The following is a 57,671-nucleotide window of genomic DNA, read 5'->3' as shown; positions in this document are numbered from 1 at the left end:
TGCTTTAATTAAAAACGCCGCAAGCGGACTGTCTCCACCCCAACCGGACGGGTCAATCCAATAACCAATCCCCATCAAAATCGCGGCTGCCGGCAATACTGCAACAGGCAGCATCAACGAACGGCCAATTCTTTGAAGATATTTCATCATTTCTTATTACCCCCTAAAATTAAATTAATAGTGCTGTAAAAACCTAATGATGAAAAAAAGATAATACCTGTAATATGGGAATTTCAGCTCACTGTTTGAAAAAAATCACCTCCTTAAAGATTGCTCAGCCCAGCCGTTTAATGCCGGGCTGTTATTTCTTTACGTCTTACTTAATAGTGAGAATCACCGTTTTGCCGGCAACTCCTTCTGTTTCTCCAGTGACCTCATATTGCTTTTTGCTGTCATGGCTGTTGGTGATGACGATTGGCGTGACGGTACTTGAAGCATGCTGACCAATATAGTCCCAATCAACCTCCATTAGTGGCTGGCCGGCAGTGACTTTATCTCCTTCACCTACAAGCGGGTTAAAGCCTTCGCCTTTTAACCCCACCGTTTCCAGCCCAACATGAATGAGGATCTCCGAACCGTCCTCAGCCAAAATTCCAATCGCATGCTTCGTTGGTGCAACCTGAATAATTTTGCCGTCAACCGGCGAATGAATGTCACCGCCGGAAGGCATGACAGCTGCCCCTTCACCTAGCATTTTTTGATTGAATACTGGATCAGGAACTTCTGAAAGCGGAATGATTTTGCCGTTAACCGGTGTATAAAGTTCCAATTCTTTTGCCTTTTTAAAAAAGTTAAACATGCTGATTACTCCCTTACTATGTAATGAAAGGCTATAATATTACTATTTGCCTAATGATTGGATTTTAAAAATCCGATTTTTACAATCAAAAAAGGCATGGAGGTATCATAAAAGGATATAGTAATCCTCCTACTTTACCACCATGCCTGATCGTATCAGTAACATGTGATCGATATGAAATTAATCTAATCGTACCATATGCAAATTGTTTTGTAAACGGTAGCATTTGTAAAACCCTAACTGTTTCCAGCCCATCTTAAGCCCTTAGGGTAATGGTTTTTCAACAATCCGTCCGCCTTCAAACAGTTTGTCGTTCAATTAATTGAACATCGATTTCCTGATGGGTGATTTCTTTTTCGTTAATGGCTTGTAGGAACAGTTTTCTACCTACATCAATAAGGGGTACTTCCATTGTGGTGATATTCATCATTTTGGCAATCGGCTGATTGTCGAAGCCTATTAGAGCCAATTGATCTGGTATAAAAATATTTTCCTGCCGAGCCCGGGTGACAATTCCCGCCGCCACCTGGTCACTGGTTACAAGCAGCGCACTTGGCGGGTCTGCCATTTGGCTGATGCTCCTGATCACACGGTCGCCATCCTCTAAATACAGGCAGCGCTCGAAGACATAATCTGGGTTAAATGGCAGGTTGCATTTTTTCAAAAAATCTCGATACGCCTGCTCACGAAATTTGCTATTCGTTCCGGTTCGGCGGCCGATGCAATACCCGATTTTCCGGTGGCCTTTCCCATATAAATAATCTAACGCCTTCATGAAGCTTTTATAATGGTCGATAAACGTGGCGGAAACGTTCTTTCCGTTTGGGTCCTCACATAAAACAATCGGTCCATAGGGGATATACGCTTCAATGGTGGCCCAATCACAAGCGCGCGAACAGATGATGAGGCCATCAATTTGTTTTTGTTTGAGCATTTGCAGCGCTGCCAGTTCCCTGTTCCGTTCATAGTTCGTCTGGATTAAGACAAGATTGTATTGATTTTTAAACGCCTCACTGGCAATTCCGGTGACAAGTGCCGCAAAATACGGAGAGTCCGAAACAGGCAATACCACCCCAACAAGGAAGGTTTTTCCCTTACTAAGATGAACCGCATTAATATTTGGTTGGTAATTGCTATCCTCAATGGCCTTTAAGACCGATTGCCTTTTTTCTTCTTTCACATATGGGTGATTATTTAAGACCCGTGAAACAGTGGTTACCGACACCCCGGCCATTTTGGCAAGGTCCTTAATGTTTGTCATACGAACACCTTTTCAACCTATTATTAAAGAAATACTAAACCATTTTTTAAAAATTTGCCAGAAAAGGGCTATGAAGCATGGAACACCATCTTGTTTATTTCCTCCATGATCAGCTTTTCTTCACAGTTGGAACCGTCTGCCCAAGTCCATTTTCCATAAAGAATCCATGGCTTCCCCTTTCCCGTCTCCAGTGTAAAAGTGCCAACCCCGCCGACGAATTGGGAATCATAATTGGAATGATTAAATGACACGTGAAGGATTCCTTGATTATTAACAAGACCGATTAACTCCCCATACGTTACCTTGCCGCCGTAATACTTGGCTTGAACAATCGAACCATTCTGTTTGAAAAAAAACATCGTTTCGTTCGTAACATCCCGATGAATGCCAATACTCTTGCATCGAAACACCTTATTATGAAAGTTCACCATCCTCGTCCTCCCCCACTTTGATTTACATAAAGTGTAAATGATGAAATGCGTTTCATATCAAGAAGAAAAAAAAAGACAGCACCTTATGCAGGTCCGCCTTAAGAATATCCTCGACATCATCGAGACTTGACGTATATTTAAAGTGATTTTTTAGGAAACGACACTTGCTTCCGTTTTTAATGCTTTCCCTTCCGCCAGTTCAGGGTGTGCATTCTTGATTACAGATGGTCTTACCATAATTAACACTACTCCAACCAAAAGAGCGGCAGATGAAATTAAAATCCATTGAGCAGGGAATACATCATACAAGAAACCATAGAGAACCATTCCTAGTGGCATTAAGGCCATCGCCATCGTTTCCACAATCGAAAACACCCGGCCTTTATAATCATCAGCAATTTGCTTTTGCATCATGACTTGAATCGGTGTATTTACAATAATCACTAAGGCCCCAAATACAAACATCGCCAGCGTATAGTAGCCAAAGGCACCGTTATATGACAGTTTTATCAGCAGCGGCAAGGCCATCATCCCCATGATTACCCCCATACCGATGATTCCACGCTTGGAAACGACCAGCGGAAACTGCACTTCCTTTCTTATCGAAAAATAGATTGAAAACAGCAGCATCCCAACAGCAAACGCCCCTTGAGTAAACCCGAAATGCTGCGAGGCCATTTTTAATTTTTCAATCAGGACGAAGGAATAGCCGACTTCGAATGCCCCGAACAGGAAATTGATCAGCAGTGAAACCCAAATAATCACCATCAACAGCGGCTGCAGTTTCAAATAACTGACCCCTGCCTTCATGCTTTGCCACATCGATTCTTTTGACTCCCCTTCAGCCGTTTCCTTTCGATTGGCATAAAGATTAAAATTCATCGTCGATTCGAGCAAAACCGCAATAACGGAAGCAATCATATACGTCATCAAGAAGATTGGCATCGAAACGGCGCCATATAACAGGCCGCCAACTGCCGGGCTGGCAATCGATGCAAAGGAAATCGACATTTGATTTAAAGACATTGCCCGCTGCACTCTCGCTTCATCAACGAGCCCTGTTACTGACGAAGTAAAGGTAACGCCTGAAAACATTGAGGTTAACGACAATATGCAGGATGTGGCATAAATCGCGGTCAACGACAAACCGGAGGTTAAACTGACGGCCAATAATCCTCCTATTGCCAAGGTTGTCGCAATCTGAGCAACGATAATAATCCGTTTTCTCGAATATCTATCCACCAAATATCCCGCGAACGGAGCCGCCAGTGTCCGTGGCAGGAGGTTACATATAAGGTTTGTCGCAAAGCTTGTTGCGGACCCCGTTGCCTGTAAAATATAAAAACTAATCGCAAACGCATAAACCTGCGCACCAAATGATGATATTAGCTTACTGATAGTAAACGTCCATAAATGATACGTCGCTTTTTTCAACTTCAAGCCGGCATCCATGAAAATCCCCGCCTTTTTCACAAAAGTTTAATTTAATTAAACAAATCATAACATGAAACATCTTCCGTTTCAAGCAAAAGTTTAATATAATTAAACATATAGCGAGATAATGTTTGTTTTTACGCGGGGTTTTTAGTACCCCTGCCCTTCGAGGAGTGACAAAATCAATGTTAGGTGAACGAATACGAAAAATAAGGAAACAGAAGAAATTGACGCTTGAGGCGCTGGCAGGTGACGAGCTGACAAAAGGAATGCTCAGCCTGATTGAAAACAATAAGGCGAAGCCATCCATGGAGAGCCTCGCTTATATCGCCAAACGGCTGCAGGTCGAAATTTCCGACCTGCTCGACGAAGTAAGTACCATCGAATTAAGAGTAATACTAGAACAAGCTGAAAAGCTATTTAACTCTGAGGATGTAAATGGGAGCGAAAAGCATCAACCGCTGATCGCCCTGATTGAGCCCTATATTGAAAAGCTTACACAAGGGTATGAAGCGGCCAGGTTATTGGACATTTACGCCCGCTGCCTTTACCGTGAAAAAATAACCGGGTGGGATCATTATTTTGACCGTGCCGCCAAAATGTACGATGAGATGAACTTGACAGCAAAACGGGCAAGTGTCGGTATCTTCCGTGCTTTGGTGAAATTTATCGAACATGATTATCAAGCCTCGTTAACCATTCTTCTTCACGAGAGGACTGAACTGGAAAAGAACCATGCTTACATCGACCCGATCACCCGGCTCGATTTGGATTATCATGAGGCAGTGTTGCATTTTGCCGTTGGTGATTCCGAATCAGCCACACGAGTTATGGAAGGTGCGATTCATTTTTCCAAGGAACATCGAATTTTCTACCGGATCGATGATCTATACCGGCTGGCGGCTGCTCAGGCAGAAATGGTACCCGATGACACAAAAAAAGAGCATTATATTATGAAATTAAAGCAATACGGGGAATTTGCCGATGATTTGCAAACAAAGCTTTTTTATCAACTGTTTCAGGTCATGGCACTCATCGGGGACAAGCACGATTATTATAAAGCTCTGGAAATCATTGACCAATTTTTTGAAAATCCAAAAATGGAGGAGCTTTTCGAAGACTGGTTTTTGATTGAAAAAGGGAAGGCCCTATATGGCCTCGGGCAGTATGCCGATGCCCTTGCTTGTTTTGAAAAAGTAGAAATACCGGAGTATGCGCACCACCCATTTGATCTTTCCCTATTTTATGTCTTGGATTCGTACAAGGCCAGGTGCCATTTTGAGTTAGGAAACAGGGAAGAGTCTGAAAAATGGGCTAAAACGGCCGTGGAAAATTTTGAATCGTTGCTTCCGACCCCGCATAAAGATTTCGCTATGGATACCTATAAAAAAATAACAGAAAGTTAGCCGCCTTGGTCCTATCCATGGCGGCTTTTCAACACTACAATCAATCCCTTGTTTTTGATTTAAGTTCCTCAAACCATTCCGTTGTCCGTTCCGGCGTTTTTGCATTGATAAAGATTTTTTTCTTGCCCATTTCTATATAGAGGATCGGAGAAGTCTCTTTTCTGATAAATAACAAACTGCTGCCGTAGTCTTTTACCTTGAAGCGTCCCTTGGCAATCGTGGACATGCCAAATCCGTCCTGTTTGAAGGTGACCTCCGGCATTTCATCAAGCAGCTCCACCTTTGTCACCTCTTGGTACGGCCATTCATCGCCATAAACACCGGTGATTTCAAAGGATTGCCCACGTGCGATTAGTTCATAGTCCTGATAGGCGATATATTCAAGAACACCAAGCGCACCAATGACAACTACAAACAGTGAAGTCGAAATGATATAGCTCCGCTTTCGTTTTTTAGGCACCTCATACTTTGATAGATAAATAAGCCCGCCCATTAGGAACACCAACATAAACCCAAATTGAACCTCAAACGTGTATGCAAATGATGTCCAGTACAAAGGCATTAATAGCACCATGCCAACTGCCGTGGCAATCATCAATTTCCCCGTCCGTTGCGGGAACCCGTTAGCAATCAGCTCCTCCTGTTCTTCCTTAGGCCGGGTCGAAAACCCGGATATCAGCCAATATGCTTCTCTTTGCAACATTGCCCAACCCAGGAGCAAAAACATCAGAATCATGCCCAGCTGGACTAATAAAAGTGTCATCAAACAACGCCCCCTTTACCTTAAAGCCCTTTTACAATCGATGATACAACATGGAGCGAGTCCCATTCTCCTCCCGAGACAGTAATAATTGGATACTTTTTCGGAAACAGCTTTTGGTTAATTTCAAAGATTGATAACCCTTCACGATATAAATGTGCCACTTCCTTGCAGAGGTTCTCGAGATTTTTCAGCTTTTGTATCAGCATCCCTTTCCCATCCTCTATATAGCCAGCATGGCAGCAATACATCGGCCCGAAATCATAAGTGAGCAAAGTTCGGATCGAATCCATAATCACGGGGATTGATTCGCTGTCCATAATCACCTTTGTTTTCGGTGCGACAAATAAATCACCAGAAAACAGGATGCCTGTTTCCTCATTGAGAAAAGAAACATGATCAACGGCATGTCCAGGGGTATAAAGGACCTTCCATTCATAATGACGAGATTGAATTGTCTCTCCTAACTGCTGGGCGGTAAATTTCCTCCGTTTGCCCCAGGTCACCTGCCGATACTTCGGATACGGCCAGTCCTGCTCACAAATATGGATTCCTTTCGGATGGACATAGATTGGTATATCAAGATTTTCCTGAATCCACGGAGCAGTCCCGGAATGGTCCTCGTGACTGTGCGTTAAAGTGACTAAGTCAAAAGATTGTTCTTGATAAAAAGGAATAAGGCTTTCCGCTAAACATTGGGGGCCTGTATCGACCAGCATGCCATCTACCAAAAACGCAAAAACCCTGCCTACTGCCCCTTGGGTTTTCCCCTCGATACACGTAACTTTCCCCTTTGAATACACATCAATCATTGCTCCCCTCCCCCCTCACCTATATTTTACCACCTGAACCATTTTATTGCTTACCCAGCCTTTTAAGCCTTCCGCTCTATCTCCAACAGCTTGGATTTCATCTCTAACCCGCCCCGGAAGCCGGTCAGGGCCCCATTTTTCCCTAACACCCGGTGGCATGGGACGGTAATCATCACCGGATTGGCACCGATGGCTGCACCGACTGCACGTACCGCTGCAGGCCGATTAATTTTGGCAGCAATATCGGAATAAGTCCTCGTCTCTCCAAACGGGATTTCACAAAGCGCCTCCCAAACGGAACGCTGAAATTCTGTTCCACGGTAATCGGACGGAATCGTAAAGCTTGTCCGCTCCCCTTCAAGATACTGTATTAATTCTTCAGCATATGGTCTTAGTTTTTCAGCGTCCTCAATTAGCGGACTTTTAGGCATCCGCTTTTCCACCCAGGCAGCCACCTCTTCAAACGCCTGCCCTTGCGACCCAACGAAACAAAGGCCTTTCTCTGTTGCAGCGAGATATAACTGCCAATCTTTATGCTTCAACAATGACCAATAAACCGGCTGTGCATTCATACTCTTTTCCTCCAATAAAAAACCGTGTTTTCTTTCATTATACAAAAATAGCCGCCCGGCGTCAGGAGCCGGTGCGGCACTTCTTCAAATGTAATCCGAGGGGTCGACAAAATAATTGTAAACCATGTAGATTACGATACAAATGGCTGTTGTCACAAACCCCCAGCCCAGGGTTAATTGGTCGATAATCAAGTAATTGTTGCATAATTGTTCTGGCGAAATAATATAAAGCAGGCCCATTCCAAAATACATAACGATAAACCCAATAAAGATTGAATTTTTCCCAATAGGCTTTAACTTTTCCCAGCTGTCCCTAAGGGCAATTCCAGCCAAAAATGGTAGGCTGATAAATTTAAAGATTTCGACTGCCGGTACCTCCAGCGCTTCATCCATTGTGCGCGGCAATGTCCAGTAAACGACAATAAGGAAAAATAACAAGGCTCCGGGCACGCCGTCCCCATTCCATTTTTCAAAAAAGTTCGGGAATCGGTCTTGAACAAACTTGGCCATCAGCATCCCGGCAATCACCAGTATCGGCATTTGCATATGCATGTGAACAACCATAAACGATTCCATAAAATGAGCAACAGGAGGAACGGCCAGGAAAATAAACAGCAGCAAACCATAAAAGGATTGGTTTAACATTATTCTCCCGCCTCCTGTTTCAAGATCTTGTTGAGCTTGGCTGACGCTTCATCGACTTTTTTGTAATCCATGACCTCGACCAGTTTGCCTTTCGGGTCGACCAAATAAAACGCCGAGTTATGTGCGAAGGTGCCATTATCGTCAGGGATGACAATCACCCCGAACTCCTTCAACAAGGAGTCCAATTCCTTTTGTTTGGGGATTCGCGCCATCCGCCAAGTTTCTCCATCGCTTTTAAAATAATCTTTATATTTATTGAGGGTTTCTGGTGTATCTCTTGCAGGGTCAAAGCTGATACTTAAAAACACGATCTCCTTGCCCAAATACTTAGTTGGCAGCTTTTGATAAACCTGCGACATGTTCCACTCCAATTGCGGGCAAACCGTTGTACACGCTGTATATAAAAATGTAATGAATACATATTTGTTTTCAAATTCAGAAATAGAATATTTTCGACCTATACTATCCTCGAGGGTAACGTCGGGGAACTGCGGTTTCTCATTCATCAATTTATTGACTCTTGCTGTTTCTGCCGTATAGGCGGTGAATCCATCTGTGCCGATAAAAAATAATACAAAACCAAATGCGATAACGAGTATATGTGATATTTTAGTGTGCTTATTGTTGATCATATCGATCACTTCCAACTCTATTTTTTAATAGAAAGAGATAGCCCAACCTATGCGAGCTATCTCTTTTTTCAAAAAAACAATTTTCTTCTTACCAAGTTTTGAAAGGCGGTGAACCTGGAGGTGCATTGACAATCATTTCAGTTAATGGAATAACGTAGGCCATTGATACGATGATCAGCATTACGACAATCCATAATCCCCAGCGCTCAGTCCAGTAAGGCGTTTTCGATGCATTTTCTTCTTCTTCCGCAATTGGGAATTCTGTTTCCCCTTTTGGTGCAAAGAACATCATGTTGAAAACCGCGTACACTTGGAGAATAACCCCTATGATTAACAAGGTTCCGCCAACTGCCAGGGCTATTAAATATGGGTCCCAGCCTAATGCTGTTGCGTGATCCCCATAAGTTGTATAAGAAGTTCTTCGCGGTGAACCAAGTAAACCTACATAGTGCATAGATCCGGCCATAAAGATCATGCCGATTGTCCATACCCATGTTTGGATCACACCTAATTTATTGAGTTTTGGCGTTAATACACGTTTTGAAATATAAGGAACTAACCAATAACTGATTCCGAAGAACGTCAATACTACTGTCATACCCAATGTTAAGTGGAAGTGACCAACGATCCACATTGTGTTGTGAACTACTTGGTCCAATTGGTTTGTGCTTTGAACGATACCGCCTGCACCAGCAGGGATAAACGCAACCATCGCAATGAATGGAGCAAGGAAGCGAACATCTCCCCACGGCATTTTCTTCCACCAACCAACAAGGCCTTTGCCGCCTTGCTTTCTAGAGGTACGCTCGAATACTGCAAACATTGCATAAGCAGTCATCAATGATGGGAAACCGATAGCCAAGCTCATGAATACGTGCATAAATTTGATGCCTTCATCGATACCTGGGTCGATGATTTGATGGTGGAATCCACCGGTAATGTTCATAACAACTAAAGCAATGATGACTACGCGTGTTAACGTATCGCTCCAGCGTTTACCGCCGATTAGTTTTGGAATAACTACATACCAAGCAGAAGTTGCCGATAGGTACCAAATATTAACTAAAGTATGGCCGAAAGCCCAGAATAGTGTACGAGACACCATAACGTTGATTGTATCAACCCAGCGGAATGCCCAAGGAATAATGATCAATACTTCCACAGCTACAGGGATTAAAGCGAAGAATAATAGAACAAATACACCAGTTGCAAAGTAAGAGAAAATCGGAACATGCTGTCCTTTATGATTCTTTCTCCAGTTAGCCACTTGCACAAAGCAGCCTATACAGGCTAACCAGGTACCCAGCGCAACAAACACCAATCCAATATAAAACATCGGGTGTGCTGCCATTGGCGGATAGAAGGTGTACATAACAGATGCTTCATTCAACAGGATTGGAATAACAACCAGTACGGCCCCAATTATTTTTGAAGCAAAACCAGTCCAGACAATCTTTCTTACCTTAGGAAGTAGGCCGCCTAGAGTATGTGACATGCCTGCGTAGAAGTAACCGATAATAAAGAATGCTGTTAACACGAGGATTAAGAGCACGCCGTGTGCAGTTAATACTTGGTAATAGTTAAACCATGATGGCAGTTCGAACAATCCAGCGCGGTTCAGCCCTTGTGCTAATCCTAAAAATCCACCGATGAATAATGCAATAAATGCTACTGATAAATATGCTTTTGAGATTCTAGCATCTTCTTGGCTTATACCAGCAAGCTTATTTACTTTATCTTTAAACATTTGTACTGTTGCTGTTTGCATTCTTTGTCCCCCCTTTATTTAACCGTTATTGTTGTAGACATTAACTGGTGGCCAGCGCCACAATACTCATTACATATAACTAAATATTGGTCGGTTTTATCGAACTTTTGGGTGATTTTTTGAATATGCCCTGGCATAACCATCGCATTGACGTTTGTACCAGCAATTTCAAACCCGTGAACAACGTCCTTAGATGTAAGTGTAAAATGCACTGTTGAACCGGCCGGAACTTCAATATTCGGCGGGTTAAAACTGAATGCTGCTAACGTCATAACTACTTCATACTCATTCTCGCCGATTTTTGTAATGCCCGGCTTATCGAATGGAGCTGTTTGATCTACTTTCTGCGGGTCGATTGTTTCCATGTTGCTTGGCGGTCCCATTTCTAATGCAAATGCCTGATAACCAGTGATAAGCATGAAGATCATAATCATCCCGAAGCTTAACGTAAGCCAAATTTTTTCGTCTTTATGCATTTTTTATCCCCCCTATACTCTCGCCATATATAAACCATAAAGTACAAAATAAGTGAACAGAATGACACCAAACAAAACCCCCAAAGATATCCATGTTCCTTTTAATGGTGCTTCGTGTTTTTCAACCTTTTTTCCCTTAACAGAGCTCATCTCAAAATCCCCCTTTTTCGTTAAGTTCTTTTGTCATTTTTATGATAAATGGGAATCGTTTTCAACGAAGTGAACTGCATCACGCAGGCAGTGTGAGGTAAAACAGCATTACTTTTCTAGGTGAGGTATTTTTGAAATGGATAAAATCAAATTTATCTATAATCGCTATTTTAACGGTGATATTACCTTTTTCACGTTGTTAATCATTATTTTGAAATAAGGAATTTTTTCGTATAGCAAAAATGACAAATCTGTGAACAAAAAAAGACTATCCCTTTTCTGGTAAGGGACAGTCTTGAATTTTATTCGTATTTAATTAAATACAGGCAAGGTTACCAAAATCATTAATACAAATAGAATCGAAACATAATTGACTGAGTAAAGGAAATTGATTTGTGCCCATTTGAGGTCGTTTTTCATAAAAAATCCACTGATCCCTATTATTAACCATCCTAAGTTCATTAGGGTTGCAATGACAACAAAAGCAGTACCGAGTGATCCCAAATAAAATGGCAGCGGCAACAGGCAGGCAATATAAACGACCATTTGCCTTTTTGTCATTTCAAATCCATGCACTACCGGGAGCATTGCCACTTTGGCAGCGCGGTATTCTTCGCACTTTTTCATCGCTATCGCAAATGTATGCGGCATTTGAAAGATAAAGATTATCAAAAAGAGAATGATTGGAACGATATGAAAACCCGGCTCAATCGCGGTCCAGCCAATCATTGGTGTAACAGCGCCAGAAATAGCACCAATGACAGTATTAAGAGTGTATTTTCGTTTCGACCACATGGTATACAGAATGACATAAGTAAACCAGCCAATAAAGGCATAGCCAACAGCTTCCATTCTGGTAAAAAGCAATAGCACAAAACCAAGTGCAGTCAGGACAATTCCTAAAGTTAATACTGATTTTAAAGAAAAATGACCGGTAACAGTTGGCCGATTCTTCGTCCGATCCATTACGGTATCGATATCAACATCGTACCAGTTATTAATGACAAGCGCACCGCCCATCACCAAAGTACTTCCGATTATTGTCAACAGAAAAACATCCCAATAATCCATAAAGGAACTATTGGTAAAGTAAAGCGCCAACCAAAACCCTGTAAAGACGGGTAATACATTAGCAATTAATACAGGGCCTTTAAAAAGTGATTTTATGTCAGCGACTAAACTAGATCGCGTATTTGTAATAGGAGTGCCTTTGCCGTTTTGAGCGGTAAGTATTCCATTTTGACTCAAAGTTCTAACCCCCCCATAAAATGGTTTGGATAATTAATTTCTTTGATTTTATATTAACATACTTTTTAATATACCCCTATTGTAAAAATCGCCAAAAAAAAAGAGCCTCGAACGGCTCATTATGGATTAGAAACACCAAAAATTTTTTCATATAATAATTGGGCATTATTTTTTGTAGGGAATATCCAACAACACCGGCACGGTCTCAAACACAATCCCCTGTTTCTTCAACTCAGGGATAATCTGCCGTAACGATTTGATGGTATTAGTCCGGTCTTCATCCCACTGTGCCCCGTCGTGCATCAGAATAATCGCACCGGGCTGGATGTTGCTGATGACATTATAGGCAATTTGCTCAGGAGGCGACTCGTGCCAATCGAGAGAATCTACCGACCAAGCAACCACCGTATAATTCATCGATTTCATCTTTTCAACCAACCCATTGTTCAAAAAGCCGTATGGTGCGCGAAACAGTTTGGTGCGGTAGCCAATTTGACTAGCCAACTGATTTTCGGTTTGTGTCACCTCTCTTTCTAGCGTCGCGATGTCCCCTTGCTCAACCAAATTAGGATGCCAATATGTATGGTTCCCAATAATGTGACCTTCATCTTGGATTCGCTTCACAATCTCTGGATAGGCTTTAGCCCTTGCTCCCATCAAGAAAAAAGTCGCTTTCACATTTTGCTCTTTTAAAATATCCAAAATTTGCGGCGTAAACCGGGGGTCCGGGCCGTCATCAAATGTTAACGCCACTTTATTTTCAGTTTGCGGACCTCTTGTCACCATCGTTTCCGGGTATCGCTGCTGCAAAATAATAAATGACACTGGGTGCCGCACACGCTCTTTATTTTCTGCTCCCCCTTCCATATTAGGAGGATTTTTTGTTTGAGCATAGGCGGACATACCTCCCAATGACAGCATGAGGATTACCACCGTTAGCCACATCAGTAATTTTCTTCTCATCTATACATCTCCTTATCAATCCAATACACTGTTATTTTTCATAAAAAAGTTTTTCTTTATTCAAAATAATAAGGCCAGCCCCATAATTGGAACTGACCAATTTATAAACTATCGCTTTTTTCTAATGTCTTGCCTTCTCTCCGATACCGCTTCACTAACCATGTTATACATAATTTCGACGCCCTTTTCCGATGCTTCAAAGCTAAAAGCATTGGCCACATCAATCCCAAGGCTGTCCGCTTCTTCGGCAGCGTCTATATTTGCTCCCAAAAAAATAAACTCCCAATTATATTTTTCCTGCTGGTGCTTGATTAATTCTTTCACTTTTTCATAGGTAAATTCCCTGCTGGCATTTTCCATTCCGTCTGTTGTTATAACAAAAATCACCTTTCCCGGCCTGTCTTCCTCCGGTGTTTTCGCCAACCGATAACCTACATCTAGTATCGTTTTACCTACTGCATCCAACAGTGCTGTCATACCTCTCACAAAATAATCCCTCTTGGTGAGCTTCGTCTGTTCTGCCTTTATTCCATTCCAAAGAATTTCATATTGATCATCAAATAAAACAGCTGTGACGAGCGTGTCTCCCTCCATTTGCTTTTGCTTTTCAATAAAACCATTGAAGCCTCCAATTGTATCACTCTCTAGCCCCGCCATCGACCCGCTTCGATCAAGCAAGAAAATAATTTCTGTCAGATTCGTATTCATCTCTATCATCCTTTCGGCTTGTTTATACTATAATAATAGTTAAGTTCATCCATTATTTGGTCGCTTGCTAGGCGACATTTACGGGGGTTTATTATGCTTGACCAAAAACTATTAATAGAGTTGCAGGAATATATTGACCTTCACCTAAATAGGCTTGCTTTTTCCAAGATGGAAGAAAGCATCTCAGATGAACTTCATAATATTGCTTTGGAGGATTTCATAAAAAATAAGCGCCAGCCTGCCTTTAACAAAACCCTGTTTGGTTTTATTGATCAAAAACGTTCCACCGACTCAGACATCTATAAAAAAGCCGGAATTGACCGCCGGCATTTTTCCAAAATTCGCTCCAATCCCGACTATCGTCCAGGAAAAAATACCGTTATTGCCCTAGCACTTGCACTTGAATTGAACAAAAAAGAAACCGACAAGCTGTTGAGTGCTGCGGGTTACTCTTTGTCTGACAGTGATACATTTGATTTAGTGATTCAGTTCTGTTTAGAAAAAAAGATATACGATATTCAGGAGGTCAATCAAGCGCTGGATTATTTCAGTTTGAAGCCGCTAGCGGGGGTAATTGCTTGAAAATTCAGAAATACTTAAGCGTCAGGCGGTACAGTTAAAAGGAATATTAGCACCAAAAGAGTAACATCCCAATCCTGGAATGTTACCTTTTTTAATACACAAACAAATTCCCCCTCAATCTCCGTTCGAATTATTGAAATATAATATCCCTTTGACTATCCCCGATCACTTAGAATTATATTAGTAAAATATTACACATCTTAATATTTCTGATCAAAATTATGTAAATCAAGCATCAAAATCAGTATCTATCTATCTCCTCCTTTATTTCTAAATAATCTAAATAATGAAGAAATATGTTGCGTTTTAATTTTAAGAATAGTAAAATTAGTTTCTACTAACAGGAAAAACTAAAGGAGAAATACCTTAATGGAAAATAAATTGCCTTTTTCAAAATATTTTATCATCGGAGTTATGTTATTTGCTTTGTTTTTTGGCGCTGGAAATTTGATCTTTCCCGCCTCACTCGGCCAAAATGCCGGTTCAAATGTTTGGATTGCTGTGGCAGGATTTTTGATCACTGGAATCGGCCTGCCCTTTTTGGGAATCTTGGCGATGGGCGTTTCCGGAGCCAGCAACCTTCAGGAGCTAGCTAGCCGGGTTCATCCGATTTATGGTGTTGTCTTTACCTCGCTTCTTTATTTAACTATCGGACCTTTTTTTGCAGCGCCACGGACTGGTGCAGTTGCTTTTGATATCGGGATTGCACCATTTTTAAGCGAAGGTGGCGGACAAATCGGGCTGCTGATCTTTTCTTTCCTATTTTTTGCTGTAACCATGTGGCTTTCCTTGAATCCGGCGAAATTGGTTGACCGAATTGGGAAAGTTCTCTCGCCCGCTATCATTATCTTGATTTTCGTTTTATTGGTGATGGTTATTGTAAAACCAATGGGCGAAATTGGGGCACCCCAAGAGGCTTATGCAAATGGAGCGTTTGTGAAGGGTTTTATGGAGGGCTACAATACCATGGACGCACTGGCATCGCTTGTTTTTGGTATCATCGTCATTCAAGCGATACGCGAGATGGGAATAACCTCTACCAGAGGAATCCTTACTGCTTCAGCAAAATCCGGATTCGTGGCGATTATCTTCCTTGGAATCATTTATGTCGGTGTTGCCTATCTGGGAGCATCGAGTACGGTAAGGTTTGGACTTTTCGAAACAGGCGGCCCTGTGCTGGGGGAAACCGCATCGTTTTATTTTGGAACAGCAGGAACCATCATGCTATCCATTATCATTATACTTGCCTGCCTGACAACAAGCATAGGCCTGATTACTTCGTGTGGGGAGTATTTCCATACTCTTGTTCCAAAAATCAGCTATACAATGTGGGTTAGCTTCTTTTCATTGGTTTCATTTATCATTGCCAACTTCGGATTATCGAACATCATTAATTTTTCGATCCCGGTACTGATGCTTCTGTACCCACTGGCCATTGTACTCATGATGCTGACATTTTTATCAAAGGCCTTTAGGCTGTCGCCATTCATTTATGCTATCGGAACCTCCATCACCTTTTTGGTTAGCGTGATCGATGGTTTTAAGTTCCTTTGCCAGCAGCTCGGCTTAGAATATTTCCAATGGCTCGCACCGATCGTTTCTTTCTATGAACGGGTACTGCCGCTTTATGACCAGGGGCTTGGCTGGCTGCTTCCGGCACTAATAGCAATTGCAATTAGTTCGGCCATCATCGGCATGCTGAAATTTTTACGGATTCCCTTAAGGTAAAAGGCATCGTAGGGAACGGAATCGATAAAAATTACAATACTTTATATTTTTAAAAATAAAAAAGGTGTACTCTCTGAAACTTCTAGTCAGAGAGTACACCTTTTTCCTTCTTCTCTTATTTCACCGAAATCCTCACTACATCCTCCAAGTATTTCGTAGTATTATAGCCGTAAATCTCCAGCCATTTTGGAATGACATCCTCTCCAGGGTTATTACTATGCATTCGGATGTTCTGGACCGTAAAGAAATAACGAGGTTGCTCAATTTCCTCAAATGGAAAATGTCTTTCATTTATATCGTATTTTATTCCGTTTTTATCCACGAGGACGCCTTCTTGCTCCATCTCCATTGAACTATTTTCGTTCTCTTCCTCACCCAAAATATTGAAGTTTAGTGACTCAAATGCTCGATTCTCAACTTCACGATCACTTATGACAATATTGGCTGGCTGGCCAATTTCTACCTTTTCAATGGTGATGGTGCTGCCTGCATATTCCAAGGTTTGAGGATATTCCTTAGAGGCATCCAGTTCGACTGTTTTTCTGTCTTCCACTGTTAATTGGGCAGATTTTAATTGAATGTTGACCTTTTTTGGTTTTTTCCCATAAAGCGGATCAAAATATGCTTGAAAAGCAATCCAATTCATGTCTAGCTCTGGATTCATGAAAAAGCTGCCATACCGATCTGCTTTCACTTTTTCATTATTCACTTCCAGATTGTCAAAGTTGATAATATCAATCCGCTTTTCCGGCTGTTCATGATTAATACCAAATTGCAGAATCGTCGCCGTCGGAGCAAGGATTAGTTTATTAAATCGAACGGGGATTCCTTCGATTTCTGTTTCTTCATCCAATGCATATTCGATAGCGGGCTGCTTAGTTACAGGAATCTCAAAATTCCACTCTCCTGTTTTAAAGTCGATGTTCTCGTAAGGATTAATACCTTTTTGATTTGAATTAGAAATCAATTTCTGCAACCTTGTGATTTGAAGTTTAATTGTCCCTTTATCCGATGTGAGTGGCATCAGACTCATCTTACCTTGATACACATTCTTTTTGCCCTTATTTAGATTCGACTCCAGGTCTGGTGGATAATACCTTGGAAACATTTCACGGCTCATGATTTCATGCTCGTTCTCCACAAAGACTCCATCATTATAATTCATGACATATTGATTGTCTGCAGCTGTATCTTCTATTTCATAAAAAATAAGCGTCTGAACATGATCAGCAATTGCGCTCTTAATCTTAATTTTCACTCCATCGCTTTCTGCTTCTAGGTCTAGTCTCTCACCAATGTCCTGTTGCAGAAAGGCGCGCAATTCCTGATCTTCTTCTGTCCATGTATAGTAGAGGTTGGAAAAGGAACCCGCAATAACTTCTATACCTATTAGTAATGCAATAACACCCGCAAAAACAATCCCCGTTCGTTTACGTTTCTTGAACTTCAGTTGTCTCTGCCTTTCCTTTTCTGCCAGCCTTGCTTTGACGTTTTTCATGAAATCAGATGGCACATGGAAATTCGCCATCTTTTCTGGAAAACTTGACATGGTTAGCATGACCTCCTGTAAGGAAGCCAAATCCTCCTGACAGTGCTGGCAATGATAAATATGTATCTCTAATGCAACCTTTTTCGATCTCTCTAAGGTTCCTTCCAAGTAATTAATGTAATACCCACGATACTCCCTACACCCATTAAAAGTTGGGTCGTACCCCATTTCTTTTCTAAGTGTCTGGATTCCAGAAAACAAAAGCACTTTCATCTCTTCCATTGAAACTTTTAGAAGCTGCGCAGCATCCTCCTGAGATAACCCCTTTATATATGTAAGGGCCATTGCTTCCTTCACATGCTCTTCCAATTGATCGAGTGCTTTAAATAAATCCTTATGTTGTTCGCTTTCCTCTAAAGCTTGTAAACTTCTATCCTCATGAAGCTCATGGCAGGTATTTATAAAAATTGACGTTACCCACGTTTCGAATGATGTTACATTTTTAAATCGGGGAAACTCCTTGTAAACTTTTAAAATGGTCTGGTAAAAAAGCTCTTCCATTTGCCGCTGGCTCCTAAAATAGGACCACCCCAAAGCATAGAACGATTCTTTGTGCTGATCGAACCAATCGACGATGGATTCTATGCCTTTTTCTCTTATCGTCGTGATTGAAATGGGATCTATTTTTGCTGGGATCATTAATAATTTGTCCCCCCTCTAACATTCTCTTTATACCAATAATATAGTGAGAGGAAGTGGTTGACAATAAGTGGTCCAAAAGCGGGTATTTTATTTTGAATTTGCAACAATTTTCTTGCATGCTTCAATTAAAATGATGGCATCCATTCCGTAAGTAACAGAATCATACCCCTGTTCGTATCGTGACTTGATGTCGGCTTCGGAACCAGCATAAATGAAGGAAAATTTATTCACTTTTTTACATGCATCCAATACCCTTTGAATAGCTCCTTTTACTTCTTCATCATCAAATTGGCCTGGTTTACCTAATGCAGTAGATAAATCATAAGGTCCAATGAAAATTCCATCAACACCATCCAAAGCAACGATTTCTTCAATACTGTCTAAACATCCTCGTGTTTCACATTGCGGAATGATTAACGTTTCATTGTTGCTTACCTCAAAGTAGTGATCTAACCCTTGCTGTGCATATTCTGCATACCAGAAGCTGCTCCCGCTTGTTGGTGCTATACCGCGTTCTCCGAGTGGAAAATACTTTCCGAATTTGATGATGTCTTTTACTTCATCAACTGATTGTACATTTGGAATAATTAATCCCATGGCACCAACATCAAGCATTTTAAGAATTGAGTTACGTTCCCCATCCTTTACCCGAACCAATGGAGTAATGTCTGCCAATTTAGCTGCACGTGCCAAGGTTTGTACACTTTCTACATCGAATGGCCCATGTTCAGTATCGATTAAAACATAATCAAATCCCGCATAGCCCAAAGCTTCAACTGCTGTAGCACTTCCAATTTGATGGATAGTACCTAACGTTTTCTCACCGTTTAACATTTTTTCCTTCAGTTTGTTTTTCAATTTTATTGCCCCTTTCAAAATATTAAATTGATTGTTAGTTTTTTACATTCTTCACTCATAACATAAAAGGAAAACGATTACAAGAACATGCAAAAAAGACATCCCCCTGCCCTGCACTGGAAGGATGTCTTTTTATATATGGAGGTACTGGTTCTTATCGTTTTAAAGGGAGAACTTTTTGTAAAAATCATTCTGGAAATAAGTCGGAAGATAGATACCGTTCCCCCGTGTCAGGAGCCAAACAAAGGACACGAGCTGTTAAAGGCAAGTTTTTTGCTATCTCGATAGCAAAATAGGTGGAGGATGCTCCAGACGCGCCTACGAAAATGCCTTCTTTCGCCGCCAGCCGGCGTGCAGTCTTTTGGGCATCTTCATCCTTAATGAGTAAAATTTCATCATAGATGGAGCGATTTAAAATTTTGGGAATAAAACCCGGGCCTGTTCCTGGGATTTTATGAGGTCCAGGCTCCCCCCCTGATAAAACAGGGGATCCAAACGGTTCCACGACGTAAATTTTCAAGTCTGGAATTCGCTTTTTTAACTCTTCCCCAACACCTGTGACAGTTCCTCCTGTTCCAGCGGTCAACACAAGTGCGTCCAATTTGCCCTCGAATGCCTCTAAAATTTCAACTGCAGTTGTTCCACGATGGGCATCTGCATTTGCAGTATTTTCAAATTGCATTGGAATAAAGCTATCTGAAATGGATTCAGCTAATTGGTTGGCTTTATCAATTGCCCCTTGCATTCTTCTGTTCGCTGGAGTGAGGTGGACTTCAGCACCATATGCTTTTAAAATTTTCACACGCTCAGCGGTTGCATTATCAGGCATTGTAATGATGCAGCGATACCCTTTGACTGCACATACCATAGCAATCCCAATCCCAGTATTTCCGGAAGTCGGCTCGATGACCGTGCTTGTTCCCGGAATCAGTTTGCCCTCTTTCTCTGCACGGTCAATCATACTAATGGAGGCACGATCTTTTACACTACCCCCGGGGTTAAAGGATTCCAATTTTATATATACCTTTGCACCAGATGCATCTGGTAATTTGTTTAATTTCACGATAGGGGTATTTCCAATTAAATCCAGAACCGAATCATAAAGTTTCAATTTACTTCACCTTCAATTTTTCCAAATGTTTGATGATTGGTGTCAAGTTAATAAAATTTACCTTTTTAGACTTATTCACAATAGAAAGCAACCCAGCTTTTTTAAGAAAATGTTTCTTGTTTCTTGTTAATCATTTAATTCCAATGAGTTTAGTTGGCTATAATTATAGTATTATACTTGGTTGAAAGAATCAACCTTGTTTTTCGAAAAGTCAATTAATCGCACATAGGGAAGGGCTTAGCATATTCACTAAGCCCTTCCCGTGTACTCCCTAAAATAATGCCAATATTTAATTTTGTCATCGGTTCTTCCTCCGTTTTAGTTGATTTCCCAAACAACTTGTCAAAAAAGCCCATATTGGCTACCACCTTACCATCGAATATATGACAGATTGACCAATTTCAAAATTATTTTTACCTTAAAAAAACTCTCTATACTTCCAAGTAATAAAAAACTTCAATTCCGAACCTCTATTACGTAATTCAAAAAAGAGCCCATTCTTTTAAGAATTGAGCCCATTGCCTTCTTTCTTTTAATTAAAGGGTGCCTACTAAAATTATTTGGTTATTAAAAGAATATTTAAATACCCTGCCGACAAGAATTCCAAGAAAAAAAACAAACCTCCGAGCCCTTAATAAATTATTGTGCAGAAGTGGAAGACATGCCGCCATCAATACGAACCATCGTTCCATCAATGAACCTAGATTTATCTGAACCTAAGAATACCATCAAATCTGCGATTTCTTCTGGTGTAGCATAGCGCCCCATTGGAACAGCAGCCGCAAATGCTTTTTGCGCTTCCTCAGCATGTTCTTCTCCAACTGCATTTCTTTCAATTCTACGCATCATCTCTGTATTTGTTGCGCCTGGAGCAACAGCATTTACGCGTACGCCATATGACGCCATTTCTAAAGCTGCAGATTTTGTAAGTCCGAGAAGAGCATGTTTCGATGCAACATAAACACTCATTCCCGGAGCACCAAGCCATCCACCGTTTGAAGCTGTGTTGACAACAGAACCAGATTTTTGTTCTCGCATGACACTAAGAACGTATTTTAAACCGTAATAAGCCCCAAAGAAGTTAACATCCATAACAAATCGCAAGTTTTTTTCCGTTTGCTCTACGATTGGTGCATTGGCGCCATTTACACCGGCGTTGTTAATAAATACATCGATACGGCCATATTTTTCAACGGTTTTATCAACATAATTTTTTACCTGGTCTTCTTTTGTAACATCCGCAGAAACGAATAAGATATCACTAGCTTCCACTTGTTCGGAAACTTTTTTTAGCGCATCTTCATTTAAATCCACAAGCGCTAATTTTGCCCCTTCCTTTGCAAATGCTTTTGCTGCCGCAGTACCGATACCGCCGGCTGCACCAGTAATTAAAACGACTTTGTCTTTTAATAACATAAAATCATCCCTTTATTCTTGTAATATTGGTACTCATAATGACAAAAGCATGCTTAACGATTTTTCTTTTTTATATTGACCAAACATATATATAAAATTCCAATTCTTATTCAATCTTTTGACCCGTTTGCGAAAATAACTAAATCTCAACATTGTAATTGGAGTTAAAAGTGCGGTATGCAGCAAAATGAAAGGATATATAGGGGTTCTTGTAGATTAAAGAGAGGATCACTTGTAATAATAATGGCACTGTCTATATTCAATGCAATTTTGTACATCCTTACAAGAAACATGAAAAGGCAACACCCTAGAGGATAGTCGCCTTTCTTGAAAATAAGTTGTGAAACACACTTGAAACACACTCCACGTGCGTTCAGTGTATGTGGCAACACATTGGGTGCTAGTGAGTTCACACTTGTTTTATTCAACAATGACTGAACATTTTATTTTTGAGGGGGAATCTGTGGTTGTTGCGGTTCTACATCCTTGAATGCATCTTTAAATGCATCTTGTTTAACCTCAATTTCTTTATTGAAATTGTTTAATATCTCCTGGATAGATTTTGCATCTTTCCCCATAAGCGTTTGTTTGATTTGATCTTTCACCTTGCTTAATGGCGTCACCTTTCTATCTGTTACCTTAATGATGTGATAACCAAACATTGTCTTAACCGGCTCGCTCACTTCATCTCTTTTCAATTTCAAAGCGGCCGCAAGAAATGTTGGGTCCATTTCCTGGCTCTTTCCAGAAAGATAGCCCAAATCCCCGCCTTCTGCCCCAGACACCTTATCTGTCGATTGTTTTTTTGCTAATTCGGCAAAATCGGCTCCTTTCTGTAGTTCTATTTCAATTTCTTTAGCCGTTGACTCCTCATCCACGAGAATATGACTGGTTCGCACCTCCGTGTATTGGTCTTTATTTTGTTCATAGTAATCTTTTATTTGTTTATCTGAGACTTTCACCCCGTCCGTTGTTGCTTTAAAGAAATAAAGGGATTGTTTAATTTGATCTTTTAATTCTTCTTCGTTGTTAAAGCCCTGTTGTTGCAGGAGCATTTTAAATCCATCTTCACCACCGGCCTGTTCCTTTATCTCGTCCAGCCGTTGATTCACCTCTTTATCAGATACTTCATATTTCCCTTCCAAAATTTTCATATAAACCAACTTTTGAATCAATTCTTTTCCCCGCTCGGAACTTACCACTTCTTTATATAAATCATCTTTTGAGATATTTCCATAGTCCGTTTTAACAAGTACCTCGCTCTCAGCGCCAGAGGCAAGAGCCGAACAGGCACCAAGTAAAATTAACAATGATAAAATGGCTAAAACTGTGATCCTATTTTTCAATTATCTTCACTCCTACTTTTGACACTTTCCAAAGTCATGGCGGCTTTCGAATCTGACTTGGATTTAGCATCCAGATAAAAAGCTAAATAAGCTTTAAAATTCCTTCGATTTTTCTATGTATCCCCCCTGTACCAAGCAGCATACCCGGTACAGGAGGTATTTTACTCTAACCTATTGCCAGACTTGAATCATCGCATCTGCATGCGCTTTCAAACTGTTATACGCTTTTGCGGAGATCTGATCTGCATCTTTTTTAAGATCCAGGAATCCTTTAAAATCATTAATGTGTTTAACAACCTTATCCGCAGATCCATTCTTTTCAAATTGATTGACGGAAATCAAATGTGCCTTCAATGCTTGCGCTGCACCTGCTTTGAAAGCTCCCTCTTTAGCAAAACTATCAATTACAGAACTTAATCCTTCTGCGCTAAGATTGCTTGCCAAAAGATTCGTATCGGTAACGCTTTGCTTAGAGTCTGTCTCTGAAGTGGCCGTAAAAGTAAGAGTGGCCGGAGCTGTCTTGCCCTTCGGAATTTTCACGTATACCGGTACGGCAACGGTTGCTCCTGGTTCCACAGCCACTACGTTTTGATCAAGTTGAACTGTCCAATCACCTGCAGAAGCGTTGACACGGAATAGATCCTTTGCTTCTCCGGTATTGGTGACATTAAAATGATAGACTGCCACTTTGCCCGGTACGGCAGGTTGTACAGTTTCAGCACTTACATCCACTCCGCGTTTATAGGCGCCTGCGCCCTCTGTGTTACGGACCGCAACCTGATAACGAAGTACGCCGTCATTGTCTTTGTTTTTCCCTAAAATGTAGAAATGAAGCTTATTGTATGGATCGATGTACTCACTGACAATAGAGTCTTTGTCAATCGAACCATCGAACTTTCCGGCAACCAAACTTTTCCCATTCCCAGCTTTGAATAAAGCATCAAGAGCTTGGCGAGGGTCACCTTTACCAACCATAGCTGTAGTGCCGTCAGGTCTTGTAAAGTCCTTCAGGTTAATATCCTCAGGATGCGAATCAACTACCCAAATGTTCGGGGCGGTCTCCGCATTTTTCGTTTTGGCGATCAATACACCGGAGTCGGCTGCAAAGGAATCCGCACCAAAGCGGTCTACCACTTCAAGGGTGTAGTTATTGAACATTCTACTATTAGCAGAACCAAGGATATCGTTGCGCCAGTCACCGGCAAGGTAATCTGTTGGTGTTAAATCGTTCATGCTGATGTTGATGCCGTGGAGTCCGGTTCGGCCGAATTTACTGCCAATTGGTGCTTGTCGAGCGACAATTTCTGCAAACGCCGGTCCAGATTCTTTTAATTCATCACGGTTTAGCTGCAGGACTTCATCATTGGATACAAAGCCCTGTTTCATCTTATTACGGAGCATATGTGGTGCCGATAAAGAAGCACCGAGGGTAGATGGAATCATCCAGCGAGTGTGCGTTCCACCCGGGCCATTGAATGATCCACGGCTCATAGTTTCCCAATAACCCGAATAGGTTCTAGGGTCAAGAGCTGCATTATTGTAGTTATCGCCAAGACCGCGGAGATGACCAAATTCATGAGCGAATGTGCCCATTCCATCACTTTCGCCTTGAATAGAAACACGAATTGTTTTTCCATTGATCCTTGCGCTAGATGCGGCAGACCAAATAGCTTTTGCTGCGTACCAGGAAGACCATGGTACATAACGAGTTTTTGCCCAGTTTGGCATGTTTTCAAATCCAGGCATATCCTTCGGCGGACCAAATTCATCAGGCACCTTGTCTTGATTCAAAAACATCATTTCGCCAAGTTCCTGCCATACAGTGGATTCATCATAGCCGGCATGAACGATGAACGCAAAGTCATATTCCTGTCCAGAGGCGGTGATGTCAGCTGCTGCTGCATTTACGCCATCCGTGAAAAGGTTCCCACTTGGATAATTGCTTGGCCGGGCACCTGGATTCATACTGTTTTCAAGCCCATACTGAAATTCAAACTTATCCAAGCGGTATGGACCATAGGAATCAAGAGATACACCCCATTTTCCATGAGAGTTCTCTTTCCAAAAGTTATCGATTGTTTGATAGTTGTTGAGTTTGCTAGGAACATTCAGGAAGTCTCTCCACCATTCCCCAAGTTTTTCACGAGGAACGGCATCGACTTGTGGGTTACCGATGAGCTCTGAACCCTTCGGTTTGGTCAAGATAAAATCCTGATCCGGAAAGTCGACCAAAATCAAGGCCCCTCTAAGTTCTGTTTCTGGTTTAACATCTGGACTATTCCAGTCAATACCAGGGACCTTTTTATAATCATTCCATGTCATATTTTCCGGATTCACCCATGACTGGGGATCTACTGGGGCGGGCAATTTATCCAGCCCTGGATCCGCTGCAAAAACTGCTGTTGAAGACGTCGCAAGCAATATAGTAGTCGTTATTGCTGCAATTTTACTTCTAAATTTCAAATCCATTCTCCTCCCTATTAGAAAATGACCTACCTTTTATGTAGGTAATAGTTTCACGCAAGTAAATAAGACCCCAGAAGGGCACTTCGATCATTCCTGCTTTTTTTTGAATCTAAACAGTCATGTTTAGCAGAAATATCTTTTGTTTTGTTTTCTAATTTCCCCTGATCATTACGTATTGTTTTCATTACTGTATCGCTAGCCCCCCTATCGCCCCCGTTCATAGCTTTATGCTTACCTTGGTTTATCACCCCCCTTAAAGTCACAAACCATATAGTCATAGGTCGAAAAACAACCTACAAAAAATTCCAATATCTTCATGTAATCTTTTGTTTAGATAAGCTTGGCAATTTGCAAAAAAAATTCTTCCATCGGAAGTATGTATGGTGAACTATTATGATGATTGTTTCTATAAAATATTTACTAGATTCTTTTAAACAGTCTTGTTTATATTCTAAAACATTAATTAGTAGGAATATGGTGAATATTACCACTATTTAAATATTTCAACCGACAAACTCCTACATTCAACTTGTTTAATAGTTAGGAATCGATGTTTTTTACGGTTACCTTTCAAACCATTTGTCAAATGTGCACAGATTTTGACCGGATTTGCAAAAAGTTTTTTGGTATAAACAACTTGCCAACATCCATAATGAATTAGCCCAAAACAAAAAGGCAGCCCCCCTCATTTGAGGGGGAACTGCCTATAATAATTTAAGATGCGCAACACACTCCACGTGTGTAGTCATTGGGAACATGTCAACTGGCTGGACTTCCAATGTCTTGAAGCCGCCGTCTTCCAGGATTCTGAGGTCGCGCGCCAAGGTGGCCGGGTTACAGGAGACATAGACGACCTTTTTCGGCCTCATCTCAATGATGGTTTGCAGCAAGGCTTCGTCACAGCCCTTGCGCGGCGGGTCAACGACAAGCACATCTGCTGCATTTCCCTCCTTATACCACTTCGGAATCACAACTTCAGCCTCGCCGACCGCAAATTCAACATTGGTCATTTTGTTCAATTCCGCATTTCGCCTTGCGTCCTCGATTGCATCTGGTACTACTTCCACACCGAACACTTTTTTCGCCTTTTGCGCCAAAAATAATGAAATGGTGCCAATGCCGCAATAGGCATCGATGACGCTTTCCTTCCCTTTTAAATCCGCGTACTCTAACGCCTTTTCATAAAGCACTTTCGTTTGGACCGGATTAACCTGGTAAAAGGATCGTGCTGATATGGCGAACTTCACGTCGCCAATATAATCATAAATGACTTCACTGCCCCATAGGACAGTCGTTTTTTCGCCAAGGATCACATTGGTCCGCTTCGAGTTGACGTTATGGACGATCGATTTCACTCTTGGCAGACGAGCCGTAATTTCCTCCACCAGCCTATTTTTTTGAGGAATCTCTGACGTTCTCGTGATGATTACCACCATCAGTTCCCCGGTCTGCTTTCCGAAGCGGGCCATAATATGCCGTAAAACGCCTTTATGAGTTTCTTCTTGGTAAGCTGGAACCCCGAGCTCATTGCATATTTCCTTTACAACCTGTATAGCCTCATTCACTTCGGGCAGTTGAATCAGACTTTCATCGGTATCGACAATTTCATGCGTTCTTGGTTTAAAGAATCCGGCAATCAGCTTGCCATCCTTTTCCCCAACAGGGACTTGCGCTTTGTTTCGATAATAGAACGGCGCATCCATCCCCATAATCGGATGCACGACTACCTCCTCTATCTTCCCAATTCGTGCAAGCACTTGGCGTACCTGATTCTCCTTGTATTTCAACTGGCCCTCATAGCTAATGTGCTCTAGCTGGCAGCCGCCATATTTATGTTTTTCACTGGCAGGAATATCAACACGGAAAGGGCTTTGTTCATACAGCTCAACTAGGCGTCCGACTCCGTAGCTTTTATTTACCTTAATGACCTTGACCTTTGCCTTTTCTCCCGGCAATCCATTGGGGACGAAGATGGGATAGCCATCAAGCTTTGCCACTCCAGCCCCATCATGGGTCAAATCTTCAAAAACCACATCTATGTAATCATTTCTCGTTACCGGCAATGTTCTGCTCATTATTTTCTTCCTTTTCTCATTTTAACTAGCAAGATTCTGACAACTCCCACCCTAAAGCAGTGGGGTCCAGGATACTAATACGCTTCTTAACAGTACCCTTATCTTTCTTTGCAGAAAGAGTTTCTACTGAAATACTGGCGTATATTCTCCTAGAACATTAACGGACGTATTACGTACAGCAATGCACTTCGCCAAGCCAGCCTAAAAGGACCTCTTGTGTGCTTTCCGTTCCGACTTCTTTTGGGCGTTGTCACGACCAATCAGATTTGTGTTTATGCGACAAACCAACGCAATGTCTGACTAGATGATTGTTTTAGATGTTCAAGCTCACGATTGTGCAGTTTAACAAAGTTGTCCCATTGTGTATTGCATAGTTCTATGTCAACGGAATCGAACATTTCAGTTGTGTTTCCAATTAAGAAAGCACTATATAAATCACGCTGGATACGAAAGTCCCCCAAATCATTCCAACGTTCTGAAAGTTGCTTCTTCGTATATTCACCAGTCAAATGATTGAACTGACTGGCCTTTGTGGCATAGGTATCTATTTTCTTGATTGACAGTCCCTGATAACCAAGTTTTCGATCAATAATCGCTAGTAGCATGGCAGGAGCATGGTTAGCAATTGATTTGCCAAACCGTTTTTTACGGTGTATCTTGCCATTCTTCTTATTTCGAGTTGTTTTCTTTGCTCGTTTTTGCAGCGATTGAAATCGCATGGTTTCCACTCGTACATCAGAGCCAAGTTCTAAGATCTCGTTCGCTAACTTCTCATGCGACTGTTTTCGTTGCACCGCAATCTTACGAAACATTTCTTTCCGCTCTCGTCGAAGCTTTATATAACGATTGGAATACATCCATATCTTTTTACCCTTTTTAGTAGTACCATTCTCTTGATAGTTTTGAGGATTGGCGGCACGTTTCGACCTGTCCATTGTTCGCTGAATACGGCGAAGTTTCTTGTCATCGGCATTGCATTCTGGAGCTAGTTCTCGAAGTTGTACGGTTTTTTCACTGCTAATCGCAATCGTTGATGGGCCAATGTCGATACCTACACGTTTGTTTTCATCATTCGCAACATTTCGATTACGTTTTGCTGGTGGATAGCCTTCCTGAATGAGTTGCACAAAATAGCGAACCTTTCCACGTATTACCCGTTTCAAGATTCGAACATACTTGGTCTTGTCCATTAAGGCGAGATGAGCATATTCATCATTAGCATTCGGTGCAATCGGCATACATAACCAATTCTTAGGGGTAGAACGTTTTTTTGTTGGCTTGTCCCCCCAAAGGATATTACCATTTGCATATCGCAATCCAGTATGGTTTGATTTGTTTTCAATCGAAATATCATCATCAAACGCTTTGAAGTGTACTTTTCGAGCCTTGTTAAAATGCAGTTTCTCTACTGCTTGAAAAGCTCTTGTAGCAAGTTTTTGGGCTTCAAAGCTACCGATATTTTCCTTAAATTTATGCTGAACAGGTTTCACAAAATAGTGCAAACCATATTCACAAAATCCATAGGATAAACGAATCTTTGAAAGCTGTTTATCACGTTCTTTAGACTTAGGTTCACGAAGCAAAGTACGATACTCTTGGTCCGCTTTCACACGTTTATGGCGTTTGAGAGCTTCACCTAGGCAAGAATTGTAGACGTACCGAGCAATCTTGAGTTTCTTTTCCAAACGGTGTTGTTGCCAAACAGGAATATTCAGTGGAAGTTCGATTGTATAAGTCGGTGTATTTTTTCTTGTCATAAGTGTCAGCTCCTCTCTAGTTACGTTTTTTTGATTTTCAACGTATCGCTTGATTGTTTCACTCGATACATTTCACTCTTAAGCGATGACAACAATTTTCAATTCCCCACATATTTCATGTACCAACTGTTTAAAACGTTCCTCCACATAAGTACGAAGGAATATTTTCCTTCTGTACCGAGGACAAAAATAAAATGGTAGTTGATTAATGTACGGTTGTTTTTGTTCGTATGTATTCTTTCATATATTATATTGTATCAGTTCATATGAAAAACTCCAACACACCTAGCTCTGTATCCGACCTCTCTCTCATCCCATGTCTAAGGACGGGCTATGCCCTGCATGGACTTTCTTGTTCGGAAAATCTGTAACACAAAGCAGGACTGATTGCGAAATCGAGACAAGTGCCTTTTTTACGCAAAAAATGTCAGAATATTTCGGTTTTCAAATATAATGAAAGTGTATATGATTAAAACAATCTCATCGGAAGGAGTGAACCCTTGGTGAAAATGATTAAGCCACATTCCATCTCGTTGCTTCTCATCTTCCTTGCTTTTACCTTTTCACATTTTACACAGGGACCTCCTCAAAAACACCTTGTAACCAAAGCAATTATCTTCCTTGATGATTCACAGGCAAAGTCGCAATCGGATGATGATAAGAAAAAAGCACCTGGCCTGCCGCAGCTCCTGATCCTTACTATTGCCCTTACTGCAGCAACAAACCCTCCACGTTATTTTTCAAAAAACACGACAAGGAACCGCAGCTTTCTTACAGCGGTTTTTCATCAATCGAATTATGTGATTCTTCCTCCCGCAGTCTAACCACAAAAAATAAGGGAGGAACATAATATGTGGCTTCGTTTTATTATGATTGGTTTGTTTTCGATATCGGCAGCAGGGATGCTTACCTATCAGGGAATCGAAATTTACCATGCTTTTATCGATTTCTTTAAGCAAAAATAACAAGAAAAGCGGAAGCGCCTTCGGAACAAGCACAGCTTGTTCCTGCGATGATTATTCTAAGGAGCTTTCCTTAGTGGCCAGGCACTTGAGCTGGACAAAAAAGGAGTCCGTAACTGGTAAACCACCAGCCACGGGACTCCTTTTATTCTTTCATTGCTTCGACTTTCTCTTTGACTTCCTCAATATTCTTCATCTTGTTATCCCAGCACTTTTGGCTCAGGTCCACAGGGTAGTGCTCTGGATTCATGATCCGCTTGTACTCGTCCCAAAGCGCGTCAAGATTCTGCTTTAAGTATTCGCGGGATTCTTCCAGGCAAGGAATTTCATAGACAAGCTCGCCGTTCACAAAAATATCTTCATGAAGCTCCTTTGCCGTAAAGTTCGTGACCACCTTGTTTAGATATGTGTGGGTCGGATGGAACATGCGCAATTTTTTCTCTGGAATCTTTTCATTCTCCATCGCGATGTAATCCCCTTCGGCATGGTGGTTCTTATTATTAATAATCCGGTACATTTTCTTGGCACCTGGAGTTGTCACTTTTTCCGGATTCGAGGAAATTTTGATCGTATCCTCCATTTGTCCGGCTTCGTTTTCAATCGCCACTATTTTATAAACAGCTCCAAGAGCGGCCTGGTCGTAGGCGGTAATCAGCTTCGTGCCGATTCCCCAGCTATCGATTTTTGCACCTTGGGCCTTTAAGTTAATAATCGTATATTCATCCAAATCGCTGGAGGCAAAGATTTTTGCATCTTTAAAGCCGGCTTCGTCGAGCATTTTCCGTGCTTCCTTGGATAGATAGGCAAGGTCGCCGCTATCGAGACGAATCCCGATAAAATTAATTTTATCGCCAAGCTCCTTAGCCACTTTGATGGCATTTGGCACACCAAGGCGGAGCGTGTCATACGTATCAACAAGGAACACGCAATCTTTATGGGTCTCGGCATACTTATGAAAAGCCGTGTACTCATCTTTATAGGCTTGAACCATGGCATGAGCATGTGTTCCTGAAACCGGAATGCCGAACAATTTACCTGCCCGAACATTACTTGTGGCTTCAAATCCGGCAAGATAAGCCGCGCGCGTTCCCCAAATGGCTGCGTCCATTTCCTGCGCCCGTCTTGTTCCGAATTCCATCGCCACTTCATTGCCAACGATCTGCTTGATACGGGATGCCTTGGTTGCAATTAATGTTTGATAGTTCACAATGTTGAGCAAAGCTGTCTCAATCAACTGTGCTTCTGCCAGGGGAGCATCCACCCTCAGCATCGGCTCACCGGCAAAGACAAGCTCTCCTTCTCTCACCGACCGAATGGCTCCGGTGAAACGCATGTTTTTAAGATAGTCTAAAAAATCGTCCTGGTAGCCAACTTCATTTTTCAAATACTCGAGATCATCCTCAGAAAAGCGGAAGCCCTGAATATATTGGATGACTTTTTCCAAACCGGCAAAAACGGCATAGCCATTTCCAAACGGAAGCTTGCGGAAAAACAAGTCAAAGACCGCACGTTTATTATGGATACCATCCCTCCAATACGTCTCTGCCATATTAATCTGGTAAAGATCCGTATGCAGAGTCAAGCTATCATCATGGTAAATGTGTTTCATAATCTACCTCCAAAGGGACTATTACAGCTTTCAAACATTATTACCAATAATACCATTAAAAAAACTTTTAAACCACTGTAGCCCCAAGAGATTGTCCAAAGTGTCCAAGTGCCCATTCGTGTCCGGCGGGATTAAAAGAGGCAACACCATCTTTGTAAACAACAATCTTGAAGCCTTTATTATAGGCATCTACTGCGGTGTGGAGGACGCAAATATCGGTACAAACGCCGACTAGGTGAACCTCGGTGATTCCGCGCTCGCGTAGCTTGATATCAAGGTCAGTACCTGCAAACGCTGAGTATCTTGTTTTATCCATATAGTGGACATTTTCTTTAAGTTTATTGGTTTCGTATATCTCTTGAAGCGAACCGTATAAATCCCGGCCAGCTGTACCGCGGAGGTTGTGCGGCGGGAACAGCTTCGTTTCCGGATGGTATTCGTCCCCTTTATCATGGACATCGATGGCAAACACGACATAATGGCCGTTATCAATAAATTCCTTTGTTAACGAGGTTATTTTTCCTTCAATTTCCTGGCCCGGCTTTCCGCAAGTTAACGCCCCAGCATCATGCACGAAATCATGCGTGTAATCAATATTGATTAGTGCTTTTTTATCCATACCCCATCGCTCCTTTTTAAGTGTCTTTACTGCTGTCTTTAATTCATTATACACAGTTTTTTAACCCGCTGGAACATTTTCCACTTTTTAAAAATCACAAAAAGGCCCGCCCCTTTAGCAGGAGCGAACCCTTTCTTAGCTGTATCTTTTTCCTGACACCCAGTCAGTCGGCCGGTCGTTTTCCCGGATATCATCAAGCCGCACAAATACTTCCAAATGACGATAAAGGTTGGCAAACTCGGCTGGCAACAGGCCGCCGAATTCCCCGTCCAAATTCAATTGAACTTTTTCCTCTGAATGAACTTTGATTCGATTTGCCTTTGTGTAGATCACGTTAGGGTCATTGATATGCTCCCCGCGAACAGCGAGAGTTGCAACCCGGATAAATTCAGCAAGATTTACTTTTTTCAAAATTAACAAAGAAAAAAGTCCATCGTTTATCGAAGAATCCGGTGCCAATTTTTCGAAACCGCCAATAGAATTGGTCAGTCCGACAAGGAACATCATCGCCTCGCCTTCAAACAGCTTCCCGTCATACTCAATCCTGAGCTCGGAGGCCTTAAAGGAAGGAAGCATTTCCACACCCTTTAAATAATACGCCAACTGCCCGAGCATCGTCTTCAACTTGCTTGGAACCTCATAAGTCAATTCGGTTATTCTACCGCCGCCAGCAATATTAATAAAATATTTATCATTGATGCGCCCAATATCAACAGGAATGAGTTCACCTTTTGTAATGATGTCAACAGCTGCCCCAATATCTCTTGGTATATGCAAGGCGCGGGCAAAGTCATTGGTTGTGCCCGCAGGAATGATCCCCAACTTCGGACGAAACTCCTGCTCGGCAAGGCCATTGACCACTTCATTGATGGTTCCGTCCCCCCCTGCGGCAATGACGACATCATATTGGCGCTCTACTGCTATCCTTGCTGCATTGGTGGCATCTCCGGCACCTGTCGTGGCATGACAGGATGCTTCATATCCAGCCAACTCTAATCTTTCTAAGATATCCGGCAGATGGCGTCGAATCAACTCCCGGCCCGAGGTAGGATTATAAATCAGTCTTGCTCTTTTCATTCACATCATCCTATTATCAAAATCATCAATTTATACGATACCACTTCTATATTCTACCAATTATCATAACAGCTTACAATTAAACTAAATGGACTATCTTCTTATCTAAACGTCCATCTACTATAATACCTCTGTTTTATTATTTTGCAAAAAATATGGGATGAAAAAAACGCGATTAAGGAGGCCGGCGTCTTATGGATGGGAAAACCTCCGGCAGATATGGTTTTGCTGCCGTTATCCGAGACGACATTTATCGGCCTTCTCTGAGGAATCTGGAGCAATTAGGAGCATATGAGTGGATTTCTAAGGATGCCAAGGCTCATTAACCGAGGTCCATTGGGAGACCTTCTCAGCCGAAATAATTCCAAAATATCAAATTTGTCTGATAAATAATTACCCCGTAAAATGGGAACCAACCCCTTTCTATCCAGTTCTCTTCCATATCTTTATTTAAAAGGCTATTAATTAAAAATTCAAGGAGGATGATGATGAGAAAATTAAAAACGATCTTTTTGCTTAGCTTGTTGATGTTATTATTGGCTGCCTGCTCGGTAACCACTTCGGGTAATGAAAAAATTTCTTCCCTTGAAAAAGCCAAAAAGGATGGCAAAATCGTGGTGGGTTTCGCCGGTGAAAAACCATATGCCTACGAAGATGAAAACGGGAAATTGACTGGGGAAGCTGTAGAGGTCGCCCGCGCCATCTTCAAGAAGATGGGTATTGAAGAAATGGAAGGGAAATTAACGAAATTCAGTTCACTAATCCCTGGGCTAAAAGCTGGGAAATTTGATGTTATTACGGCAGGCATGTACATAACACCCACACGCTGTGAACAGGTTGCATTCGCCGAACCTGATTATTCTATAGGAGAAGCACTTGCGGTTAGAAAAGGGAATCCTAAAAATATCCACAGTTATGAAGACATTGCGGCTAATCCCGACATTAAGGTTGCGGTCATGAATGGTGCAATTGAAATTGATTACCTTAAAGCAGCCGGAGTAAAGGAAAGCCAGATGGAATTCGTCACCGACATCCCATCAAATATTACCTCATTGGAGTCCAATCGTGTAGATGCCATCACGATGACAGGACCGACACTAAACGCCGCACTTGAAACAGCCAATGCAAAAAATATTGAGGTCGTGGAAGATTTCACTCAACCTGTTGTCGACGGGAAAAGCGTCCGCGGCTACGGTGCAGCCGCCTTCAAACCTGGCGATGATGAAATATTAAAAGCCTATAACGAGGAACTTACGAAAATGAAGGAATCCGGGGAGCTCTTGGAAATCCTAGGCGAGTTTGGATTTACGGAGACAGAACTGCCTGGAGACACAACAGCAGCAGAACTTTGCAAATAACCAAAGCCTTATCCAACCGTTAGGAGGGCGCTCCACTTGGCGCCCTCTATCTGCAAAACTTAAAAACTACCATAACGGAGTGATGAAATATTAGTAAATATATCGATATCTTTTTAAAAATACTGCCAGGTGCACTCGTGACCATTGAAATATTGCTTGCATCCGCTGTTCTGGCGTTTGCCGTTGCGTTTATCGCAGGCCTGGGGCGTGTTTCGAGATTCGCTGTTATCCGCAGGGTTACAGCGGTTTATGTAGAGCTTTTCAGAGGGACATCATTACTGGTGCAATTATTTTGGATTTTCTTTGCCCTGCCAGCCTTCGGCATCCAATTTTCCGCTTTTCTAGCCAGCGTCGTTGCATTGGGCATGAATTATGGCGCCTACGGGTCTGAAATTGTCCGCGGGGCGATTATCGCGGTTCCAAAGGGACAGACGGAAGCCTCGATTGCGCTAAATATGACCAACTTTCAGCGGATGAAACTGGTTATTCTTCCGCAGGCTTTTCGGATGATGCTCCCGGGATTCGGCAATATTTCGATTGAATTGTTAAAAGGAACCTCGCTTGTTTCCTTAATTACACTGACCGACATGACCTACAAGGGATTAATCATTCAAAATTCTAACATTAGCTATACGATGCCTGTTTTTGTTACCTTATTATTCGCTTATTTCCTTGTGGCACTGCCTCTGATTATCCTATCCAGAAAACTGGAAAAACGTTCTGCGAAGGGAGTGGCGACCGCATGAGTTGGGATTGGAATTTTGCCATTGAAGTGTTCCCTAAAATACTGAGTGCCATATGGCTGGTCATTGCAATTACATTTGGCTCTTTTATCGTTGCTTTAATTCTTGGACTTTTGCTTACTTTTGCAAGAAGATCAAGTTTTAAACCATTATCGCTGCTCGTTTACGCATTTATTGAATTTGTAAGAAGCACTCCCCCATTGGTTCAGTTATTTTTTGTTTACTTTGCCCTTCCTGCCATTGGCATCTCCATCAATAAATATGCAGCAGGGATTGTTACACTTGGAATTCACTATAGTACCTACGTATCTGAAGTCTATCGTTCAGGAATCGAAGCCATACCAAAAGGCCAATGGGAAGCTGCGAAAGCGATGAACTTCAGCAAAACACAAACGTGGTTCCGCATTATCTTACCGCAGGCCATTCCTCCTGTTATCCCCATGCTGGGGAATTACTTGATTGTATTATTTAAAGAAACTCCTATTCTGATGGCAATTGGTGTCGGGGAATTTTTACAAAAGGCACAGTTACTCGGTTCGACTCACTTTAAATATCTAGAACCAATTACTATTGTTGGCCTTTTATTCTTATTGCTGAGTTATCCCTCAGCACTATTGATCAATAAACTTGAGCAAAAATCCAACCAGGCATTTACCAGTAAGAAAAACCGCCGTTTAACCAATCAATTTCACTTAAAATCCGGGGCGTAACTCCGCTGTATTTATCACAAAGAAAGGAAGAGATGATGAGTATACCTGAAAGAAAACTAGAGGGGACCAGATTGTTCCCGATAAAACAAAAGAAAAATCCAATCGCGGCCTTTGAGAATGTCAAAAAAAATTATGACGATGTTCATGTGCTAAAGGGGGTAGATCTGAACATCTCCCCTGGCGAAAAAGTGGCCTTAATCGGGCCCAGCGGTTCAGGGAAAACGACGTTAATTCGTATGCTAATGACATTGGAGAAACCTTCTTCCGGATTTATAAAGGTAGAAGGAAAATATTTATGGCACAAAGAGGCGAATGGCGGATTAATTCCAGCCAATGAACAACATTTACGAGAGATGCGCCAGCATATCGGAATGGTGTTTCAGCACTTTAACCTCTTTCCGCACATGACAATATTGCGTAATGTTACAGAAGCGCCAATTCATGTATTAGGACTTTCAAAGGAAGAAGCCCATCAAAGGGCTGTTGATATGCTTCAAAAAGTCGGCTTGGGTGACAAATTGGATGCCTACCCTTCCCAACTTTCCGGCGGGCAAAAGCAGCGGGTTGCCATTGCCAGAGCGGTTGTTATGCAGCCAAGGATCATGCTGTTTGATGAGGTTACTTCCGCCCTTGATCCTGAACTGGTTGGCGAGGTCCTCCAGGTCATCAAGGATTTGGCAAAACAAACGGATATGGCGATGATATTAGTTACCCATGAAATGGACTTTGCCCGTGATGTCGCCGACCGGGTTGTTTTCCTTCACGATGGACAAATAGAAGAAGAAGGAAAACCAAAGGATATTTTTGAAAATCCCAAGAGTCCTCGATTAAAGTCGTTTTTAAGCAGATTCTTAAAATCTTAATCTATAAAAAAGCAGCGCCTAAGCGGCCTCATAATCAAAATGGACGATAAAAGGCTTGAGCCCTTTATCGTCATTTTTTTATGATAATCTTAAAATGCATACATTGCAATCATGTGGAATCACATACGGCTCATCATCCTGCAGGTATTGGAACAAATCCTTAAGCGCTTGTTTCCGTACCGGCTCCTCGAGTCCTGCAAGCCACGACACCGATTCGACCCGGTCTACCCAAGCCTGCTTGGTAAAACTGACTGCATACTCAAGCTTATAAAAATCCCGAAGTTCAAGTCCGCTGCTTTGCCATTCCTCAAACCACTCGACAGGGAATCCATTAATCCGCCGCTTGGCCTCTACCTTGGACCCTGCCGGTTTCAATCCGCCAGCTGCATATTTGGATAGCATGTCAAAAGTTTTTTGAACAACTGTTGGCTCGGTTAAAAATCCCGATTCGATTACGAGCAGCGTCCCCTTCGGTTTTAGGATTCTTTTAATCTCATCTATTGCCTGCTCACGGTCAAACCAGTGCCAGGCCCGCATGACCGTGACTATATCAAACTTGAAATCTTCCAAACCGGTGCTTTCTGCCGTTCCTTGTCTGTATGGGATCGTATAGTTTTTTGTTATATTCAAGGCTTTCGCTCGTTCCAGCAATTCTGGCGAAGGTTCAATCCCGACTACATCACCCTTTCGCATGGCGATTTTTCGAGTCAATGCACCTGTACCCGCCCCGATATCGGCAACCTTTTTTCCTTCAAAATTTATATTTCTGATAAGCAGGCTTTCCATTAATGACGTGGGTATATCTTCCCTTGCCCGGGCATAACTATTAGAAACTTGGCCAAAATCTACTTTTTCCATATTGGCGCCTCTTTTCAAATTCGTGTAAATTCAACAAAATAATACCATTTAAATATGGTAGAATAAAAGAAAAATATTTTTCAAGGGAATGATTTTTATGTTTTGGTTGCTGCTCCTTGCTTCCTATTTAATTGGAAGTTTCCCGACAGCTTTGATTGTGGGCAGGATATTCTTCGGGGTAGATATTCGTGACCACGGCAGCAAAAACCCCGGAGCCACCAACACGCTCCGAGTGTTAGGAAAAAAGTCAGCCATCATCGTCCTGCTGTTTGACCTTGCAAAAGGGGCGCTGGCAGCGTCACTGCCGCTGCTATTTCAGCTTGATGCCGAACCATTATACTTCGGTCTAGTTGCCGTAATCGGCCATTGTTTCCCGATTTTTGCCGGATTCAGGGGCGGCAAAGCGATTGCGACTACTGCCGGGGCACTGCTGGTTTCCAACTTCCCGTTGCTTGTTATCGCCTATGTCTCATTCTTCTTAGTAATCTTTTTAACTAAATATGTATTTTTCGGATCCATTTCTGTTGGTCTGAGCCTGCTGGTGTATGATTACTTTATTGAAAAGCTTCATTTTGAACTTATCTTTTTATTATTCCTTTTGTTATTAATCTTTCTGCACCGCTCAAATATCAGAAACTTCATCCTTGGAATTGAGCCTAAAATCAATGACAAAAACTTAATCAACGACCGGATTCCACCGAAAAATATTAAAATGTAAAACAAGGGGCACCCAACTGACGTTTTAGTCAGCCGAGTGCCCCTCTTACTTATTATTTTAAAAGTGATGAAATAATGCTGTTTGCAACTACTTGCCAAATTGCGGAATCCGTTTGGTACGTTTCGTTGAAGCTCTTGTATAGGGCAAGCTGCTTTTCCTGAAAATCAGGGGCGTCCTTATCAGGCAAGGTAGCACGCCCTTTGTCTACCCGCGCCTGCACTTCGGGCGCCCGCGGGCCCCATACGGCCACTTCGTTTCCTTCTTGGTCGATAAAGATAAAAATAGGAATCGCACGTGATGTTCCGTTCGTTAAATATTGATCCATCAGTTCAAGATTTTGGTCACGGAGCACCATCCGAATCTGTATTCCTGCCGCTTCGGCAATTCGCATTAGAATCGGATTATTCAGCAGCGCATCGCCGCACCAATCCTCAGTGAGGACAATGGCCCGCAAGCCTTTTGATTTAAGAGGTTCCAGCCTGTTGCGGTCCTCCTCCGTTAACGAGAACTTTTCATAAATCAAAACCATTTCTTCCTTATTTCTGGTCATGGCGTTAATGTAGTCTTCGACCGTCAATCCTTTTTCAAACCATCCGTTCAATTCACTCATGCTTCAGCACCCCTTTCATTTATTTTTATCATAGACAATTTGTTTAAGTGATACAAATGAACTGCCTTCTTATTCTTCTGCTAAGAAGGAGATTATTATTAGTTTATAGAAAAGGTTACCAATGAAATTATTGGAGGGATACATATGGTTCCACAAAGAGTAAGTCTTCTCACAATTGGTGCATACAATCTGCCAACATTACGTGCATTTTATCAATCTCTCGGCTGGCATGAGACAGAATTTAGTTCAGACAATTACGCTGTTTTTAAAACGGCTGGCGTCCTGGTTTCCTTATTTCCTATCGCGGAGCTGGCAAAGGATGCCGGTGTAGAATTCTTACCTGCACCAGAAACGTATCGGCCTGTTACTTTCGCCATCAATGTAGACAAACCCGAACAAGTTGACGATACAATTGAAAAAATCCGTGGTGCTGGCGGGAAAATTTTACGTGAGCCTAGTGATGCTTTTTGGGGCGGACGCACAGCCTATTTTGCCGACCCCGAACATAATCTTTGGGAAGTTGCCTGGAATCCAAGCTCCGTCTTTGATGAGCGTGGGGCAATGATTTCTTTTTAAAATCAGTTACTTGAAATTGAAATAATTTCCCGAATCTAAGGTTATCTTGCCCGTTTTTTCATACTTCGACAGAAACTCGGAAATTCCCTAATCAACCAAACGTTTGGGTGAATTGGCCTTAAACCCTTTTCATCCAAGGATATTTTCCCGGGAAATGTAGGCGTTATTGTCGAAGTTTGCATCGACAAAATTTCTCGCAAAAAAAGCCGGCAGACACGTAGTCTGCCAGCTTTTGTTTAGCGTTTTTGCAATTCCTGTTGCAATAATTGATTGACTAGTTGCGGGTTTGCCTGCCCCTTTGTAGCCTTCATGATTTGGCCGACAAGGAATCCGGTTGCTTTCGCTTTACCGCCCTTGAAGTCCTCGATGGATTTCGGGTTGTTGTCCAACACTTCAGAAATAATCTTCAGGAGTGCGCCTTCATCAGAGATTTGCACAAGTCCTTTTTCCTTGACGATTTGTTCCGGATTGCCCCCGTTTTCGATTAGCTCTTTAAACACCGTCTTGGCAATTTTTGAAGAAATCGTACCATTTTGAATGAGTTTTATCATCCCAGCAAGACTTTCTGGTGTTAACGGAACTTGAAGGAGTTCTTTTCCTTCGGCATTCAAAAAGCCAGACACCTCGACCATGATCCAGTTGGAGGCCAATTTCGCGTCAGCACCGTTGTTGACTGTTGCTTCAAAAAAGTCAGCCATTTCCTTCGTTACCGTCAGTACGTTGGCATCGTAAACCGGCAAACCAAGCTCTTCGATATACCGTTTTTGCCGCTCATCCGGGAGCTCAGGGATTTCCGCACGAATCCGCGCTTTCCAATCTTCATCGATATACAGTTCAACCAAGTCCGGTTCCGGGAAGTAGCGATAATCATCAGAGCCTTCCTTCACCCGCATCAGAATTGTCGATCCGGTTGCTTCGTCAAACCGGCGTGTTTCCTGCTCAATTTTTCCACCAGCAGACACAACCTCACGCTGGCGCTTTTCCTCAAACTCGAGGCCTTTTCGAACAAAGTTGAATGAGTTTAAGTTCTTCAATTCGGTTTTTGTGCCAAATTCCTCTTGTCCTACTGGGCGAATGGAGATGTTGGCATCACAGCGGAGCGAGCCCTCCTCCATTTTACAGTCGGAAACGCCAGTGTATTGAATAATCGATTTTAATTTTTCCAAATATGCATAAGCCTCATTAGGTGTGCGGATGTCCGGTTCGGAAACGATTTCCACAAGCGGCGTACCCTGACGGTTAATGTCTACTAATGAATAGCCCTTTTCATGGTTAAGTTTGCCGGCATCCTCTTCCAAATGAATCCTTGTAATTCCGATTCTTTTCGTATAGCCATCCACTTCGATGTCAATCCAGCCATGCTCACCGATTGGCTGGTCGAACTGCGAGATTTGGTAGGCCTTCGGGTTGTCCGGATAAAAATAGTTCTTCCGGTCAAATTTCGTATGAGTAGCAACCTGGCAATTTAACGCCATTGCCGCCTTCATTCCGAATTCAACGGCTTTCTTATTTAACACAGGCAGTACCCCGGGATAGCCAAGGTCAATGACTGACGTATTGGTATTCGGCTCAGCACCAAAATGGTTGGGGCTTGCCGAGAAAATTTTTGAATCTGTTTTTAATTCAACGTGGACTTCAAGTCCAATCACTGTTTCAAATTCCCTTATCACAGCTACGCCCCCCTACAGTTCCGGCTTCTGTTTATGGTAGTCAGTTGCTTGCTCAAATGCGTGTGCCACCCGGTAAACGGTCGCTTCATCAAAATGCTTGCCAATGATTTGCAGCCCCAGCGGCAATCCGTTGTCAAACCCGCATGGAACGGAAATTCCCGGGACGCCGGCAAGGTTTACTGGGATCGTTAAAATATCGTTGACATACATGGTTAACGGATCATCGATGTTTTCGCCGATTTTAAAGGCCGGTGTCGGCGTGGTCGGCCCGATGATTACGTCGTATTTTTCAAACACTTGCTCAAAGTCTTGCTTGATTAATGTCCGGACCTTCTGTGCCTTTTTATAGTAGGCATCATAGTAACCGGAGCTTAACGCAAACGTTCCAAGCATAATCCGGCGCTTGACTTCATCTCCAAAGCCTTCCGCGCGAGTCTTTTTATATAATTCCAACAGGTTTTCCGCATTCGGGGTCCGATAGCCGTAGCGGACTCCATCAAACCGGGCAAGGTTGGCTGATGCTTCTGACGAAGAAATCAAATAATAAGCCGCAAGAGCATACTTGGAGTGCGGGAGTGATACCTCTTCCCAAACGGCGCCCTGTGCTTCCAGGACTTTAAGGGCATTCAGGACCGACTCACGAACCGATTCTTGCACCCCTTCACCAAGATACTCTTTTGGAACTGCTATTTTTAAACCCTTCACATCACCTGTCAAAGCTGCTGCAAAGTTCGGCACCTCAACGTTAGCAGAAGTTGAATCCATAGCATCTATACCAGATATAGCCTGCAACAGGTACGCGTTGTCCTCGACTGTTCTAGTAATCGGTCCAATTTGGTCGAGCGACGAAGCAAATGCCACAAGACCAAAACGGGAAACACGTCCATAGGTTGGCTTCATCCCCACGACACCGCAAAACGCAGCCGGTTGACGAATCGATCCGCCGGTATCAGAACCGAGGGAAAACAGCACTTCGCCTGCCGCCACAGATGCAGCCGAGCCGCCTGACGAACCTCCTGGCACTCTATCCAGGTTCCATGGGTTACGTGTTTTTTGGAAACGGGAGTTTTCATTGGAAGACCCCATAGCAAACTCGTCCATGTTTAGTTTTCCGATTGTCACCGTTTTGGCCTGCTGCAGCTTTTGAACGACAGTTGCATCATAAATTGGGTCAAAGTTTTCGAGAATCTTGCTGGCACAGGTTGTCCTAAGGCCCTTTGTGACGATATTGTCCTTTACCCCGATTGGCATCCCATACAGTAAGCCTTTGGTGGAATTGAGATTTTCATCAAGCGATTTTGCGGTCTGACGTGCGCGGTCTTCATCCAAAGTCAAAAAAGCCTGGACCTTGTCATCAACCTCGGATATTCTTTTATACGATTCCTCGACTAAGTCAGAGACTTTTAGTTCTTTTTTATGTAAAAGCTCTTGAAGATCTGAAACCTTATGATCAAATAAACTCACGATTCTATCCCCCTTACTCTCCCAAAATTGACGGCACTTTGAATTGGCCGTCCTGATGCTCCGGTGCATTTTTCAAAACTTCTTCACGCGGTAATCCCGGCTGCGGTGTATCCTCGCGCAACACGTTTTTCATATCCAGTACATGGTATGTAGGTTCCACATTTTCCGTATCCAGCTCATTTAACTGCTCGGCGAATGTGATAATCGCATCAAGCTGCTTTGTCATCTTTTCCGCCTCTTCTTCCGTAAGGGCAAGCCTTGCCAAATTGGCCACATGCTTGACCTGATCCGTTGAAATCCGTGACATCTCGTTTCCCTCCGTTTCCAATCTCATTTTAATATTGATAATATCAAACTTTCACGCTTTAGAGCAATGATTTCCCTTAACAGTATGGACAATAAAGGGTTGGTTTAAATTTTAAAAAAGAAAGACCACTTATTATCAATTGTCAGCGGCCCTTTCAATCAACTGACCAATTTTCTTTTCCTTCGCGGTTTCTTTTGCGGTCCTGTCATCAGCTGCAGAATTTTAAAAGGAATATAGCCTAAGAAGCCGCCAACCGTATTCAATATCAAATCATCGACGTCAAAGCTGCCAAATTCAAACGCCAGCTGAAGGATTTCATAGGTCAGGCTTAAACAAAAGGTGGCGAGGACGACAATGCCCAATTTTTGAAACCGTTTTGCCAGCAATGGTAAGATAAAACCAAACGGGATAAAGCCGATTACATTGCCCGCAAGATTCTTCACCCGAATATCAAAATTGATATCGGCTAAAAACAGATAAAAATTAATCGTTTTAAACGGAACAAAATTATTGGAACGCCAAAAATATGGCTGATTGCTGAAATTAAAATGATGTACAATTTCTGATAGAGGAATATATTTAAAAAGAATAAGCTTCGTAAGGATTGCCAAATAAAAACAAAGAATGATCAGTAACAATATTTTTTTAATTATTTTCATGTATTTTACTCCAAAAAAATTATAAACCTACCATACCATATTTTCCAAAAATACGGGTAAAAAACTAAAAAAGTTACTGGAGGAATAACCAATGGCAGAACATCGATTTCATTTAAAAGCAAACTGGCCGGGGCTTCGCAATGATGTAGGGGAAATTGAGGCAGGGAACCTTAAAACGAAGGTATCCATCCCGCCGGAAATGGATGGCCCAGGTGTAGGCACAAATCCGGATGAAATGCTGCTTGGTGCGGCAGCAACCTGTTATATCATTACACTTGCGGCAATGATGGAACGCCGCGGACTTGAAAAGGTAAGTTTAACGATGGAATCTGAGGGAATTGTCGATGTGACTAAAGGGGTAATCACTTATAAGAAAATCATTCATCGGCCGCATATTGTCTTAACCACTAGTGCATCCGAAAAAGACATCGAGATGGCTCATAGACTGGCCAAAAAGGCAGAAACCTCCTGCATGATCAGCAGGGCAGTGCAGGGAAATGTGGAAATTGAACTAGAGGAAACGGTGGAAGTGGCAAAATAAAAAGGGGCTCATGAGGCCCCTTTTTTTCAATCATAAAACTACATCTGCCATTTCTAACTGCCATCTGTCAAAAATGGCTCGTACATCATAATCGCGTGATTTTCAGTAATATATTCATCATCAATAAGTTCCTGATTAAGGTTGTAGACTTTCCTATGAATCTTGTTATGTCTTACATAACCGCCCCAGTATTCTTGCGTAATCCAATGTTCTTTTTCATAAATTTCATAGTTTATAATTGGCGGTACATCTACCCGCCATTCCCCCACGAGATGGGTATCCGTTAAATAAACAATCAATTGATAGGTGTTATTCGTTTCATTCTTGATTTGCAGATCAAGATAATTAAAAGCACAGGTTGCTCCACTTCCGAACGGTTGGTCGCGCTTTGAATCCGGGAACACATCATAGCTGTGGCGATACCGCTCCGTTACTGTCAACGGAGTATGCAGGGTCATCCAATAAATCAAGTTTGATAATTGGCACAGGCCGCCGCCAACCCCTGTCGTGACTTTTCCGTAGTGGAGGATCATCCCGTCAACGTATCCCTTGTTTTTGCTGGTGCTCCCAATTAATCTCCAATAAGAAAATGTCTCCCCCGGTTTTAACACAATCCCATTTATACATTTCGCAGCAATGGCCAAATTCTTTACTTTATTGTGCTGCAGCCACATATCCACATCCTTTAATTGCCGGAGCAAAGGGGTTTTATGAGTAAAGGCTAAATACTTTAATTTTGCTCCCCGTCTTTCTTTGGCATACGTTTTTCCATCTGTATACCATTCTATGTATCTTCTGATGCGGTAATATTTCTTGCCTAAATAAATTCTAAGCGGGCTTCTCTTGACCGGTTTCTGTGCAGGTATCATGATATTCCCTACTCCCCCAAAAATAATTACAATTTCCGCTTATTTTAAATATCGCTGTTTAATTAAAAAACTCCATATGCGCTTTTTCTTGTTTATAATAATCCAGTCGGTCCTGCAATGTACCAGTATGGAACTCAAACTTATGTCCATCAGGGTCCGTGAAGTAGACCGATTTTTTATCCCGCTCATCTCTCTCACGTCCTGGTAGGATATTTACCTGCAATTGTTCCAGTTTATCGTACATTTTTTGAAAATCTGCCATGTCTATGGAAAAAGCAATATGCGTATACGATTCGCGGATTTCATTTCTAGGAATCCCCTTCTCCTCGTTCAACGCAAGCCATAATCCATTAACATCAAAGTAAGCAGTGGTACGCCCCTTCACCAGCAGCTTTGCATCAAAAACCTTCTGGTAGAATTCTATCGATTGCTCCAAATTTGAAACCGAAAATAATAGATGGTTAATCCCCTTTATTGGCATGTTCTTACTCCTATTTTTTTAAACTGTCTTAGCGTTTTACTGAGGAAGCCATTCTCACATAAGTATGTCGCCGTCCTCTAACCGCAATGGAATAGGTCATGATGTTTTCGGGAACGGCAATTCCGTAAAAACCGGTGTCACCAATATGATAGATGTCGGCACCGGCCATTTTGCTATTTAGGGCAATTTGGCGAATGGTTGCTTCATCTGCCCCCTCTTGACTTGTGCCGATTGTAAGCATCGCCAATGCCCCTTTGGAATGAACCAATCGAACAAACTTTTCACTGGTCGCCAACGTAATTCCTGGTACGGTGCCTGGGGCTGGCATCAAAATGATATCTGCACCCGCTTCAATAAAGTTTGTAATTGACTCTTCTGAAACAATGCCGCTGCCTGTTTCGTTTGCGACCCCTGCACCATGCATTTTCCCTGCAATGATTAACCCCTCATCGCCAAAAACTTCACGTGCCTTCTTAATCGCCCCAATCGTTTCATCGTTGGTTACGCCAGTCTTTGGATTCCCTGTTAAACAGATAAAGTCGAAGCCTAATTTTTTTGCCTCTCTTAACGTTTCTTCTGAAGCAATTCTGCCTTTTGAAAGCGTGTCGAGCTTTTCAATTTTATCGGCATTAAGGTCAACCGGCTCCAAATTCACCCCTACAGGGCGTCCGGTTAATTCCTTTATTTTTTCAACGACTAATTCTTTTTCATTGCATTTGTATCCTTCAACGGCTGGGTTAAAGACATCAAATAAATTTAATAATAACAAATCGGCACCAAATGCAGCAGCGAGCTCTGCATTGGTAACACTCGGATATAATGGGGATACAGCAGTCATTGTCTCGGATAAAATCGTTCTTCCTTCGGATGCCTTAATTGCTTGTTTTAAGTCCTGACCATTCATTTTTTGAAAATCTGATGCGGTGCAGTCTAATATTCTTTTCAACAGATATTCATCCCTTTCCTTGTTATGATTGTTCCTGGATTTTATTATTTATAATAATTCTTTACCATTTCCCCCATCACCCAGTTTGTCCTTTCCCCAGTGATGCCAGTGCTTGTGCATTCGCCGCCATTTCCAGTCAATTCGGAAACGATGGTTTCGACAAGTGGCTGATGGACATGTTTTGGCGGTTCGAAGCTCCATTGTTCCGTTCCATTTGCTGTTGTCAAACTCACCGGGTCGTTGCCAAAGGTTGAAAATGAAATTTTACCTTTCGTTCCGACGATTTCATTGAGATCGACATTTTCAAAAGCAGTAAAACACCAATTGCCGACCCCATGCACACCGGATTGGAACAAATATGTACCAGTCACGATATCTTCTGCGTGATAATAGCCCCCCTGGTTGGATGCAAAGCCCTGCACCTCTTTGACGGGTCCAAGCAAGTAGTCCAGCATATCAAGCGTATGGCTGGCTAAGTCAAAAAATAGTCCACCGCCTGCTAAATCCGGCTGTACCCGCCAAGGGAGATGGTTCGGATCCTTCACATCATCCGAGGGTTTTTGGTACTGTGTAGTGGAAACGAAGCGCACATCACCGATCACGTTGCTGTCCAACAGTTCCTTTATTTTTAAAAATTTTGGCTGGGCCCTACGGTAATAGGCAACGAATAAAGGAACTCCCGCAGCCTTGCAGGCTGTAATCATTTCCTGGCATTCTTCGGCGTTCAGTGCCATCGGCTTTTCTACATAAACAGGTTTTCCGGCTTTGGCCGCTTTAATCGTATATTCTTTATGGGATCCAGGTGGGGTGGCAATATATACAACATCGACTTCAGGATCGTTTATGAGTGCGTCGCCGTTATCGTACCATTTGGGCACCCCATGCCGCTCGGCGTAATCCTTGGCGAGTTCCCCCGTTCTTCGCATAACGGCAACAAGCTCCGAGTTTTCCACCTTTTGAAATGCCGGGCCGCTTTTTACTTCCGTAACATCACCACAGCCAATAATACCCCAGCGCACTTTGTCAAATTTCATTTTGTTGTCCCCCTCAATTTATCGGATTTTTCTAATCATAATGATAACATTTACTCAGAAAAGTCCACAAACGCAAAAGGAGCTCTTTAAAGCTCCTCCTTTAATTCACCTGTTGAATAACTTCGCAAAAAAACCTTTTTCCTTTTTAACCTCGCTGGTGTATGCAGCCTTTTTAGTTATAAAAATTTCTTCTTTATCAATGGCATGGTCCATTGCCAATACCAGGCCGATGTCGGTGTCGTGCTCCTTGTTGGTGACAATCGTATGGACGATTTTGTTTTTTGTGGCCATTTTTACATATTTGGATAAGTCTTCATAGTTCATGGTTCCGTTTAGAAAAAGATGGGCCTGTGGGTGCTGCTTCATAAATTGGCCAAGCTGCGGGTAGGCCTTTGCTTCTGCCACCTGACTTTTTGTAAGCGCCACGATAATTCGTTCCCTTAAGGTCCCTAAGTATTTTCTCCGCTCCTCGGGCTTTGTCTCCAAAGGTCCGTAGATACCCTGCTGCAAGACCTCGTCAACATTAGGCTTTTTCAAAAAAATCAACTCCATCCAAAAAGGCTCATTATTATGTATGACTTTAGCACAAAGAAGGTTACATACAAAGGAACAAGAGGGGGATACGTGACCTTGATACCTCCTTTAATCCTTTCTGGGCATGTATATGGGCGGGCTCTACGTTACCTTTTTTCCTTCCTCGACAAATTTTGGGGCACGTAGACGAGCTCTACGTTACCTTTTTCCTTCCTCAACAAATTTTTGGGCACGTAGACGAGCTCTACGTTACCTTTTTTCCTTCCTCGACAAATTTTCGGGCACGTAGACGAGCTCTACGTTACCTTTTTTCCTTCCTCAACAAATTTTCGGGCACGTAGACGGGCTCTACGTTACCTTTTTTCCTTCCTCAACAAATTTTCGGGCACGTAGACGGGCTCTACGTTACCTTTTTTCCTTCCTCAACAAATTTTTGGGCACGTAGATGGGCTCTACGTTACCTTGAAACCTTCTTCAAACTGGTTACGGGCACGTAGAACAAAAAAAATCCCCCTCTCCGGGGGGAGAGAAGGATTTCGAGCCAAACATTTATTATTTTGTACCAGTGAATTGCTCTTCCTCTGTCGAGCCTTTCAATGCTGTAGTCGAAGAGGTTCCGCCAGTGATGACCATGGATACTTGGTCGAAGTAACCTGTGCCAACTTCACGCTGGTGACGAGTGGCCGTGTAGCCATATTGCTCGCTGTCAAACTCAGCTTGCTGAAGCTCGGAGTATGCAGCCATACCGCGCTCCTTGTAGCCGCGGGCAAGCTCGAACATGCTGTGGTTTAATGCATGGAAGCCGGCAAGTGTGACGAATTGGAACTTGTAGCCCATTTTGCCAAGCTCTTGCTGGAACTTCGCGATGGTTTCATCATCAAGCTTCTTCTTCCAGTTGAACGATGGCGAGCAGTTATAGGCAAGCAGCTTGCCAGGGAACCTCTCATGAATCGCTTCCGCAAAACGGCGTGCTTCCTCAATGTTTGGCTCGGAAGTTTCGCACCAGATTAGATCGGCATATGGAGCATAGGCCAAACCGCGAGCAATTGCCTGGTCAATCCCGGCTTTTGTGCGGAAGAATCCTTCTGTTGTGCGTTCACCGGTAATAAATGGTGCATCGTTCTCATCGATATCGCTGGTGATTAAATCGGCAGCATTAGCATCAGTACGGGCAACTAGCACAGTAGGAACGCCCATGACATCCGCTGCTAAGCGTGCGGCAATCAGGTTGCGGACCGCGGTTTGCGTTGGGAGCAATACTTTACCGCCCAAGTGGCCGCATTTTTTCTCGGAAGATAGTTGGTCCTCAAAGTGAACCCCTGAAGCGCCAGCTTCAATCATGCCCTTCATTAATTCAAAGCAGTTTAACTGGCCGCCAAATCCTGCTTCGGCGTCAGCAACGATTGGCGCAAACCAGTCAATCGAGTTGTCGCCTTCAGAATGAGTGATCTGGTCAGCACGCTGCAATGCCTGGTTAATTCTTTTAACAACAGCCGGAACGCTGTTAGCAGGATACAAGCTTTGGTCCGGGTACATATGGCCCGAAAGGTTGGCGTCTGCTGCTACCTGCCAGCCGCTTAAGTAAATGGCTTTTAGTCCAGCTTTCACCTGCTGGACCGCCTGGTTACCAGTCAAGGCACCAAGAGCGTTGATATAATCTTCTTCGTTCAATAGCTGCCAAAGCTTTTCGGAGCCTTTCTTTGCTAGTGTATGTTCAATATCGATAGAACCGCGAAGTTTAATCACATCTTCGGCCGTATAAGGTCGAGTAATCCCCTTCCAGCGCGCATCCATTTCCCAGCTTTCTTGTAATTGTGCTACTCTTGCATCAGTCATTTTAAAATCCTCCCTATTATTCTATTAAAATTTTTATTTAAATAATTACTTACTACAAAAGTTCATAACCAGGCAGAGTCAAGAAGTCTTTAAACTCATCATTTAAAATCAGGTCATCAAACAGTTTAACCGCTTTGTCAAACCGGCCATTTGCATAGGCTTGTTCCCCAACTTCCTGCTTAATCTTGCTTAATTCTTCTACCTTTAATTGTTGGTATAATTCCTCCGTCACCTTTCGGCCGTCTTTCAGGGTCCCTTTTTCATGACGAATCCATTGCCAGAGCTGGGCCCGTGAAATTTCTGCCGTTGCGGCATCCTCCATCAGGTTATGAATCGGTGCGGCGCCACGTCCGGATAACCACGAGGCAACATATTGAATCCCAACATTTATGTTGGTGCGGACACCTTCTTCTGTAATCGTGCCGCCTGGTACCTCAAGCAAGTCGTTTGCAGTAATGGTAATTTTCTGCTGTTTGACTGTGTGGATTTGGTTTGGTGTCGGCATTTCGCGGTCGAACACTTCCATCGCCACCGGAACCAGTCCCGGGTGGGCAACCCATGTCCCATCATGCCCGTCACGAGCCTCGCGCTCCTTGTCGGCACGAACCTTGGCAAACGCCTCTTCATTGGCTTGCGGGTTATGTTTAATCGGAATCTGCGCGGCCATCCCGCCCATTGCCGGTACCTTGCGGCGGTGGCAGGTCTGAATCGTCAGCAGCGAATAGGAGCGCATAAACGGTACCGTCATCGTTACCTGCGAGCGATCAGGCAGAATCACATCATGCTGATTGCGCAGCTTTTTCAAAAAGCTGAAAATATAATCCCAGCGTCCGCAGTTCAAGCCAGCGGAATGTTCCCTCAGTTCATAGAGAATTTCATTCATTTCAAACGCTGCCATAACGGTTTCAATCAACACCGTCGCTTTGATGGTCCCCTGCTCGACTCCGAGCTTCTCTTGTGCAAACACAAACACATCATTCCACAGGCGGGCTTCCAAATGACTTTCGAGTTTTGGCAGATAAAAATAGGGGCCTGACCCACGGGCCAGCAATTCTTTTGCATTATGGAAAAAGTAGAGTCCGAAATCAACGAAGCTTCCGGAAACTGGCTTTCCGCCCAATAAGATGTGTTTTTCCTCCAAATGGAGCCCACGCGGTCTCACCATTAGTACTGCCGTTTTCTCGTTTAGCTCATATCTTTTCCCATTGTGATTTTCAAAGGAAATCGTCCGTTTTACTGCATCTCTCAGGTTGATTTGTCCCTCGACGATATTTTCCCATGTCGGTGAAGTGGCATCTTCAAAATCGGCCATGAACAATTTAGCCCCTGAATTGAGGGCATTAATGACCATCTTCCGATCTGTTGGTCCGGTAATTTCCACCCGGCGGTCTAGAAGATCCTGCGGCAGCGGCGCGATCGTCCAATCACCATTGCGGATGTGTTTTGTTTCTGGAAGAAAATCCGGCAATTTTCCGTTATCGATGTCTTTTTGCCGAGTTTTCCTGGACTGTAACAGTTCCACCCTTCGCGATCCGAAATTTTGCTCCAGCTCTTCAATAAATTTCAAAGCCTCAGGGGTTAAAATCTCATCATACTGGGCTTTGACAGCCCCAACCACTTCAATACCCCTCGTCTGCGTCGACATGAACTCGATCACCTCTTTGTTATAATACAGCAACTTGCCTCGTTTTGTATTATATAACACACTTTTGAAAAATGGAACTACTTTTCTGAAAATTTTTTAAAAATAGGTAAAATTTTCCCACAAAGGTAATGAAGTCAGGTTTTTCCAAACTGGACATTTTGCGCCAAAATAAAAAACGGATACCATTCTAGTTGGTATCCGCTGCTTCTTCATATATTTTTTTAAAATCTTCTTCTCTGTTCCTGCTCGTTAAAAATTGAGGGCTCGCAAGCTCCATTAATAGCTTATTTTTCAAGGATATATCCTTAATTTCCTGCAATATCCACTGTCGCTTTGAAAAAAGAAACTCCAGATATTCCTCGTAGCTGGAGCCAAACTGCTCCTCAAGCTGACATCGTATTTTTTTCGCCAGAATCGGACTAGCGCCGCCTGTTGAAACAGTGATACTTAACCGGCCTCGCTGCACATGGGCTGGGACGTGTAAATCGGATCCTTCAGGATCATCCGCTATGGCAATAAGCTGATGCGGGGCGGCTGCTTGTTTTACAAGTTGGTTTATCTGAGAATCATTTGTGGTAGCAAAAATCATAAATGCCCCTTTAAGGTCCGTTTTGTCAAACTGACGAGAGTGCCAATTTATTTTTCCTTGGATGGCCAGTGTCCTAAGTACATCGGTGACTTCCGGGCTAATCACGCTAATTTGAGCGCCGGTTCCGAGCAAGCCGGTCACTTTTCGCTCCGCTACCCGTCCTCCGCCCACTACAACCGCCTTTTTCCCATCAAGCCGCAACATGATTGGATATAATTTACTCATTCTCGATCACGTTCTGCCTAGACAAATAGTCTACCAGTGCTTCCTTTGTCGCTTTTTTGGGCATACCCGTTGAAGGCAGTCCCAAGTCCAAAACGGCGCTTAAGGTCTGTTTGCCCATACTGACGACCTGCTTGCCTTGTAAAAACGTATCTGCAGTGAGCCCGCATTCTGTCAATGCCTCAACAAATAGATTAACAGAAGCACGGCACGGGAAAATCACTGTATTCACGACAGCTTCACCCAGTATCCTTTTAAAAATCGGCAGGTATTGCCCATCAAGCACTTTTTCACTTGTCACCCAAATGTCAGCCTTATCATAGTTATTTTTCAAGCTGGTGTTGTCTCCGACAACCAGGAATTCCCCTGTCCAGGACATCTCATCAATCAGCTTTGGAACAAACCCGCGTACTTCCAATGCACGAATCGTTTTGATTGATACACCGAATAAATCGGCATTAATTTTTCGAATATCAACAGCGTTTTCTTGCAAGGCTTTAAAAAATTCATTCACATTTTCAGGAGAAGAGAACAAGATTTTTTGATAGTCGGAAATTTTCGCCAGCACCTCTTGGTTAACAGGCACAGGGACCCGCTTCCATTTTGGAAATTCTATGACATCAGCACCCTGGTCACCCAACTCCTTCGCTAACTCGCTGGCACACTCACCGGTTCGAGCAAGCAGGATTTGACGGCCATATAACGGCTTTTTCTCAAACCAGCTAATTTTTCCCCTTAGTGACACCACATCACCAACTAAAATAATCGCCGGATTGCTGAACTTGGCCTCGGTCACTTTAACTGAAATATCCTCAAGAGTACCCTGTAATGTTTTTTGCCGGCCGAATGTGCCCCATTGGATGAGAATGACAGGAGTCGATGCCGGCTTTCCAAACTTTATTAAGTTTTCGCAAATAAACGGCAAATTACCGACTCCCATGTAAAATGCAATCGTATCAACGCCGCGTGCAAGACCTTCCCAGTCAAGCTTCGGTTTGCCGTCCAGTGATTTATCATGAGCGGTAACAACCGCAAATGATTCCGCATGCTCACGATGGGTAACAGGGATTCCGGCATAAAGCGGAGCCGCAATACCGGAGGTTACACCAGGGACAATTTCAAATGGGATTTGACGCTGGGCGATGGCAGCCGCTTCTTCACCGACACGGCCGAACACACCCGGGTCTCCGCCTTTGAGACGGACGACGATTTTCCCTTCCAGGGCTTTTTCCACCAACAGGTCATTAATATGCTCCTGTCGCAAAATATGGCGATCAGGCAATTTGCCGCAGTAAATCAGTTCGCAATCACTTGGGGCAAACTCCAGCAGCTTGGGGTTGGCTAGCCGGTCATATAAAATCACCTCGGCCCGCTTGATTGCTTCAAGCCCTTTTATCGTCATCAAACCGACATCCCCTGGTCCCGCTCCTACTAAAAAAACTTTTCCTGTTCCCATCGTGCAGCATCCTTCCCTGTTTTCAACCTATAATACTACAAAAACAATATCCTTTTCTATTTCAATTTTGTATATTTTGACCTGCCCTGAGTCGGGGGCCTGTACTTCGCCGTCCACAAGTGAGATTTTCCAATCATAAACTGGGCAAAAAACATAATCCCCGCTGACCAGTCCTTCCGAAAGGACACCGCCCTTTGGATGCGGACTGCGGTTTTCTAAGGCATAAACAGTGCCCTTGGATGTTTTGAACAAGGCGATTTGCTTGTCATCAATTTGGATGGAATAGCCTGTCCGTTCCTTTAGGTTTGAGTAATTGGCAACTGGAATTCTGGTTATTGTTTGCAGCATCTAGGCTCACTCCCCGACCTTAATGATTTGCTTTTTATAATATTTTTCTTGGATTTCCTCGTTCTGAATCGCTTCATTCCATGGCTCAATGTATTTTTTCAACGTTTGCTCTAGGCGTTCGTTCAATGCTTTACGCGTTTCCTCGTTACCAAGCACTTCCTGTACATGTGCAAGGCCTACCCGGTCCAGCCATTTGGAGGTTCGCTCCAAATAATTGGCTGTTTCGCGATAGTACTGGAGGTAAGCACCGGTCATCTCCATAACTTCGTCCTCAGTCTTGACGGTATATAGCAGATCACCGGCGCGGAGGTCGACCCCGCCATTGCCGCCAACATAGATTTCCCAACCACCATCAATGCCGACAAAGCCGATATCCTTTATGCCTGATTCGGAGCAGTTCCTTGGACAGCCGGAAACGCCCATTTTTACTTTATGCGGGGTATCGAGACGTTCGAATTTCTTTTCTAGCTGGATTCCAAGGGCCATCGAATCTTGGGTGCCAAAGCGGCAGAATTGGGCGCCGACACAGGTTTTTACAGTGCGAAGCGTTTTTCCGTATGCATACCCAGATGGCATATCCAGCTCTTCCCAGACCGCTGGGAGGTCTTCTTTTTTGATTCCAAACAAGCCAATTCGCTGACCGCCTGTTAATTTTACTAATGGAACATTGTATTTCTCAGCCACTTTGGCAATTTTGATTAAATCCTGCGGGGTTGTTACCCCACCGTACATTCTTGGCACAACGGAATAGGTTCCGTCTTTCTGGATGTTAGCATGCATTTTTTCATTCACAAGGCGGGAATCACGATCATCCTTATATTCATCCATGTGAACCATGCCTAGGTAGTAGTTGATGGCCGGGCGGCACTTCGAACAACCTTCCTCATTATTCCATTCGAGAACGTTCATGACTTCCTTGACGTTCGATAAGCCTTTTGTTTTGATTTCTTCGATTAGTTCTTCTCGGCTTAGGGTTGTACAGCCGCAGATGCTTGTTTTTTGAGCTGCTTTTTCGTCAAATTGGTCGCCAAGTGTATGGGCAAGGATGTTGGCGACCATCGGTTTGCAGCGTCCGCAAGACCGGCCCGCATTGGTACAATGGCTAACCTGGTCAAGCGTTGTCAGGCCTTGTGCTTTAATGGCGTCAACAATCGCGCCTTTGGTTACGCCGTTACAGCCGCACACAAGTTCATCATTTGGCATTGAGGCGATATCGTTGCTGCCTGCTTCTCCCGTGCATTCCGATTGAAAAATCGAGACGTTGGTCATGCCGCTGATATCCTCTTGTTTCGTCAGCATGCGGAACAACTTGGTGCTGTCCTTTGTATCGCCATACATGACAATTCCGACAATGCAGTTATTTCTAATTAATACACGTTTATAAACACGGTCATAGTCGTTGTAGGCCATGATGGATTGTGTGGTGCCATCTTCATAAATTTCGCCTGCTGAAAACAAGTCAACTCCGGCTACTTTTAGCTGGGTTCCAGTGACAGAGCCTTGGTATGGTTCTGAATCGATACCGGAAATGCGGTTTGCTAGCACTTTACCTTGTTCATATAGCGGAGCCACTAGCCCGTAAACAATTTCTCTATGTTCTGCACACTCCCCAACAGCGTAAATGTTTGGTCTGCTCGTTTCCATCCAATCGTTGACGACAATGCCGCGGTTGATTTCGATTCCGCTGTTTTTCGCCAGTTCCGTGTTAGATTTGATGCCGATTGCCATGACAACCAGATCAGCCTCAACTTCGGAACCGTCCTTAAAGCGAAGACCAGTAACACGCTCATCGCCAAGGATTTCGACGGTTTCTTTTTCCATCAAAAAGTTCATGCCTTGTGCTTCAAGTTCATCCTTAAGCATCGATGCGGCAATCTGATCCAATTGACGTTCCATCAGGCTTGGCATAAGGTGAACAACATCGACTTTCATGCCTAGATTGAGCAGGCCTCTTGCTGCTTCTAGACCAAGCAAGCCGCCGCCGATGACAACAGCTTTTTTGTATCGCTCCGCTGACTTGATCATCATTTCACAATCTTTGATATCACGAAATCCGGTCACGCCTTGTTTGTCAGCCCCCGGTATTGGCAAAATAAACGATTTGGAACCTGATGCAATAATTAATTCGTCATACTCGACTTCACGGTCTTTTTCGCTGATGACCCGCTTGTTTTCCGGGTCAATTTTGGCAACAGCTTCACCCGTAAATAATTGAATATTATTTTCCTTGTACCACTCAAGAGGGTTGATAATAATTTCTTCAAAGCTGGTGTCGCCTTGGAGAATATTTGATAACTTGATTCGGTTATAGTTTGGATGCGGTTCTTCTCCAAAAATGGTAATTTGGAATTTTTCCGGAGCAAGTTTAAGAATTTCTTCAATTGTTCTGATTCCGGCCATTCCGTTCCCAATCATGACTAGTTTTTTCATTTTGGATCGCTCCTATATGTTTGGTTTGTAGTTTTCAAGTTTAATATGTTTATTTCTATAGTTAAATTGTAATTCTACGACGCAAATTAATTTGTGAAGTTCATCACATTTTTTATATTCTTTGTGAACACTTTCACATTATTGTCATAAAGGAAGTTATTTTATTGAATGCGGTAATTCGGTTAGTGGTTTTCTATTAGACATTTTTTCGCCAGAACTGGGTATTTTGTCTTTTAGGAAGCTTCTATTAGACACTTTTATACTTTAAGTGGTGATTTTGTCTTTTAGAGGCCTTCTATTAGACACTTTTGTACTTTAAGTGGTGATTTTGTCTTTTAGAGG

At 42.8% G+C, this 57,671-nt stretch carries 56 protein-coding genes and 2 pseudogenes (1 of these 58 only partly in view); 12 read left to right on the top strand and 46 right to left on the bottom strand.

The window, feature by feature from the left end:
* The 5 genes from nagE to AR334_RS24005 all read right to left on the bottom strand — a co-directional run.
* On the bottom strand, positions 1-150 hold the beginning of the coding sequence (gene nagE, locus AR334_RS24025; RefSeq protein ID WP_066319702.1) for an N-acetylglucosamine-specific PTS transporter subunit IIBC. The gene continues 1,296 nt to the left of window position 1, outside the view; only the first 150 of its 1,446 coding nucleotides appear in the window; its start codon is at positions 148-150; its stop codon lies off the left edge, out of view.
* A 166-nt stretch (positions 151-316) separates the two neighbouring features.
* Complete coding sequence (locus tag AR334_RS24020; protein WP_066319700.1) at positions 317-799, bottom strand: PTS glucose transporter subunit IIA; 483 nt, start codon at positions 797-799, stop codon at positions 317-319.
* A gap of 298 nt (positions 800-1,097) precedes the next feature.
* Positions 1,098-2,060 (bottom strand): LacI family DNA-binding transcriptional regulator, encoded by a 963-nt coding sequence (locus AR334_RS24015; RefSeq protein ID WP_066319698.1) that lies wholly within the window; start codon positions 2,058-2,060, stop codon positions 1,098-1,100.
* Positions 2,061-2,128: 68 nt separating this feature from the next.
* On the bottom strand, positions 2,129-2,491 hold the full coding sequence (locus AR334_RS24010; RefSeq protein ID WP_066319696.1) for a hypothetical protein: 363 nt from the start codon (positions 2,489-2,491) through the stop codon (positions 2,129-2,131).
* Positions 2,492-2,641: 150 nt separating this feature from the next.
* Positions 2,642-3,943, bottom strand: a complete 1,302-nt coding sequence (locus AR334_RS24005) for an MFS transporter (RefSeq protein ID WP_066319692.1) — start codon at positions 3,941-3,943, stop codon at positions 2,642-2,644.
* 167 nt (positions 3,944-4,110) lie between these two features.
* Here AR334_RS24005 and AR334_RS24000 point away from each other — a divergent pair, with 167 nt between their 5' ends.
* Positions 4,111-5,331, top strand: coding sequence for a helix-turn-helix transcriptional regulator (locus AR334_RS24000; RefSeq protein ID WP_066319689.1), 1,221 nt, complete (start codon positions 4,111-4,113; stop codon positions 5,329-5,331).
* A gap of 40 nt (positions 5,332-5,371) precedes the next feature.
* On the opposite strand, the gene AR334_RS23995 is transcribed toward AR334_RS24000, so the two are convergent.
* The 11 genes from AR334_RS23995 to AR334_RS23950 form a co-directional block, all read right to left on the bottom strand.
* A complete protein-coding gene (locus AR334_RS23995) occupies positions 5,372-6,094 on the bottom strand; it encodes a DUF3784 domain-containing protein (protein ID WP_253701358.1) in 723 nt (240 codons plus the stop codon).
* Between the two features lie 20 nt (positions 6,095-6,114).
* Positions 6,115-6,903: an MBL fold metallo-hydrolase gene (locus AR334_RS23990; protein ID WP_066319684.1), complete on the bottom strand. Its 789-nt coding sequence runs from the start codon at positions 6,901-6,903 to the stop codon at positions 6,115-6,117.
* A gap of 62 nt (positions 6,904-6,965) precedes the next feature.
* Positions 6,966-7,475: a methylated-DNA--[protein]-cysteine S-methyltransferase gene (locus AR334_RS23985; RefSeq protein WP_066319681.1), complete on the bottom strand. Its 510-nt coding sequence runs from the start codon at positions 7,473-7,475 to the stop codon at positions 6,966-6,968.
* Positions 7,476-7,559: 84 nt separating this feature from the next.
* The gene (locus AR334_RS23980; RefSeq protein WP_066319671.1) at positions 7,560-8,120 is read right to left on the bottom strand and encodes a hypothetical protein; all 561 of its coding nucleotides are present in this window, start codon (positions 8,118-8,120) and stop codon (positions 7,560-7,562) included.
* Positions 8,120-8,752, bottom strand: a complete 633-nt coding sequence (locus AR334_RS23975; RefSeq protein ID WP_066319668.1) for an SCO family protein — start codon at positions 8,750-8,752, stop codon at positions 8,120-8,122. The genes AR334_RS23980 and AR334_RS23975 overlap by 1 nt, the downstream gene beginning before the upstream one ends.
* An 88-nt stretch (positions 8,753-8,840) precedes the next feature.
* Positions 8,841-10,520 (bottom strand): cbb3-type cytochrome c oxidase subunit I, encoded by a 1,680-nt coding sequence (locus tag AR334_RS23970; protein ID WP_066319659.1) that lies wholly within the window; start codon positions 10,518-10,520, stop codon positions 8,841-8,843.
* Positions 10,521-10,534: 14 nt separating this feature from the next.
* Positions 10,535-10,996 carry a cytochrome c oxidase subunit II gene (locus AR334_RS23965; RefSeq protein ID WP_066319658.1) on the bottom strand — a complete coding sequence of 154 codons (462 nt, stop codon included), beginning with the start codon at positions 10,994-10,996 and terminating at the stop codon, positions 10,535-10,537.
* 12 nt (positions 10,997-11,008) lie between these two features.
* A complete protein-coding gene (locus AR334_RS29705) occupies positions 11,009-11,146 on the bottom strand; it encodes a hypothetical protein (protein ID WP_156431382.1) in 138 nt (45 codons plus the stop codon).
* A gap of 312 nt (positions 11,147-11,458) precedes the next feature.
* On the bottom strand, positions 11,459-12,394 hold the full coding sequence (cyoE, locus tag AR334_RS23960; protein WP_066319657.1) for a heme o synthase: 936 nt from the start codon (positions 12,392-12,394) through the stop codon (positions 11,459-11,461).
* Between the two features lie 165 nt (positions 12,395-12,559).
* Positions 12,560-13,357, bottom strand: coding sequence for a polysaccharide deacetylase family protein (locus AR334_RS23955; protein WP_066319650.1), 798 nt, complete (start codon positions 13,355-13,357; stop codon positions 12,560-12,562).
* 108 nt (positions 13,358-13,465) lie between these two features.
* Positions 13,466-14,065, bottom strand: a complete 600-nt coding sequence (locus AR334_RS23950; RefSeq protein WP_066319643.1) for a vWA domain-containing protein — start codon at positions 14,063-14,065, stop codon at positions 13,466-13,468.
* 93 nt (positions 14,066-14,158) lie between these two features.
* On the opposite strand from AR334_RS23950, the gene AR334_RS23945 reads away from it, so the two are divergent.
* The gene (locus AR334_RS23945; RefSeq protein ID WP_066319638.1) at positions 14,159-14,647 is read left to right on the top strand and encodes a hypothetical protein; all 489 of its coding nucleotides are present in this window, start codon (positions 14,159-14,161) and stop codon (positions 14,645-14,647) included.
* 369 nt (positions 14,648-15,016) lie between these two features.
* On the top strand, positions 15,017-16,375 hold the full coding sequence (gene brnQ / locus AR334_RS23940) for a branched-chain amino acid transport system II carrier protein (RefSeq protein WP_066319635.1): 1,359 nt from the start codon (positions 15,017-15,019) through the stop codon (positions 16,373-16,375).
* Positions 16,376-16,490: 115 nt separating this feature from the next.
* On the opposite strand, the gene AR334_RS23935 is transcribed toward brnQ, so the two are convergent.
* From AR334_RS23935 to AR334_RS29140, 10 genes and pseudogenes are all read right to left on the bottom strand, one after another.
* Positions 16,491-18,563 (bottom strand): sigma-70 family RNA polymerase sigma factor, encoded by a 2,073-nt coding sequence (locus AR334_RS23935; RefSeq protein WP_066319624.1) that lies wholly within the window; start codon positions 18,561-18,563, stop codon positions 16,491-16,493.
* 90 nt (positions 18,564-18,653) lie between these two features.
* Entirely contained in the window at positions 18,654-19,424 is a 771-nt protein-coding gene (locus AR334_RS23930; protein ID WP_066319615.1) for an HpcH/HpaI aldolase/citrate lyase family protein, read from the bottom strand.
* 187 nt (positions 19,425-19,611) lie between these two features.
* Positions 19,612-20,535 (bottom strand): cysteine synthase A, encoded by a 924-nt coding sequence (cysK, locus tag AR334_RS23925; protein WP_066319614.1) that lies wholly within the window; start codon positions 20,533-20,535, stop codon positions 19,612-19,614.
* A gap of 254 nt (positions 20,536-20,789) precedes the next feature.
* A pseudogene (locus AR334_RS29700) lies at positions 20,790-20,891 on the bottom strand (NADPH-dependent oxidoreductase); the annotation flags it as partial.
* 283 nt (positions 20,892-21,174) lie between these two features.
* Complete coding sequence (locus AR334_RS23920; protein WP_066319612.1) at positions 21,175-21,951, bottom strand: SDR family NAD(P)-dependent oxidoreductase; 777 nt, start codon at positions 21,949-21,951, stop codon at positions 21,175-21,177.
* Between the two features lie 443 nt (positions 21,952-22,394).
* Positions 22,395-23,297, bottom strand: coding sequence for a peptidylprolyl isomerase (locus AR334_RS23915; protein ID WP_066319610.1), 903 nt, complete (start codon positions 23,295-23,297; stop codon positions 22,395-22,397).
* A 171-nt stretch (positions 23,298-23,468) separates the two neighbouring features.
* Complete coding sequence (locus AR334_RS23910) at positions 23,469-25,766, bottom strand: immune inhibitor A domain-containing protein (RefSeq protein WP_066319607.1); 2,298 nt, start codon at positions 25,764-25,766, stop codon at positions 23,469-23,471.
* Between the two features lie 701 nt (positions 25,767-26,467).
* Entirely contained in the window at positions 26,468-27,838 is a 1,371-nt protein-coding gene (gene rlmD, locus AR334_RS23900) for a 23S rRNA (uracil(1939)-C(5))-methyltransferase RlmD (RefSeq protein ID WP_066319602.1), read from the bottom strand.
* A gap of 272 nt (positions 27,839-28,110) precedes the next feature.
* Positions 28,111-29,595 carry a hypothetical protein gene (locus AR334_RS23895; RefSeq protein ID WP_066319600.1) on the bottom strand — a complete coding sequence of 495 codons (1,485 nt, stop codon included), beginning with the start codon at positions 29,593-29,595 and terminating at the stop codon, positions 28,111-28,113.
* 81 nt (positions 29,596-29,676) lie between these two features.
* Positions 29,677-29,839: pseudogene (locus tag AR334_RS29140) on the bottom strand (transposase); the annotation flags it as partial.
* 259 nt (positions 29,840-30,098) lie between these two features.
* Between AR334_RS29140 and AR334_RS23890 the strand changes: the two are divergent.
* Complete coding sequence (locus tag AR334_RS23890) at positions 30,099-30,419, top strand: hypothetical protein (protein WP_156431381.1); 321 nt, start codon at positions 30,099-30,101, stop codon at positions 30,417-30,419.
* Between the two features lie 283 nt (positions 30,420-30,702).
* On the opposite strand, the gene AR334_RS23885 is transcribed toward AR334_RS23890, so the two are convergent.
* The 3 genes from AR334_RS23885 to AR334_RS23875 all read right to left on the bottom strand — a co-directional run bounded on the left by AR334_RS23885 (position 30,703) and on the right by AR334_RS23875 (position 33,862).
* Entirely contained in the window at positions 30,703-32,166 is a 1,464-nt protein-coding gene (locus AR334_RS23885; protein WP_066319593.1) for a nicotinate phosphoribosyltransferase, read from the bottom strand.
* Positions 32,167-32,233: 67 nt separating this feature from the next.
* Positions 32,234-32,785, bottom strand: coding sequence for a cysteine hydrolase family protein (locus AR334_RS23880; RefSeq protein ID WP_066319585.1), 552 nt, complete (start codon positions 32,783-32,785; stop codon positions 32,234-32,236).
* Between the two features lie 135 nt (positions 32,786-32,920).
* Positions 32,921-33,862 (bottom strand): diacylglycerol kinase, encoded by a 942-nt coding sequence (locus tag AR334_RS23875; RefSeq protein ID WP_066319577.1) that lies wholly within the window; start codon positions 33,860-33,862, stop codon positions 32,921-32,923.
* A gap of 194 nt (positions 33,863-34,056) precedes the next feature.
* On the opposite strand from AR334_RS23875, the gene AR334_RS30690 reads away from it, so the two are divergent.
* The 5 genes from AR334_RS30690 (at position 34,057) to ehuA (ending at position 37,536) form a co-directional block, all read left to right on the top strand.
* Positions 34,057-34,188 (top strand): hypothetical protein, encoded by a 132-nt coding sequence (locus AR334_RS30690; RefSeq protein WP_301337179.1) that lies wholly within the window; start codon positions 34,057-34,059, stop codon positions 34,186-34,188.
* Between the two features lie 162 nt (positions 34,189-34,350).
* Positions 34,351-35,220, top strand: coding sequence for an ectoine/hydroxyectoine ABC transporter substrate-binding protein EhuB (gene ehuB, locus AR334_RS23870; RefSeq protein ID WP_066319575.1), 870 nt, complete (start codon positions 34,351-34,353; stop codon positions 35,218-35,220).
* A gap of 89 nt (positions 35,221-35,309) precedes the next feature.
* Complete coding sequence (gene ehuC, locus AR334_RS23865) at positions 35,310-35,966, top strand: ectoine/hydroxyectoine ABC transporter permease subunit EhuC (RefSeq protein ID WP_066319573.1); 657 nt, start codon at positions 35,310-35,312, stop codon at positions 35,964-35,966.
* The gene (gene ehuD / locus AR334_RS23860) at positions 35,963-36,673 is read left to right on the top strand and encodes an ectoine/hydroxyectoine ABC transporter permease subunit EhuD (RefSeq protein ID WP_066319557.1); all 711 of its coding nucleotides are present in this window, start codon (positions 35,963-35,965) and stop codon (positions 36,671-36,673) included. Before ehuC ends, ehuD begins: the two co-directional genes overlap by 4 nt.
* Before the next feature lie 35 nt (positions 36,674-36,708).
* Positions 36,709-37,536 (top strand): ectoine/hydroxyectoine ABC transporter ATP-binding protein EhuA, encoded by an 828-nt coding sequence (gene ehuA / locus AR334_RS23855; RefSeq protein WP_172799295.1) that lies wholly within the window; start codon positions 36,709-36,711, stop codon positions 37,534-37,536.
* Positions 37,537-37,614: 78 nt separating this feature from the next.
* On the opposite strand, the gene AR334_RS23850 is transcribed toward ehuA, so the two are convergent.
* Positions 37,615-38,394, bottom strand: a complete 780-nt coding sequence (locus AR334_RS23850; protein WP_066319553.1) for a class I SAM-dependent methyltransferase — start codon at positions 38,392-38,394, stop codon at positions 37,615-37,617.
* 97 nt (positions 38,395-38,491) lie between these two features.
* On the opposite strand from AR334_RS23850, the gene plsY reads away from it, so the two are divergent.
* Complete coding sequence (gene plsY / locus AR334_RS23845; RefSeq protein WP_066319548.1) at positions 38,492-39,112, top strand: glycerol-3-phosphate 1-O-acyltransferase PlsY; 621 nt, start codon at positions 38,492-38,494, stop codon at positions 39,110-39,112.
* Positions 39,113-39,164: 52 nt separating this feature from the next.
* On the opposite strand, the gene AR334_RS23840 is transcribed toward plsY, so the two are convergent.
* Positions 39,165-39,722 carry a thioredoxin family protein gene (locus AR334_RS23840; protein WP_066319539.1) on the bottom strand — a complete coding sequence of 186 codons (558 nt, stop codon included), beginning with the start codon at positions 39,720-39,722 and terminating at the stop codon, positions 39,165-39,167.
* A 144-nt stretch (positions 39,723-39,866) separates the two neighbouring features.
* Between AR334_RS23840 and AR334_RS23835 the strand changes: the two genes are divergently transcribed.
* Positions 39,867-40,298 (top strand): VOC family protein, encoded by a 432-nt coding sequence (locus AR334_RS23835; protein ID WP_066319536.1) that lies wholly within the window; start codon positions 39,867-39,869, stop codon positions 40,296-40,298.
* Between the two features lie 236 nt (positions 40,299-40,534).
* Here AR334_RS23835 and gatB read toward each other — a convergent pair whose 3' ends face one another.
* The 4 genes from gatB to AR334_RS23815 all read right to left on the bottom strand — a co-directional run bounded on the left by gatB (position 40,535) and on the right by AR334_RS23815 (position 44,398).
* Entirely contained in the window at positions 40,535-41,965 is a 1,431-nt protein-coding gene (gene gatB, locus AR334_RS23830; RefSeq protein WP_066320277.1) for an Asp-tRNA(Asn)/Glu-tRNA(Gln) amidotransferase subunit GatB, read from the bottom strand.
* A 15-nt stretch (positions 41,966-41,980) separates the two neighbouring features.
* On the bottom strand, positions 41,981-43,432 hold the full coding sequence (gene gatA / locus AR334_RS23825; protein ID WP_066319528.1) for an Asp-tRNA(Asn)/Glu-tRNA(Gln) amidotransferase subunit GatA: 1,452 nt from the start codon (positions 43,430-43,432) through the stop codon (positions 41,981-41,983).
* A gap of 13 nt (positions 43,433-43,445) precedes the next feature.
* Positions 43,446-43,739, bottom strand: coding sequence for an Asp-tRNA(Asn)/Glu-tRNA(Gln) amidotransferase subunit GatC (gene gatC / locus AR334_RS23820; RefSeq protein WP_066319524.1), 294 nt, complete (start codon positions 43,737-43,739; stop codon positions 43,446-43,448).
* Positions 43,740-43,897: 158 nt separating this feature from the next.
* Positions 43,898-44,398, bottom strand: a complete 501-nt coding sequence (locus AR334_RS23815; RefSeq protein WP_066319519.1) for a VanZ family protein — start codon at positions 44,396-44,398, stop codon at positions 43,898-43,900.
* 91 nt (positions 44,399-44,489) lie between these two features.
* On the opposite strand from AR334_RS23815, the gene AR334_RS23810 reads away from it, so the two are divergent.
* Complete coding sequence (locus tag AR334_RS23810) at positions 44,490-44,939, top strand: OsmC family protein (protein WP_066319510.1); 450 nt, start codon at positions 44,490-44,492, stop codon at positions 44,937-44,939.
* Positions 44,940-44,992: 53 nt separating this feature from the next.
* On the opposite strand, the gene AR334_RS23805 is transcribed toward AR334_RS23810, so the two are convergent.
* The 11 genes from AR334_RS23805 to nirB all read right to left on the bottom strand — a co-directional run bounded on the left by AR334_RS23805 (position 44,993) and on the right by nirB (position 57,329).
* Entirely contained in the window at positions 44,993-45,808 is an 816-nt protein-coding gene (locus tag AR334_RS23805) for a VanW family protein (protein ID WP_066319508.1), read from the bottom strand.
* 58 nt (positions 45,809-45,866) lie between these two features.
* Positions 45,867-46,289 (bottom strand): FosM family fosfomycin resistance protein, encoded by a 423-nt coding sequence (gene fosM, locus AR334_RS23800; protein ID WP_066319506.1) that lies wholly within the window; start codon positions 46,287-46,289, stop codon positions 45,867-45,869.
* A 28-nt stretch (positions 46,290-46,317) separates the two neighbouring features.
* The gene (locus tag AR334_RS23795; protein ID WP_066319502.1) at positions 46,318-47,235 is read right to left on the bottom strand and encodes a PEP phosphonomutase; all 918 of its coding nucleotides are present in this window, start codon (positions 47,233-47,235) and stop codon (positions 46,318-46,320) included.
* A gap of 44 nt (positions 47,236-47,279) precedes the next feature.
* On the bottom strand, positions 47,280-48,269 hold the full coding sequence (locus AR334_RS23790) for a Gfo/Idh/MocA family protein (protein WP_066319499.1): 990 nt from the start codon (positions 48,267-48,269) through the stop codon (positions 47,280-47,282).
* Between the two features lie 105 nt (positions 48,270-48,374).
* Entirely contained in the window at positions 48,375-48,806 is a 432-nt protein-coding gene (locus AR334_RS23785) for a YueI family protein (protein WP_172799294.1), read from the bottom strand.
* 549 nt (positions 48,807-49,355) lie between these two features.
* Positions 49,356-50,639 carry an isocitrate lyase gene (gene aceA / locus AR334_RS23780; protein ID WP_066319483.1) on the bottom strand — a complete coding sequence of 428 codons (1,284 nt, stop codon included), beginning with the start codon at positions 50,637-50,639 and terminating at the stop codon, positions 49,356-49,358.
* Between the two features lie 52 nt (positions 50,640-50,691).
* On the bottom strand, positions 50,692-52,284 hold the full coding sequence (gene aceB, locus AR334_RS23775; RefSeq protein ID WP_066319475.1) for a malate synthase A: 1,593 nt from the start codon (positions 52,282-52,284) through the stop codon (positions 50,692-50,694).
* Between the two features lie 187 nt (positions 52,285-52,471).
* Entirely contained in the window at positions 52,472-53,098 is a 627-nt protein-coding gene (locus AR334_RS23770; protein ID WP_066319468.1) for a bifunctional precorrin-2 dehydrogenase/sirohydrochlorin ferrochelatase, read from the bottom strand.
* Positions 53,091-54,551, bottom strand: coding sequence for a uroporphyrinogen-III C-methyltransferase (cobA, locus tag AR334_RS23765; RefSeq protein ID WP_066319466.1), 1,461 nt, complete (start codon positions 54,549-54,551; stop codon positions 53,091-53,093). Before cobA ends, AR334_RS23770 begins: the two co-directional genes overlap by 8 nt.
* Positions 54,552-54,578: 27 nt before the next feature.
* Entirely contained in the window at positions 54,579-54,899 is a 321-nt protein-coding gene (nirD, locus tag AR334_RS23760) for a nitrite reductase small subunit NirD (RefSeq protein WP_066319464.1), read from the bottom strand.
* 6 nt (positions 54,900-54,905) lie between these two features.
* Entirely contained in the window at positions 54,906-57,329 is a 2,424-nt protein-coding gene (gene nirB / locus AR334_RS23755) for a nitrite reductase large subunit NirB (RefSeq protein ID WP_066319456.1), read from the bottom strand.
* Between the last annotated feature and the right edge of the window lie 342 nt (positions 57,330-57,671).

The sequence above is a fragment of the Bacillus sp. FJAT-29814 genome (genome assembly GCF_001510715.1).
GTDB lineage: Bacteria > Bacillota > Bacilli > Bacillales > Cytobacillaceae > Neobacillus.
Note: the sequence above shows the minus strand (reverse complement) of the source record. Positions and strands in the feature narration are given on the sequence as shown.

What these genes read in the sequence shown, in the direction of transcription:
- AR334_RS24020 (WP_066319700.1), bottom strand. Translation starts at nt 799, where the DNA reads ATGTTTAACTTTTTTAAAAAGGCAAAAGAATTGGAACTTTATACACCG.
- AR334_RS24015 (WP_066319698.1), bottom strand. Translation starts at nt 2,060, where the DNA reads ATGACAAACATTAAGGACCTTGCCAAAATGGCCGGGGTGTCGGTAACC.
- AR334_RS24010 (WP_066319696.1), bottom strand. Translation starts at nt 2,491, where the DNA reads ATGGTGAACTTTCATAATAAGGTGTTTCGATGCAAGAGTATTGGCATT.
- AR334_RS24005 (WP_066319692.1), bottom strand. Translation starts at nt 3,943, where the DNA reads ATGGATGCCGGCTTGAAGTTGAAAAAAGCGACGTATCATTTATGGACG.
- AR334_RS24000 (WP_066319689.1), top strand. Translation starts at nt 4,111, where the DNA reads ATGTTAGGTGAACGAATACGAAAAATAAGGAAACAGAAGAAATTGACG.
- AR334_RS23995 (WP_253701358.1), bottom strand. Translation starts at nt 6,094, where the DNA reads ATGACACTTTTATTAGTCCAGCTGGGCATGATTCTGATGTTTTTGCTC.
- AR334_RS23990 (WP_066319684.1), bottom strand. Translation starts at nt 6,903, where the DNA reads ATGATTGATGTGTATTCAAAGGGGAAAGTTACGTGTATCGAGGGGAAA.
- AR334_RS23985 (WP_066319681.1), bottom strand. Translation starts at nt 7,475, where the DNA reads ATGAATGCACAGCCGGTTTATTGGTCATTGTTGAAGCATAAAGATTGG.
- AR334_RS23980 (WP_066319671.1), bottom strand. Translation starts at nt 8,120, where the DNA reads ATGTTAAACCAATCCTTTTATGGTTTGCTGCTGTTTATTTTCCTGGCC.
- AR334_RS23975 (WP_066319668.1), bottom strand. Translation starts at nt 8,752, where the DNA reads ATGATCAACAATAAGCACACTAAAATATCACATATACTCGTTATCGCA.
- AR334_RS23970 (WP_066319659.1), bottom strand. Translation starts at nt 10,520, where the DNA reads ATGCAAACAGCAACAGTACAAATGTTTAAAGATAAAGTAAATAAGCTT.
- AR334_RS23965 (WP_066319658.1), bottom strand. Translation starts at nt 10,996, where the DNA reads ATGCATAAAGACGAAAAAATTTGGCTTACGTTAAGCTTCGGGATGATT.
- AR334_RS29705 (WP_156431382.1), bottom strand. Translation starts at nt 11,146, where the DNA reads ATGAGCTCTGTTAAGGGAAAAAAGGTTGAAAAACACGAAGCACCATTA.
- AR334_RS23955 (WP_066319650.1), bottom strand. Translation starts at nt 13,357, where the DNA reads ATGAGAAGAAAATTACTGATGTGGCTAACGGTGGTAATCCTCATGCTG.
- AR334_RS23950 (WP_066319643.1), bottom strand. Translation starts at nt 14,065, where the DNA reads ATGAATACGAATCTGACAGAAATTATTTTCTTGCTTGATCGAAGCGGG.
- AR334_RS23945 (WP_066319638.1), top strand. Translation starts at nt 14,159, where the DNA reads ATGCTTGACCAAAAACTATTAATAGAGTTGCAGGAATATATTGACCTT.
- brnQ (WP_066319635.1), top strand. Translation starts at nt 15,017, where the DNA reads ATGGAAAATAAATTGCCTTTTTCAAAATATTTTATCATCGGAGTTATG.
- AR334_RS23935 (WP_066319624.1), bottom strand. Translation starts at nt 18,563, where the DNA reads ATGATCCCAGCAAAAATAGATCCCATTTCAATCACGACGATAAGAGAA.
- AR334_RS23920 (WP_066319612.1), bottom strand. Translation starts at nt 21,951, where the DNA reads ATGTTATTAAAAGACAAAGTCGTTTTAATTACTGGTGCAGCCGGCGGT.
- AR334_RS23910 (WP_066319607.1), bottom strand. Translation starts at nt 25,766, where the DNA reads ATGGATTTGAAATTTAGAAGTAAAATTGCAGCAATAACGACTACTATA.
- rlmD (WP_066319602.1), bottom strand. Translation starts at nt 27,838, where the DNA reads ATGAGCAGAACATTGCCGGTAACGAGAAATGATTACATAGATGTGGTT.
- AR334_RS23895 (WP_066319600.1), bottom strand. Translation starts at nt 29,595, where the DNA reads ATGACAAGAAAAAATACACCGACTTATACAATCGAACTTCCACTGAAT.
- AR334_RS23885 (WP_066319593.1), bottom strand. Translation starts at nt 32,166, where the DNA reads ATGAAACACATTTACCATGATGATAGCTTGACTCTGCATACGGATCTT.
- AR334_RS23880 (WP_066319585.1), bottom strand. Translation starts at nt 32,785, where the DNA reads ATGGATAAAAAAGCACTAATCAATATTGATTACACGCATGATTTCGTG.
- AR334_RS23875 (WP_066319577.1), bottom strand. Translation starts at nt 33,862, where the DNA reads ATGAAAAGAGCAAGACTGATTTATAATCCTACCTCGGGCCGGGAGTTG.
- AR334_RS30690 (WP_301337179.1), top strand. Translation starts at nt 34,057, where the DNA reads ATGGATGGGAAAACCTCCGGCAGATATGGTTTTGCTGCCGTTATCCGA.
- ehuB (WP_066319575.1), top strand. Translation starts at nt 34,351, where the DNA reads ATGAGAAAATTAAAAACGATCTTTTTGCTTAGCTTGTTGATGTTATTA.
- ehuD (WP_066319557.1), top strand. Translation starts at nt 35,963, where the DNA reads ATGAGTTGGGATTGGAATTTTGCCATTGAAGTGTTCCCTAAAATACTG.
- ehuA (WP_172799295.1), top strand. Translation starts at nt 36,709, where the DNA reads ATGAGTATACCTGAAAGAAAACTAGAGGGGACCAGATTGTTCCCGATA.
- AR334_RS23850 (WP_066319553.1), bottom strand. Translation starts at nt 38,394, where the DNA reads ATGGAAAAAGTAGATTTTGGCCAAGTTTCTAATAGTTATGCCCGGGCA.
- plsY (WP_066319548.1), top strand. Translation starts at nt 38,492, where the DNA reads ATGTTTTGGTTGCTGCTCCTTGCTTCCTATTTAATTGGAAGTTTCCCG.
- AR334_RS23840 (WP_066319539.1), bottom strand. Translation starts at nt 39,722, where the DNA reads ATGAGTGAATTGAACGGATGGTTTGAAAAAGGATTGACGGTCGAAGAC.
- AR334_RS23835 (WP_066319536.1), top strand. Translation starts at nt 39,867, where the DNA reads ATGGTTCCACAAAGAGTAAGTCTTCTCACAATTGGTGCATACAATCTG.
- gatC (WP_066319524.1), bottom strand. Translation starts at nt 43,739, where the DNA reads ATGTCACGGATTTCAACGGATCAGGTCAAGCATGTGGCCAATTTGGCA.
- AR334_RS23815 (WP_066319519.1), bottom strand. Translation starts at nt 44,398, where the DNA reads ATGAAAATAATTAAAAAAATATTGTTACTGATCATTCTTTGTTTTTAT.
- AR334_RS23810 (WP_066319510.1), top strand. Translation starts at nt 44,490, where the DNA reads ATGGCAGAACATCGATTTCATTTAAAAGCAAACTGGCCGGGGCTTCGC.
- AR334_RS23805 (WP_066319508.1), bottom strand. Translation starts at nt 45,808, where the DNA reads ATGATACCTGCACAGAAACCGGTCAAGAGAAGCCCGCTTAGAATTTAT.
- fosM (WP_066319506.1), bottom strand. Translation starts at nt 46,289, where the DNA reads ATGCCAATAAAGGGGATTAACCATCTATTATTTTCGGTTTCAAATTTG.
- AR334_RS23790 (WP_066319499.1), bottom strand. Translation starts at nt 48,269, where the DNA reads ATGAAATTTGACAAAGTGCGCTGGGGTATTATTGGCTGTGGTGATGTT.
- aceA (WP_066319483.1), bottom strand. Translation starts at nt 50,639, where the DNA reads ATGACTGATGCAAGAGTAGCACAATTACAAGAAAGCTGGGAAATGGAT.
- aceB (WP_066319475.1), bottom strand. Translation starts at nt 52,284, where the DNA reads ATGTCGACGCAGACGAGGGGTATTGAAGTGGTTGGGGCTGTCAAAGCC.
- AR334_RS23770 (WP_066319468.1), bottom strand. Translation starts at nt 53,098, where the DNA reads ATGAGTAAATTATATCCAATCATGTTGCGGCTTGATGGGAAAAAGGCG.
- cobA (WP_066319466.1), bottom strand. Translation starts at nt 54,551, where the DNA reads ATGGGAACAGGAAAAGTTTTTTTAGTAGGAGCGGGACCAGGGGATGTC.
- nirD (WP_066319464.1), bottom strand. Translation starts at nt 54,899, where the DNA reads ATGCTGCAAACAATAACCAGAATTCCAGTTGCCAATTACTCAAACCTA.
- nirB (WP_066319456.1), bottom strand. Translation starts at nt 57,329, where the DNA reads ATGAAAAAACTAGTCATGATTGGGAACGGAATGGCCGGAATCAGAACA.